Source organism: Pedobacter sp. AC212 (genome assembly GCF_979258625.1).
Map to the genome: position 1 here is coordinate 1 of NZ_OZ409870.1, position 57671 is coordinate 57671.

The 57671-nt window shown below is 37.6% G+C and carries 39 protein-coding genes, 2 tRNA genes, 3 rRNA genes and 1 pseudogene (1 of these 45 running past the window's edge); 16 read left to right on the plus strand and 29 right to left on the minus strand.

Annotated features, from left to right (window positions below):
- Positions 1–359 precede the first annotated feature (359 nt).
- From rrf to ACZZZC_RS00025, 5 genes are all read right to left on the minus strand, one after another.
- Positions 360–471 (minus strand): 5S ribosomal RNA (gene rrf, locus ACZZZC_RS00005).
- Between the two features lie 136 nt (positions 472–607).
- Positions 608–3484, minus strand: a 23S ribosomal RNA gene (locus ACZZZC_RS00010).
- A 390-nt stretch (positions 3485–3874) separates the two neighbouring features.
- Positions 3875–3948: transfer RNA gene (locus ACZZZC_RS00015), tRNA-Ala, on the minus strand.
- A 13-nt stretch (positions 3949–3961) separates the two neighbouring features.
- Positions 3962–4036 (minus strand) — tRNA-Ile (locus ACZZZC_RS00020).
- A gap of 185 nt (positions 4037–4221) precedes the next feature.
- Positions 4222–5741: ribosomal RNA gene (locus ACZZZC_RS00025) — 16S ribosomal RNA — on the minus strand.
- Together the 16S, 23S and 5S rRNA genes with 2 tRNA genes alongside form the textbook arrangement of a ribosomal RNA operon.
- Before the next feature lie 1207 nt (positions 5742–6948).
- Here ACZZZC_RS00025 and ACZZZC_RS00030 point away from each other — a divergent pair.
- Positions 6949–7647 carry a ComF family protein gene (locus ACZZZC_RS00030; protein ID WP_463486316.1) on the plus strand — a complete coding sequence of 233 codons (699 nt, stop codon included), beginning with the start codon at positions 6949–6951 and terminating at the stop codon, positions 7645–7647.
- A gap of 53 nt (positions 7648–7700) precedes the next feature.
- On the plus strand, positions 7701–9074 hold the full coding sequence (locus tag ACZZZC_RS00035; RefSeq protein WP_463486317.1) for a hypothetical protein: 1374 nt from the start codon (positions 7701–7703) through the stop codon (positions 9072–9074).
- Between the two features lie 280 nt (positions 9075–9354).
- Here ACZZZC_RS00035 and glyA read toward each other — a convergent pair whose 3' ends face one another.
- From glyA to ACZZZC_RS00050, 3 genes are all read right to left on the minus strand, one after another.
- Positions 9355–10626, minus strand: a complete 1272-nt coding sequence (gene glyA / locus ACZZZC_RS00040; protein ID WP_463486318.1) for a serine hydroxymethyltransferase — start codon at positions 10624–10626, stop codon at positions 9355–9357.
- A 288-nt stretch (positions 10627–10914) separates the two neighbouring features.
- Complete coding sequence (locus ACZZZC_RS00045; protein ID WP_056851166.1) at positions 10915–11658, minus strand: segregation and condensation protein A; 744 nt, start codon at positions 11656–11658, stop codon at positions 10915–10917.
- A 72-nt stretch (positions 11659–11730) separates the two neighbouring features.
- Positions 11731–11922, minus strand: coding sequence for a hypothetical protein (locus ACZZZC_RS00050; protein ID WP_463484260.1), 192 nt, complete (start codon positions 11920–11922; stop codon positions 11731–11733).
- 289 nt (positions 11923–12211) lie between these two features.
- Here ACZZZC_RS00050 and dxs point away from each other — a divergent pair, with 289 nt between their 5' ends.
- A complete protein-coding gene (gene dxs, locus ACZZZC_RS00055) occupies positions 12212–14140 on the plus strand; it encodes a 1-deoxy-D-xylulose-5-phosphate synthase (protein ID WP_463486319.1) in 1929 nt (642 codons plus the stop codon).
- Positions 14141–14223: 83 nt separating this feature from the next.
- On the opposite strand, the gene ACZZZC_RS00060 is transcribed toward dxs, so the two are convergent.
- The 5 genes and pseudogenes from ACZZZC_RS00060 to ACZZZC_RS00080 form a co-directional block, all read right to left on the minus strand.
- Complete coding sequence (locus tag ACZZZC_RS00060) at positions 14224–14643, minus strand: rhodanese-like domain-containing protein (protein WP_463488223.1); 420 nt, start codon at positions 14641–14643, stop codon at positions 14224–14226.
- 39 nt (positions 14644–14682) lie between these two features.
- Positions 14683–15365: pseudogene (locus ACZZZC_RS00065) on the minus strand (HesA/MoeB/ThiF family protein); the annotation flags it as partial.
- Entirely contained in the window at positions 15362–15655 is a 294-nt protein-coding gene (locus ACZZZC_RS00070) for a MoaD/ThiS family protein (RefSeq protein ID WP_463484263.1), read from the minus strand. The pseudogene ACZZZC_RS00065 and the gene ACZZZC_RS00070, both read right to left, overlap by 4 nt.
- A gap of 1 nt (position 15656) precedes the next feature.
- A complete protein-coding gene (locus tag ACZZZC_RS00075; RefSeq protein ID WP_463486320.1) occupies positions 15657–16043 on the minus strand; it encodes a M67 family metallopeptidase in 387 nt (128 codons plus the stop codon).
- 4 nt (positions 16044–16047) lie between these two features.
- Positions 16048–17487, minus strand: a complete 1440-nt coding sequence (locus tag ACZZZC_RS00080; RefSeq protein WP_463486321.1) for a polysaccharide biosynthesis protein — start codon at positions 17485–17487, stop codon at positions 16048–16050.
- A gap of 349 nt (positions 17488–17836) precedes the next feature.
- Here ACZZZC_RS00080 and ACZZZC_RS00085 point away from each other — a divergent pair, with 349 nt between their 5' ends.
- Together ACZZZC_RS00085 and gmd are read left to right on the plus strand one after the other, a co-directional pair.
- Positions 17837–18919, plus strand: a complete 1083-nt coding sequence (locus tag ACZZZC_RS00085) for a mannose-1-phosphate guanylyltransferase (RefSeq protein ID WP_463486322.1) — start codon at positions 17837–17839, stop codon at positions 18917–18919.
- A 56-nt stretch (positions 18920–18975) separates the two neighbouring features.
- Positions 18976–20088 carry a GDP-mannose 4,6-dehydratase gene (gene gmd / locus ACZZZC_RS00090; RefSeq protein ID WP_463486323.1) on the plus strand — a complete coding sequence of 371 codons (1113 nt, stop codon included), beginning with the start codon at positions 18976–18978 and terminating at the stop codon, positions 20086–20088.
- A gap of 117 nt (positions 20089–20205) precedes the next feature.
- Here the strand turns inward: gmd and ACZZZC_RS00095 are convergent, their stop codons facing one another.
- From ACZZZC_RS00095 to ACZZZC_RS00110, 4 genes are all read right to left on the minus strand, one after another.
- Positions 20206–21417, minus strand: coding sequence for a glycosyltransferase (locus ACZZZC_RS00095; RefSeq protein ID WP_463486324.1), 1212 nt, complete (start codon positions 21415–21417; stop codon positions 20206–20208).
- 301 nt (positions 21418–21718) lie between these two features.
- Positions 21719–22711 carry a hypothetical protein gene (locus tag ACZZZC_RS00100; RefSeq protein ID WP_463486325.1) on the minus strand — a complete coding sequence of 331 codons (993 nt, stop codon included), beginning with the start codon at positions 22709–22711 and terminating at the stop codon, positions 21719–21721.
- Positions 22712–22748: 37 nt separating this feature from the next.
- Positions 22749–24086 carry an MATE family efflux transporter gene (locus tag ACZZZC_RS00105; protein WP_463486326.1) on the minus strand — a complete coding sequence of 446 codons (1338 nt, stop codon included), beginning with the start codon at positions 24084–24086 and terminating at the stop codon, positions 22749–22751.
- A 116-nt stretch (positions 24087–24202) separates the two neighbouring features.
- Entirely contained in the window at positions 24203–26560 is a 2358-nt protein-coding gene (locus ACZZZC_RS00110) for a GumC family protein (protein WP_463486327.1), read from the minus strand.
- A gap of 630 nt (positions 26561–27190) precedes the next feature.
- On the opposite strand from ACZZZC_RS00110, the gene fcl reads away from it, so the two are divergent.
- The 6 genes from fcl (at position 27191) to ACZZZC_RS00140 (ending at position 33254) form a co-directional block, all read left to right on the plus strand.
- Positions 27191–28120: a GDP-L-fucose synthase gene (fcl, locus tag ACZZZC_RS00115; RefSeq protein ID WP_463486328.1), complete on the plus strand. Its 930-nt coding sequence runs from the start codon at positions 27191–27193 to the stop codon at positions 28118–28120.
- A 13-nt stretch (positions 28121–28133) separates the two neighbouring features.
- Positions 28134–29444 (plus strand): UDP-glucose dehydrogenase family protein, encoded by a 1311-nt coding sequence (locus tag ACZZZC_RS00120; protein WP_463486329.1) that lies wholly within the window; start codon positions 28134–28136, stop codon positions 29442–29444.
- A 1-nt stretch (position 29445) separates the two neighbouring features.
- Positions 29446–30435 carry a UDP-glucuronic acid decarboxylase family protein gene (locus ACZZZC_RS00125; protein WP_463484270.1) on the plus strand — a complete coding sequence of 330 codons (990 nt, stop codon included), beginning with the start codon at positions 29446–29448 and terminating at the stop codon, positions 30433–30435.
- A 183-nt stretch (positions 30436–30618) separates the two neighbouring features.
- Complete coding sequence (locus ACZZZC_RS00130) at positions 30619–31359, plus strand: WecB/TagA/CpsF family glycosyltransferase (RefSeq protein WP_463486330.1); 741 nt, start codon at positions 30619–30621, stop codon at positions 31357–31359.
- Between the two features lies 1 nt (position 31360).
- Positions 31361–32362, plus strand: coding sequence for a Gfo/Idh/MocA family protein (locus tag ACZZZC_RS00135; RefSeq protein WP_463484272.1), 1002 nt, complete (start codon positions 31361–31363; stop codon positions 32360–32362).
- A 7-nt stretch (positions 32363–32369) separates the two neighbouring features.
- The gene (locus tag ACZZZC_RS00140) at positions 32370–33254 is read left to right on the plus strand and encodes an aldo-keto reductase family protein (protein ID WP_463484273.1); all 885 of its coding nucleotides are present in this window, start codon (positions 32370–32372) and stop codon (positions 33252–33254) included.
- A gap of 80 nt (positions 33255–33334) precedes the next feature.
- On the opposite strand, the gene ACZZZC_RS00145 is transcribed toward ACZZZC_RS00140, so the two are convergent.
- The 11 genes from ACZZZC_RS00145 to ACZZZC_RS00195 form a co-directional block, all read right to left on the minus strand.
- The gene (locus ACZZZC_RS00145; protein WP_463486331.1) at positions 33335–37672 is read right to left on the minus strand and encodes a right-handed parallel beta-helix repeat-containing protein; all 4338 of its coding nucleotides are present in this window, start codon (positions 37670–37672) and stop codon (positions 33335–33337) included.
- 326 nt (positions 37673–37998) lie between these two features.
- Positions 37999–39138, minus strand: a complete 1140-nt coding sequence (locus tag ACZZZC_RS00150) for a glycosyltransferase family 4 protein (RefSeq protein WP_463486332.1) — start codon at positions 39136–39138, stop codon at positions 37999–38001.
- A 2-nt stretch (positions 39139–39140) separates the two neighbouring features.
- Positions 39141–40259, minus strand: a complete 1119-nt coding sequence (locus tag ACZZZC_RS00155; RefSeq protein WP_463486333.1) for a glycosyltransferase family 4 protein — start codon at positions 40257–40259, stop codon at positions 39141–39143.
- Positions 40260–40279: 20 nt separating this feature from the next.
- Positions 40280–41131 (minus strand): glycosyltransferase family 2 protein, encoded by an 852-nt coding sequence (locus ACZZZC_RS00160; RefSeq protein WP_463486334.1) that lies wholly within the window; start codon positions 41129–41131, stop codon positions 40280–40282.
- Positions 41128–42606, minus strand: a complete 1479-nt coding sequence (locus ACZZZC_RS00165; RefSeq protein WP_463486335.1) for an O-antigen ligase family protein — start codon at positions 42604–42606, stop codon at positions 41128–41130. The genes ACZZZC_RS00160 and ACZZZC_RS00165 overlap by 4 nt, the downstream gene beginning before the upstream one ends.
- Position 42607: 1 nt before the next feature.
- Positions 42608–43831: a glycosyltransferase gene (locus ACZZZC_RS00170; protein ID WP_463484279.1), complete on the minus strand. Its 1224-nt coding sequence runs from the start codon at positions 43829–43831 to the stop codon at positions 42608–42610.
- Positions 43832–43835: 4 nt separating this feature from the next.
- Positions 43836–44774: a glycosyltransferase family 2 protein gene (locus ACZZZC_RS00175; RefSeq protein WP_463484280.1), complete on the minus strand. Its 939-nt coding sequence runs from the start codon at positions 44772–44774 to the stop codon at positions 43836–43838.
- 10 nt (positions 44775–44784) lie between these two features.
- Complete coding sequence (locus tag ACZZZC_RS00180) at positions 44785–46053, minus strand: lipopolysaccharide biosynthesis protein (RefSeq protein WP_463484281.1); 1269 nt, start codon at positions 46051–46053, stop codon at positions 44785–44787.
- A 31-nt stretch (positions 46054–46084) separates the two neighbouring features.
- Entirely contained in the window at positions 46085–47014 is a 930-nt protein-coding gene (locus tag ACZZZC_RS00185; protein WP_463484282.1) for a glycosyltransferase, read from the minus strand.
- Positions 47015–47044: 30 nt separating this feature from the next.
- The gene (locus tag ACZZZC_RS00190) at positions 47045–49426 is read right to left on the minus strand and encodes a GumC family protein (protein WP_463484283.1); all 2382 of its coding nucleotides are present in this window, start codon (positions 49424–49426) and stop codon (positions 47045–47047) included.
- A gap of 4 nt (positions 49427–49430) precedes the next feature.
- On the minus strand, positions 49431–50183 hold the full coding sequence (locus ACZZZC_RS00195; protein WP_463484284.1) for a polysaccharide biosynthesis/export family protein: 753 nt from the start codon (positions 50181–50183) through the stop codon (positions 49431–49433).
- Positions 50184–50846: 663 nt separating this feature from the next.
- Between ACZZZC_RS00195 and ACZZZC_RS00200 the strand changes: the two genes are divergently transcribed.
- From ACZZZC_RS00200 to ACZZZC_RS00220, 5 genes are all read left to right on the plus strand, one after another.
- The gene (locus ACZZZC_RS00200) at positions 50847–51935 is read left to right on the plus strand and encodes a glycosyltransferase (protein WP_463484285.1); all 1089 of its coding nucleotides are present in this window, start codon (positions 50847–50849) and stop codon (positions 51933–51935) included.
- Between the two features lie 433 nt (positions 51936–52368).
- Positions 52369–53187, plus strand: a complete 819-nt coding sequence (rfbF, locus tag ACZZZC_RS00205) for a glucose-1-phosphate cytidylyltransferase (protein ID WP_463484286.1) — start codon at positions 52369–52371, stop codon at positions 53185–53187.
- A 123-nt stretch (positions 53188–53310) separates the two neighbouring features.
- On the plus strand, positions 53311–54399 hold the full coding sequence (locus tag ACZZZC_RS00210) for an NAD-dependent epimerase/dehydratase family protein (protein WP_463484287.1): 1089 nt from the start codon (positions 53311–53313) through the stop codon (positions 54397–54399).
- A gap of 11 nt (positions 54400–54410) precedes the next feature.
- Entirely contained in the window at positions 54411–54971 is a 561-nt protein-coding gene (rfbC, locus tag ACZZZC_RS00215) for a dTDP-4-dehydrorhamnose 3,5-epimerase (RefSeq protein WP_463484288.1), read from the plus strand.
- Positions 54972–54983: 12 nt separating this feature from the next.
- Entirely contained in the window at positions 54984–56327 is a 1344-nt protein-coding gene (locus tag ACZZZC_RS00220) for an NAD(P)H-dependent oxidoreductase (RefSeq protein ID WP_463484289.1), read from the plus strand.
- 681 nt (positions 56328–57008) lie between these two features.
- Here the strand turns inward: ACZZZC_RS00220 and ACZZZC_RS00225 are convergent.
- Positions 57009–57671, minus strand: the final stretch of a protein-coding gene (locus tag ACZZZC_RS00225) for an exopolysaccharide biosynthesis polyprenyl glycosylphosphotransferase (protein WP_463484290.1). Its footprint extends 741 nt past the window's final position; the window shows 663 of its 1404 coding nt (coding positions 742–1404); the start codon falls outside the window, past its right edge; its stop codon occupies positions 57009–57011.

Consider the following 57671-nt stretch of genomic DNA (forward strand, 5'->3'; position numbering starts at 1 on the left):
CCCCGCTGTCCCTTCAATCTTTTTGTTTAAGGTATATTCGCTTTGAGCGGTAGCGGTACAAAAAGGATTTTCGTACCATCAGGTTTATCAGACCCAGGGTGGGTGTTTTATCGTTCGGGCCTGCTTTCCCGCAGGTATGCAAAACCGGGTCCACCCAGCTATATGACCTATATTCCTATATGGTTCAATAAGATCTAGTATGTTCTGTGAACATTCAATCATGCTGGCCACTGCAACAGGTAAACCGGTTTTCTCTATGGAATCAATCGAATCCCACAGTTACAAACCTGTTATAAACGAAGAAACCCCATCAGCTGTTACTGACGGGGTTCTCGCTAATGCCCGATTTGGGCTTTAAGATTTGGCACCGACCTACTCTCCCACGTGTTACCGCAGTACCATCGGCTCTGGTGGGCTTAACTTCTCTGTTCGGAATGGGAAGAGGTGGACACCACCGATATAGGCACCTAAATGTTTTTAAATAGTATGTGGTGTTTAGCCGTTGGTATTTAGATATCTAATCTATCTACCAAGTACTCAGTACCAACTACTAAATGACATATTATTGAAAGAAGTTATGTTAGAAGAACAAACAACAGTCTGTTTGCTTTGAAAGCTTCGGATGATTAGTACTACTCGACTGTGCTGTCGCCAGCTTTACATCTGTAGCCTATCAACGTAGTAGTCTTCTACGGTCCTATATGGAATTCTCATCTCGTGGCTAGTTTCGCACTTAGATGCTTTCAGCGCTTATCTATTCCCAGCGTAGCTACTCTGCAATGCCCCTGGCGGAACAACAGATTCACTAGAGGCTAGTCCAACCCGGTCCTCTCGTACTAAGGTCAGCCCCACTCAAAATTCCTACGCCCACAACAGATAGGGACCGAACTGTCTCGCGACGTTCTGAACCCAGCTCGCGTGCCACTTTAATCGGCGAACAGCCGAACCCTTGGGACCTTCTCCAGCCCCAGGATGTGACGAGCCGACATCGAGGTGCCAAACCTCCCCGTCGATATGAGCTCTTGGGGGAGATCAGCCTGTTATCCCCAGCGTACCTTTTATCCTTTGAGCGATGGCCCTTCCATGCAGAACCACCGGATCACTATATCCGTCTTTCGACCCTGATCGACCTGTATGTCTCACAGTCAAGCAAGCTTATGCTATTGCACTCCGCGTACGGTTACCAAGCGTACTGAGCTTACCTTTGAAAGCCTCCGTTACCTTTTTGGAGGCGACCACCCCAGTCAAACTACCCATCAAACAATGTCTCCCGCTAGGCGGGATTAGACACCGAATACAGAAAGGGTGGTATTTCAACGTTGGCTCCACGACGCCTAGCGACGCCGCTTCAAAGCCTCCCACCTATCCTACACATCCTGTATCCAATGTCAATGTTAAATTGTAGTGAAGGTGCATGGGGTCTTTCCGTCCCGTTGCGGGTACCCGGCGTCTTCACCGGGACCACAATTTCACCGAGCTCATGGCTGAGACAGCGCCCAGATCGTTACACCATTCGTGCAGGTCGGAACTTACCCGACAAGGAATTTCGCTACCTTAGGACCGTTATAGTTACGGCCGCCGTTTACTGGGGCTTCGATTCAATGCTTCTCCTTGCGGATGACATCCCCTCTTAACCTTCCAGCACCGGGCAGGTGTCAGGCCTTATACCTCATCTTTCGATTTTGCAAAGCCATGTGTTTTTGTTAAACAGTCGCCTGGGCCTTTTCACTGCGGCTGACATTGCTGCCAGCGCCCCTTCTCCCGAAGTTACAGGGCCATTTTGCCGAGTTCCTTAGCCATGATTCACTCGAGCACCTTAGAATCCTCTTCCCGGATACCTGTGTCGGTTTGCGGTACGGGTTTTTATAACCTGAAGCTTAGCGGTTTTTCTTGGAAGTCTGATTACCTGCGCTATCCACTCACCCGAAGGCTTGCGGTACTATCGACTTTCAGCTAGATCGGCGGATTTGCCTACCGTTCCATTACCTACTGTCTTTAACGATCTATTCCGTCAGATCGCGGCAGTGTCACTACTCCGTCCCCACATCGCAGTTATAAAAAGTACTGGAATATTAACCAGTTGTCCATCGAATTTCCCCTTCGGGTTCTCCTTAGGTCCCGACTGACCCTGATCCGATTAGCGTTGATCAGGAAACCTTATCCTTTCGGTGGGCGGGTTTCTCTCCCGCCTTATCGTTACTTATGCCTACATTTGCTTTTCTAGAAGCTCCAGCACCCATTACCAGATACCTTCGCTGCCGCTAGAATGCTCCCCTACCGATATATTTCAATCCCATAGCTTCGGTGTACAATTTAATGCCCGTTTATTATCCATGCCCGATCGCTCGACTAGTGAGCTGTTACGCACTCTTTAAATGAATGGCTGCTTCCAAGCCAACATCCTAGCTGTCTGTGCAATCGGACCTCGTTAGTTCAACTTAACTGTAACTTGGGGACCTTAGCTGATGGTCTGGGTTCTTTCCCTCTCGGCGCGTGACCTTAGCACCCCGCGCCTCACTGCAGATCATATTTCATAGCATTCGGAGTTTGTCTGGATTTGGTAGGATTTGACTCCCCCGCACCCAATCAGTAGCTCTACCTCTATGAAACTTAATATCCACGCTGTTCCTAAAAACATTTCGGGGAGTACGAGCTATTTCCCAGTTTGATTAGCCTTTCACCCCTACCCACAGATCATCCGGAAACTTTTCAACGTTTATCGGTTCGGTCCTCCAGTACGTGTTACCGCACCTTCAACCTGTCCATGGGTAGATCACAAGGTTTCGCGTCTACCCCCTCTGACTATACGCCCTATTCAGACTCGCTTTCGCTTCGGATCCGTGCCTGAAGCACTTAACCTTGCCAGAGAGGAGTAACTCGTAGGCTCATTATGCAAAAGGCACGCCGTCACACCACTTGGATGCTCCGACCGCTTGTAAGTACACGGTTTCAGGTTCTATTTCACTCCCCTGTTCGGGGTTCTTTTCACCTTTCCCTCACGGTACTGGTTCACTATCGGTCTCTCAGGAGTATTTAGCCTTACCGGATGGTGCCGGCAGATTCCCACAAGGCGTCTCCGACCTCGCGGTACTCAGGATACTGCTAGACTAGCATTCTATACGTGTACCGGGCTATCACCGTGTATCGCTGGGCTTCCCATCCCATTCCACTTCTGTTTGCTAATGCCACGTTGCAGTCCTACAACCCCACCTATGCCGTAACATGGATGGTTTGGGCTCTTTCCCTTTCGCTCGCCACTACTCAGGAAATCATTGTTATTTTCTCTTCCTCTGCTTACTTAGATGTTTCAGTTCGGCAGGTTTGCTCATTATATGTGACTGGTCTTCAACCAGCCGGGTTGCCCCATTCGGAAATCTTCGGATCAATTCCTATTTGCAAATACCCGAAGCTTATCGCAGCTTATCACGTCCTTCATCGCCTCTGAGAGCCAAGGCATCCCCCGTGTACTCTTTATTACTTTCTTCTACTCATATGCCTTTTGCGCCATATGGTATGCTTTTTTTGCTCTTGTTATGATGTCTCATGCTTAGCGGTCTCTTGCGATTCCTTTAAGCGAGCACAAACACAACAGTCGCCTATTGTTGTTTGCTCTTCTTTTTTAACTTCTTCCAATATGTCAAAGAACTTTACCAAGGCTGAAGATCGAAGGTATAAAGGTTTAGGATTTCATCGTCCTATACCTAAGCTCCGTTTCAGCTTCGTTAGTCAAAAACTGCGGTCTCGAACCGTTTCTTGTAGTCCTTAGTACTCAGTATATAGTACTTAGATTATCACAAGTGCCCCATGGCGTTTCTTTTCTTTCTTTCAATCTGTCAATGATGACCACCGATCCCGGTGATGTGTTTTCTTACTGTGGAGAATAACGGAGTCGAACCGTTGACCTCCTGCGTGCAAGGCAGGCGCTCTAGCCAGCTGAGCTAATCCCCCAGGATTATTAAAGTAGTCCCGTCCAGATTTGAACTGGAGACCCCTACATTATCAGTGTAGTGCTCTAACCAGGCTGAGCTACGGGACTGTGCTTTTCGGTGTGGCATTCTTTGCGGTTAGTATATTACCGCTACCGCTCCATTTGCTTTACCTAGCTTTCGTTCCGATGTCTTTTGGTTACCAGACAACCGTCATTTCTTCTGGGTGTTTTCTTTTTTGTTTCTCTTGTTTTGAAATATCATGTTGCGCAGTGAGTAGTCAACTCCACTCCAGAAAGGAGGTATTCCAGCCGCACCTTCCGGTACGGCTACCTTGTTACGACTTAGCCCCAGTTATCGGTTTTACCCTAGGACGCTCCTTTCGGTTACATACTTTAGGTACCCCCAACTTCCATGGCTTGACGGGCGGTGTGTACAAGGCCCGGGAACGTATTCACCGCGTCATTGCTGATACGCGATTACTAGCGAATCCAACTTCATGGGGTCGAGTTGCAGACCCCAATCCGAACTGTGAATGGCTTTGTGAGATTCGCATCATATTGCTATGTAGCTGCCCTCTGTACCATCCATTGTAGCACGTGTGTAGCCCCGGACGTAAGGGCCATGATGACTTGACGTCGTCCCCTCCTTCCTCTCTGTTTGCACAGGCAGTCTGTTTAGAGTCCCCACCATAACGTGCTGGCAACTAAACATAGGGGTTGCGCTCGTTGCGGGACTTAACCCAACACCTCACGGCACGAGCTGACGACAGCCATGCAGCACCTAGTTTCGTGTGATTGCTCACTGATCCATCTCTGGATCATTCACTAACTTTCAAGCCCGGGTAAGGTTCCTCGCGTATCATCGAATTAAACCACATGCTCCTCCGCTTGTGCGGGCCCCCGTCAATTCCTTTGAGTTTCACTCTTGCGAGCGTACTCCCCAGGTGGAACACTTAACGCTTTCGCTTAGCCGCTGACTGTGTATCGCCAACAGCGAGTGTTCATCGTTTAGGGCGTGGACTACCAGGGTATCTAATCCTGTTTGATCCCCACGCTTTCGTGCCTCAGCGTCAATAAGACCATAGTAAGCTGCCTTCGCAATCGGTGTTCTGAGACATATCTATGCATTTCACCGCTACTTGTCTCATTCCGCCTACCTCTAGTCCATTCAAGCCCATCAGTATCAAGGGCACTGCGATAGTTGAGCTACCGTCTTTCACCCCTGACTTAACAGGCCGCCTACGCACCCTTTAAACCCAATAAATCCGGATAACGCTTGGATCCTCCGTATTACCGCGGCTGCTGGCACGGAGTTAGCCGATCCTTATTCCTTCGGTACATTCAGCTATTTACACGTAAATAGGTTTATTCCCGAATAAAAGCAGTTTACAACCCATAGGGCAGTCTTCCTGCACGCGGCATGGCTGGTTCAGAGTTGCCTCCATTGACCAATATTCCTTACTGCTGCCTCCCGTAGGAGTCTGGTCCGTGTCTCAGTACCAGTGTGGGGGGCCATCCTCTCAGATCCCCTAGTCATCGTCGCCTTGGTGGGCCGTTACCCCGCCAACTAGCTAATGACACGCATGCCCATCTCCATCCCATAAATGTTTGATCATTGGATAATGCCATCCTGTGATTTTATGCGGTATTAATCCGGATTTCTCCGGGCTATCCCCCAGATGAAGGTAGGTTGCATACGCGTTACGCACCCGTGCGCCGGTCTCAAAGAAGCAAGCCTCTTCTACCCCTCGACTTGCATGTATTAGGCCTGCCGCTAGCGTTCATCCTGAGCCAGGATCAAACTCTCCATTGTAAAATGTGTTGTAAGATTCTGACCAGTTTTAACTATCGTTAAAAATAGTCTTCTTTTGTTTTGTCCGTTGGACATTGACTTTAAAATGTAATAAGGAACTCTGTACTTGAATTCGTACTTCATTACCCCACTACGCATCATTGACATCTCTTTTAAGAACTTATCGACAGTCGCCTCACGGCTTGTCTCTATATATCGTCTCGCTTCAGTTGGGCATGAGTCTTGATCGTCTCTTCCCTGTTTCCGCTCGTTTCAATCTTTTTGTTTCTGGTCTTCCGCGACATCCGCCGCTCGACTTTTTTAACCCTTCCTTTCGGTTGGGAGTGCAAAGGTAGAAAACTTTTCTGAACTTCCAAATAAAATAATTTTTATTTTTTCGTCCTCTGTTTTCTTTCTGCTTTTCAATTCTCCGCTCTTTCAAGCGGCGTCCCGTTCCTTCCGAACCGGGCTGCAAAGGTAGCGATCTTTTTCTTTTCCGCAAATTTATTTTAAAATAAATTCTTGAACTTTTTCCCCTCTCACATTCCCCAGATCCATTTTTTCACTGCAACCGTTTCCTCCGAAGCGGGATGCAAAAGTAGAAAAAATTCCGCTCCCCGCAAATACTACATACCCTTTTTTTTGATCTTTATTGTAAAAGCCTGTTTTTCAAGCGGAAAATTTTTAATGGACACCAAAACAAATAGGACAATCGGGTGTACGCTTCGGGAGATCACACCCAAAGAACCCTGGCTGAGCTATCGGGAGCAGGAAAACATAGGATGGACTGATGATGCAAAATGAGAGTTTTCTTGGGTTTTTGAACCATATAGAGATATAGAAAATATAGGTGTTACAGCCCAAAGGTCGTTTCGGCTTCAGCAGCCGCCGTGACTTTGGCCTTCACCATGCGCTTTTTGTTTTATGAACCATATAGATATATAGGACATATAGACAAAAAGTATATTGGTTGCTTAGCTAGTAAGTCAGAGCGGTAAGGGGTTCGGTATCGAGGTTTTTGGTTTGATGGATGGGATAGGGTTTGTTTCTCTCAAAAGCTGCGCCAGGTAAAGTTGATCAAAAATAGCAAAATCCTGCCCGCAATAGGCAAGTGACAACTTTTTAGGCGAAGATTTGAAGCAAAGGGCGGGCGGCACTTTAATAGTATATAGCAGTACTAACAAATAATATTAGCTAATTATAAAACTAAATTTAATAGATTAGATAAATGTTAGCAATAAAACGTTGGGGCTATGATTTAATGGGATTACTGTTCCCTAATGCTTGCAACGCTTGCGGTACACCTCTATATTATGGTGAGCATCTTATTTGCACAAAATGCTTATATGATTTGCCATTTACCGATTATCACATTCATGCTGATAATAGGGTAGCCAAACAGCTTTGGGGACGACTATCTTTAAATGCAGCCATGGCTATGTTGTATTTCAGGAAGGGTTCCAAAGTTCAAAATCTTATTCATAATTTAAAATACAACAACAAGACGGGGGTAGGGGTTTTGCTGGGAAACAAGCTTGGCGAAAGATTAAAGTCGAGTTCTTTATATCAGGATATTGATTTGATTATACCCGTACCTTTACATTTGAAGAAGTTAAGAATACGCGGTTACAACCAAAGCTTATACATTGCAGAAGGCATTTCGCAAATTTTAGACGTACCGTTTAGCGAAGCAGAACTTATTAGAAGTACTGCCACGGAAAGTCAAACAAAGAAAAGCCGATACAACAGATATGAAAATATGCAGGATGTCTTTAAGGTTCTAAAGCCTGAGCAATTAAGTAGAAAACATATTTTGTTAATTGATGATGTAATTACAACTGGAGCTACTTTGGAAGCCTGTGCAAATGAACTTCTAAAAAATGGTGTTGCGAAAGTGAGTATTGCAGCACTAGCTTTTGCAGAGTAACAAACGTTTTATTAACTTGTAAAGCAATCAGCCGAAAATATATAAGTTTGACGATGCGTAATATTTTTATTTTACTCTTTACCTTAATTTGTCTCTCGAATTGTAGAAAAGATGAACACATTACGACAGACCCAAACGCCAGACTTGCATTCTCAACAGATAGCATTTTATTCGATACCATATTTACTACAGTTGGATCAACCGTTAAAAGGATAAAAATCCTTAATAAAAACAATTCGGCGATTAACATTTCAGAAATTAGCCTGGCCAGTGGAAATACTTCTTCATTCAGCATAAATATTAATGGAGAATATGGTATCAGTAAGCAAAATATTATTATCAATGCAGGAGACTCTGTAAATTTATTTATAAAGGCAACTATTAACCCGAACAGCAAGGCCTTACCTTTCCTTGTTCAAGATTCGATATTGCTTACTACTAATGGAAACAAGCAAAAAATTCAATTGCTTGCTTATGGCCAAAATGCAATTTTTATTAATGCATCTTCTATTATTACCAATACAACATGGACAAGTGATTTACCTTATATAATCAGCGGCGCTGCAACGGTTAAAAATAATTCAACATTAACTATTTTACCAGGAGCAAAAATTTACTTTCACGCGGATGCGAGCTTAAACATTGAAAGTAGACTGAATGCCGTAGGGACAATTGATAAACCTATCCTTTTTTGTAGTGACCGACTGGAAAGCACTTTCGCTAATGTTCCAGGGCAGTGGAAAGGTATACATCTGAATGCGTCAGGAACAGGCATAATTTCCTATACAACTATTAAAAATGCTTCGGTTGGATTAACGTCTGACTCTCTTTCGGTTAGCGGCAACCCCAAACTGCTGTTAAGCAACAGCGTTATTAAAAATATGCAAGTTGCCGGCTATATAGGTTATCATTCGGAACTGACTGCCTTTAATAACTTATTTTACAACTGTGGCAACTATTTGATTTATGGTGTTGGAGGCGGCAATTACAATTTGAAGCAAAATACATTCGCTGGCTATAATTTAAATTTCCCTCGAAAAACGTCATCTGTAAGTTTTTCCGATTATCAATCGGCCAGGATGACCAACGCCCTCAGCTTGAATTTAACCAATAATATCATATGGGGATCGCTGATTAACGAATTCGAAATCGAAAGGAAAACAAACGCAGTTTTACAAAGCAATCTGTATAGTAATTTGATTAAAACCGTGAATACATCATACGCTAACAATGGCAATATATTAAACCTGGATCCCGGCTTTATTTCTCCTGGATTAGAAAATTTTGAATTACTTGCTACTAGTCCTGTGATAAAAAAAGGGCTAAATCTTAGTAGTGATGTATTTTTTAGCAATTACCTTAATCGCGATTTGAAAAATACATTGAGGACCTTTCCTTCATCAATAGGTTGTTATGAAAAAAAGTAATTTTTGTTTAACTCGTTAAAACAATTTTTGCCCCAGTTCGTTTATATAATTGAGAGCGTTAATTTAGATGGTAAGGGTCGATATTTCTTCAAAAGGATATCGGCCCTTTACTTTTTACATCAGTTTGTAAAGGACATTCAAATAAAGTTCAACAGTATGCGAATTAGCCCAAATAGATCAATTGGTAACATACAAAAATCAGACTAAAATAAAAAAGCAGCTACATTTTTATGTAACTGCTTTAAAAGGCTAATGCTTCCAAAAGCCTACGATAACAATATTATTTATATAGCGGAAACGCACTAACCAAATTAATCACTTCTGCTTTTACGGAATTGATGTTAGCTTCATCATCTGGATTGGTTAAAACCTGATCGATCAAATCAACAATCTTTTCCATTTCTGTTTCTTTCAATCCACGAGAAGTAATGGCAGCTGTACCTACACGGATACCTGATGTTACGAATGGTGATTTATCATCAAAAGGAACCATATTTTTATTCACGGTAATTTCTGCTCTTTCCAACGCGTTTTCGGCTACTTTACCAGTAATGTTTTTATTTCGCAGATCGATAAGCATCAAATGATTATCAGTACCGCCTGAGATGATGCCATAACCTTTAGCAACAAAGGCTTTCGCCATCGCTTGTGCATTCGCAGCAACTTGTTTAATATAGGTTCCATACTCCTCAGTTAAAGCCTCGCCAAATGCAATGGCTTTTGCAGCGATAATGTGCTCTAACGGTCCGCCTTGAGTACCTGGAAAAACGGCCATATCCAATAAGTTACTCATCATACGGGTTTCTCCTTTTGGTGTTTTCAAACCCCATGGATTCTCAAAATCTTTTCCCATCATAATCATACCGCCACGAGGACCACGCAAAGTTTTATGTGTAGTTGTAGTTACGATATGGCAATGTGGAAGTGGATTGGCCAACAAACCTTTGGCAATTAATCCCGCTGGGTGCGAAATATCTGCCAACACCAAAGCACCAATTTTATCCGCTACTGAACGGATGAAAGCATAATCCCATTCTCTAGAGTAGGCCGATGCACCACAAATAATTAATTTAGGTTTTTCAGCTAAAGCGACTTCTTCCAGTTTTTTATAGTCAATCAAACCAGTTTCTTTTTCTACGCCATAAAATAATGGCTGATAAAGCTTACCTGAGAAATTGACAGGAGAACCATGCGTTAAGTGACCGCCGTGAGAAAGATCAAATCCTAAAATTTTATCACCAGGTTGCAGAACAGCTAACATTACTGCAGCATTTGCCTGTGCACCAGAGTGTGGCTGAACGTTTACCCAGGCAGCACCGAACAATTCTTTTGCTCTGTCGATTGCTATTTGTTCTACAACATCTACCACCTGGCAGCCTCCGTAGTAACGTTTTCCTGGCAATCCTTCTGCGTATTTATTTGTGAGCACAGAACCAGCAGCTTCCATTACTTGCTTGCTTACAAAGTTTTCTGATGCGATAAGTTCTAATCCGTGCTCTTGGCGGTCTAGCTCTTTATCAATAAGTTCAAAAATTTGGGTGTCGCGTTTCATCCTTATATAGGTTTGTATTTTTTCTGCAAAAGTAAGAAATTAATCTCTAAGGTAAAGGCTGGATATGAGGAAAGTCCAGCCGTTTTGCCAGATATATTTTTTTTAAAGAATCTAAAGGATTTGGAAAGCAATGGCAGCAATTCTTTTGAAGGTCACTCCCGCCCTCGCTACAATCTTTTTTGTCATTGTCTGTGATGAATATGATAATAAACCACCAAAAAAGTATTTCCGCTAAGTCGGGTTTAGTGGGTGCCTGTCAATGCAGGAAACAAAATAAAAAACCAAAAATCAAGCGGATGATTTCACTTTAAAGTTATTGAAACCACTACCAATCGTAATTTCTACCAGTTGTTGTTGTAACATTTCTAGTATGGCCAGGAAATTATAAACAAAGTGCACTTTATTTTCAGAGTTTTTTAGCACCACCGCGAAATCAATCTGTTTGTTAATATCAAGTAGATTGGCTATAAAATACTTTTGTTGCTCAATGGTATAAGGATATTGGATTACCGTATGTTTAACTTCCTCACTTCGCAACTCATATTTTTGCATTGTTTTGTGGTAAACGGTAAGCAACTTGTATAAATCGAGTGATAAAAGCTCATCCTGATGAGAAGAGGATTCAGCAGCAAGCGATAAATCATATTCTATATTGCCCCTTCGCTCCTGTTTCATTCTGCTGTCTTCCAAAACTTTCATTTCTTCTGCAGCAGATTTGAATTGTTTATATGCAATAAGCCGGGCTATTAAATCTTGTTCGGGATTAATTTCATTGCCTGCCTCATCAATTTCTATTCTTGGCAATAGCATTTTAGATTTTATCCGCATTAAGGTCGCCGCCACCAAAATAAATTCGCTGGCTACCTCTACATTAAGCGCTAAAAGCTGGTGTATATATGCTAGAAAATCGTTTGTGATTTTTGCGATCTCAATATCCTGGATGTTTAATTCATCGCGTTCGATAAAAAATAACAATAAATCGAATGGTCCTTCGAAAACCGGAAGTTTGATCTCAAAATTCTCTGCTTGCATTTGTTAACAAATTTAACAAAAACAGGGAGACGGCAATATTTTAAAATAATCAGCAGACTAAAAAACGACTAATTAATTAGCGTTAGTTAATATATAAATCGTTTGGCGAGAATCTAAATGAAAAAGATATTCTTTTAAGTTATCAACTACTGACTTTTTGATTTTAACTACTTTACCTTGCGAATTATACTCATCGATAATTTCGTCGCCAATTTTGACCTTATTTAGTTTGTTGACTGGTGTTGAGTGCGTTAAATTTATCATGGGATGTTTTTTTTTACTAATATGGGTGTTTCAAAGCTCCTCCAAAAATCAAGTCGATTAACAAAATGATTTGGTAGAGATAGGGCCTGCAAAGATAGATAAACAAATACCAAAAACAAGGTATAGGACTGATTAATACTACAACTATTAAGAGTCATCAAATAATTGCTTACCTCAACTTAACACCATAAGGAGTAATACATTGGTTAATGAATTAACCTTGACGATTTTTCTTTTGTATTAAAACAAAAATACCTTACTTTGTATCTTGTTTTTTACCCAAATCTGAATGCAAGTTAAAGCTGGCCCCCTATTATCTAAAATCAACTATCCTGCTGATTTAAAGCAATATAGCGAATCTGACTTAGAACAAATAAGCCAAGAGTTACGTCAATACATTATTGACGTGGTGAGTGTAAATGGTGGCCATTTTGGCTCTAGTTTAGGTGTTGTAGAGTTAACTGTAGCGCTACATTATGCATTAAATACACCTTACGATAAGCTGGTTTGGGACGTAGGACATCAAGCTTACGGACATAAAATTCTTACAGGCCGCAGAGGTTTATTTCATACCAATCGAATATATAAGGGGATCAGCGGTTTTCCTAAAATATCTGAAAGTGAATACGATACTTTTGGTGTCGGCCACTCCTCTACCTCTATTTCTGCTGCGTTAGGAATGGCTGTTGCTTCACAATTGAAAGGTGAAACCGATCGCCAGCATGTTGCCGTGATTGGTGATGGTGCAATGACAGCTGGCTTAGCTTTTGAAGGCTTAAACCACGCTGGTATCGAAAACAGCAATGTTTTAGTAATTCTGAATGACAACTGTATGTCTATCGATCCTAACGTTGGTGCACTGAAAGAATATTTAACTAGCATTACCATTTCAAAATCTTACAATCGCTTCCGTGATGATATATCGAATGTATTGGTTGGCTTATCAAAGCTTGGCCCAAATGCACATAAATATGTTAAAAAGATTGAGAAAAGTATAAAGGGAACGCTTTTGAAGCAAAGTAATTTATTTGAGGCGTTAAACTTTAGGTATTTCGGCCCAGTGGATGGCCATGATGTTAAACGTTTAGCACAAACCATCAAAGATTTATCTGCTATACCGGGACCAAAATTACTACACTGCATTACGGTGAAGGGCAAGGGATTTGCCTTGGCTGAAAAAGACCAAACGGTTTGGCATGCACCTGGCTTATTTGATAAAATTACTGGTGAAATTAAAAAAAGCGTTCCAGATAAGCCTCAACCTCCTAAATACCAGGATGTTTTCGGTCATACGATGGTGGAATTAGCTGAGGCTAACGAAAAAATTGTAGGAATTACACCGGCAATGCCTTCAGGCTCATCATTAAATATCATGATGAAAGCCATGCCAAAACGTGCTTTCGATGTGGGTATTGCTGAGCAGCATGCTGTTACTTTTTCTGCAGGTTTAGCGGCACAAGGATTAGTACCTTTCTGTAATATCTATTCAAGCTTCATGCAAAGGGCCTATGATCAGGTTATTCATGATGTAGCGATACAAAAACTTAATGTAGTTTTCTGTTTAGATCGGGCTGGTTTAGCCGGAGCTGATGGCGCAACACATCATGGTGCTTATGATATTGCTTACATGCGTTGTATTCCAAATCTGATCATATCTTCTCCAATGAACGAGGAGGAATTACGGAACTTAATGTATACGGCTCAACAAGAGAACATGGGCCCGTTTGTAATCCGTTATCCTCGTGGAAACGGGGTGATGCCTGATTGGAAAAGACCATTTAAAGCCCTTGAGATCGGCAAAGGCCGGAAAATTTGTGACGGTGAAGACGTTGCTCTATTAACGATTGGACATGTTGGTAATTTTGCCGTTGAAGCTCGTACACAACTCAATAGTGAAGGCATTTATCCAGCACATTATGACCTTCGATTTGTAAAACCCTTAGACCAGGAGATGTTACATGAGGTTTTCTCCAAATACAAACATGTTATTACCGTTGAAGATGGATCGCTTCCCGGAGGAATAGGTTCAGCTGTGCTGGAATTTATGGCCGACAATGGCTACAATTCAAATGTAATTCGCTTAGGTATTCCAGATCAGTTTATCGAACACGGCGAACAACCAGAACTTTGGGCAGAGTGTGGCTATGATAAAGATTCGATTGTTGAGGCAGTAAGGAAGGTTGGCTCTAAGAGATTAACGGATAGTATGGCGGGGTAATATTCAGCACTGAATACTATCAAGTGACATCGACTTAGAAAATGTTAATACGGCCTTTACGGCTTTCGAGTTGGCGCTTTTTGCTAATAAGTCGGTAAATCCAGTTCAAGATCTCTGATATAACCTATAATTCCACCGTTGAGATTATATAAGTTACTCATTCCGTATTTTTCTTCAAGCAACTTTACAGCTGATCTGCTTCTACTCCCCATTTTACATAGAATAACAACTTTTGCCTGATCTGAAATTTTCGCTCGGTTATCTACAATAGTTGATAAGGGGATTAATTCTCCGCCAATGTTAACAAACTGATATTCAGACAATTCCCTAACATCTATTAATTGTACATCTAAACCTTGCTGTTGCCAATTGAGAACTTCACTAGGATCTACCTCTTTGATTTTCTTTTCAATAGCCGGCATGCCACAAAACAATTCATAATCTACAAGTCCATTTGAGATTATTGAAGCATTATCGTAATTTTTGGCGATATTATAAGTCATAGATTCGAAGCTCAACGCATTGAAAGTATAAAATTTTCCGCTAAGGATATCTCCAATCTGAGCAATTACTTTAATCACCTCTAACGCCTGCATACTCCCAATTATGCCTGGCAAAACGCCTAGAACACCAGCTTCAGAACAGTTTTGGACACGGCTCGGATCTGGAGGTAGGGGAAAAGATCACGATAATTGGGGCCACGGCTTCCATCGTCTTTCAAGTGATTAAATACCGAAACCTGGCCTTCGAATTGGTAGATAGATGCGTAAACATTCACCTTATCTAAAATTACACAGGCATCATTTACTAAGTATCTCGTAGGGAAATTATCTGTCCCGTCAGCAATCACATCATATTCGGCAAATATTTCTAAAGCGTTTTGCGAAGTAAGCTGCGTGTTGTAGGCTTTAATTTTTATATAGGGATTTAATGCTTCTAATCGCTGTTGTGCTTCTGAGGCCTTTGATTTACCTAATGACTCTATCCCAAAAAGCACTTGCCGCTGTAAATTGCTATCTTCCACCACATCGCAGTCTAAAATACCTATAGTTCCTATGCCAGCCGCTGCCAAATAGAGTGCCACAGGACTACCTAATCCACCAGCACCCACAATAAGCACCTTAGCATTTGCAAGTTTTTCTTGCGCTGCAAGGCCAAAATCAGGAATAATGATATGACGATTATATCTGGAATATTCTTCTGAAGAAAAATTTACTTTACTCATGCTATTTGTTTTTTATAAATACCCCCAGCGATAGCCGGTACGATGCTAACTATAGAAAAGGGGCTAACACTCGTCTGTAAATTATTTAGACTTCTAATATCATCTTGATCTACAAACAAATTAACAAATGAGCGAACTCCGCCCGCCCCATCTAGCAAATGCTTTTTGATTTCAGGATGGGTTGAAACCAAATTCTCGATGATGCAAGATACATCTGCGCCATCGATTGATACTTTAGATTGATTGTCTGTATATTTTCTTAAAGGTGTTGGAATAAGAATTGTTGCCATACTATTTTATTATAAGGTTAAGCTCTGTTAGTTCTTCGTTATCTTCAATCCGCTGCCATGCTCGCATCTCAGTTATTTTTTGGCGGCTCACGGAGACAATAATGTTTATAAAATTTGGCATCGCAAATTCTAAATCTTCTGCAGATGGTTCTGCAGGTTCATTTGGGTGAGAATGAAACACTCCCAGTAATGACAATCTGTTTTTTACTGCAAATTCTTCGGCAAATAAGTAATCAGTGTGACTTATTTCGAATGACTCATTTCTATCTTTAAAAGAGGCATTACGAACCTCTTTAGCAAAAACTATTTCATTGTCCTGGCCCCAGATAAATCCACAACATTCTTCTGGGAATTGATGAATTGCAATCGATTCTATTTTCTTGACCAAGTGCCTATTGATATGTATTAGTCTCATAATGTAATTTGCTAACTATACTTTCTGCTTCTTTATATTCTTCGGTACCAATTAGGCTGCCCAGTAACAATTCAACAGTTTCTTTAAAACTAATTGGCGAACTAATTTCAGAATCAAGATAATTCAGATCAAGACCCCATTTCAAAATATTCAGAGTATCACTAGCCTTCACATTTTTTAATGAATCCTTTACACATTTAAATAGTGTGCTATTGAGCCAGTTTCTAGCATTTGACTCATCGTTTATATTTTCAATTTCTGAAATGCAACTCAACAAAAGTTTTTTATTTACAGGTAAGATATTAGCAATGATAATATCTTGTGCGGCATTAATTTTTTTATGCTGGTTTTCATACACATTTATTAATAGGTTAAGCTCATCGGGTGTAGTCCAATCTAGTTGTCCCCTGAAAAAACCTTCCCGATACCCTAGCGGGTTTCCTTTAAATATCACCGGTATTTTCTTTCCTTGCTTCAAAATATGAAACAATGCAACTTCCAGGCTTTCAACTGGCCATTCCAGATTTTTCACAATTAAAAAGGCTGATCTATCTCGTTGTGCATAATGAAGTGCGTTCAACATCAAACATGCTGCTTCAGATACATTTTGAGCGGTTACATATTTTCCAGGACTATGAATTGATAGATGATCAACACTTGTTACATCCTTCAGCTCATTATTCATTAAGCTGTTATCAATAATATGGGTAAAACGAACCATTGAGTAGCGTACCCGACTATCTTTGGCATGAGTATCAAAGATAAATTCGCAAAGTTTTTTCGTTGCAGCATATACTTCTGATGTATAATATCGGCTTGCTTTTCCAGTTGATGAAAACACACATTGCTTTACCGATGCTGTAAAATCGCATGCCTTAACTACATTTAAAGTACCGATAACATTATCCCTAATTGCTTCAAGAATATTTTTTTCAGCATAACCAGGGCTTCTCTGTGCTGCCGTATGGAAAACAAAATTTGGATTATATTTATTGAAGCAGGATTGCAAACTTGGCTGGTTACAAATGTTACCTTCAACAAAAACAACCCTGTCGTCGTCATATAAAGCTTCAAGTTTTAGGTTCTTATCAAAAACCACTATGGTTTTGATATTAAGGGTTAGCAATTTTTCTATCAGAGACGAGCCTACGCAGCCAGAACCTCCGGTTATCAAACACACTTGGCCAGCTAAAAGCGCATCTAATTTATCTGAATGAATAACGACTTTTCTATCTCTGGTGGATAAGAAGGGATCGCTTTCTAGTCTGTTATTTTCTTGATAAGTATCAATTAGCTGACTGGTAAGTAACTTTAATAACTCATAAGATGCAGGGTTTTTGTAATCTGGTGATAATTGCCATATTCGATCGTAAAGACTATCTATTGCATCATTACCACAATAATTCATATCACTCATTCATTAGGTGTAGACAAATAATCTATTACATATTTTATGATAAATTATTTCTACTAAAGTATTTACAAAGCGATTATTAGCCAATAGCCCTTTACTACTAACTAAAGTAAAATGTGATCATTCATGTCCATACATTGCAAAACCTTCGAAGCTTCTTTACCTACTATCTATATAAATTAAATCCCCTTTTCCTGTCGTATTACCTTCGTGGCAATGCACTCTATTAAACATTTAAAATCTTAGCCTTAAAGGGCCATTGCCCAAATTTTTAATTTAATGGTTCTTTGTATAGAAGAACATAAAGTGTAAGTGATTCAAAAGCTTAGGGAGAATAACAACGTTTAATAGTATGCAGGTAAAAGACAAGAATACTTACATTTTAATTATGGCTGGCGGAGTGGGTAGCAGATTTTGGCCAAAAAGCAGAAATAATTTCCCAAAGCAGTTTATCGATATTCTTGGTACAGGCAAATCTTTACTTCAACTAACTTACCAACGTTTTTTAAAGATTTGTCCGAGTGAAAACATTTACATTCTCACCAATGAAATTTATGCTGATATCATTGAAACTCAACTTGGCGAACAGGCTAAACAAAATGTGATTACCGAGCCATGTAGGCGAAATACGGCACCTTGCATAGCTTATGCAACTTTCAAAATTGCAGCCTTAAATCCAAAGGCCAACATTATTATCGCTCCATCAGATCATTTAATTCTGAATGAAGATGTATTTATTTCATGTTTAGAAAAAGGGATTGCTTTTGCATCCAACAATGATGCATTATTAACGCTTGGGATTAACCCAAGCCGGCCTGATACAGGTTATGGCTATATCAAATTCGAACCAGGTAAGGAAGAAATTTTCAAAGTAGACAAATTTTTGGAAAAGCCCTCACTAGATAAGGCTACTCAATTTGTTAATAGTGGAGAATATGTTTGGAACGCAGGAATATTTATCTGGAATGTAAGGTCGATTATTTCTGCTATAGAAAAACATGCAGAAGAGCTTTTTAGCATTTTCAATCAGAAAAACGTATATAATACTGATTACGAGTCATCATTTATTGCCGAGAACTACCCTTTAGCTAACGATATCTCTATTGATTATGCTATAATGGAAAAGGCAGATAACGTGTACACCATTATAGGAGATTTTGGCTGGTCTGATTTAGGAACCTGGGCATCTTTGCATGAAGTAATGGAGAAGGATACAAACAATAATTCCTTCACGGGAAAAGCTGTTCTACTAGAAGACACAGATAATTGTATTCTTCAATTATCGAATCAAAAAATTGCAGTTGTTAAGGGTCTGAGCAATTACATAGTGGTAGATGATGGAGATGTACTGCTCATCTATCCGAAGATAATGGAACAAGAAATTAAGAAAATTTCAACTGAAGTAGTCGCCCAATTGGGAATGGATTATCAATAATACCCCTAGAACTTAACAAACAAGCCATAAAATAAAATCATAAATTATCTTATAACATGAAGAAAGCGCTTATTACAGGAATAACTGGACAAGATGGAGCATACCTAGCCGAATTGCTATTGAAAAAAGGCTATGAAGTACATGGAATCAAACGCCGAAGTTCGATGTTCAATACTGATCGTATTGATCATCTTTATCAAGACCCTCACGATACAAATATCAGGTTTAAGCTACATTATGGAGACTTAAGTGATTCTACCAATTTGATTCGAATAGTTCAGGAAGTTCAACCAGACGAGATTTATAATTTAGGCGCTATGAGCCACGTTAAAGTTAGCTTTGATACGCCAGAATATACTGCAAATGCCGATGGAATAGGTACGCTAAGGCTTTTAGAAGCCTTACGGATATTGGGTTTGGAGAAAAAAACACGTATTTACCAGGCATCAACATCTGAGCTATATGGATTAGTACAGGCTGTTCCTCAAAGTGAAACCACACCATTCTATCCGCGATCGCCATATGCCGTAGCAAAAATGTACGCCTATTGGATTACTGTAAATTATCGAGAAGCATACGGAATGTTTGCTTGTAATGGTATCCTGTTTAATCACGAGAGCCCCCTGAGAGGAGAAACTTTTGTAACCCGTAAAATTACCCGAGGGGTTTCAAAAATTGCTTTGGGCTTGCAGGATAAATTGTATTTAGGAAACCTAGATGCCCGCAGAGATTGGGGACACGCTAAGGATTATGTTGAAGCCATGTGGCGAATTTTGCAACAAGATGTGGCAGAAGATTATGTGATTGCAACAGGAGTTACCACAACAGTTCGGGATTTTGTAAAAATGTCGTTTTTAGAAGTAGGCGTTGAACTAGCGTTTAAAGGTGAAGGCGCAAATGAGAAAGCTTATGTTGTTTCATGTTCTGATCCAGATTACCAACTTGAAATAGGCAAAGAAGTAGTGGCTGTTGATGCTGCATACTTCCGCCCGACGGAGGTAGACCTGTTAATTGGTGACCCAACAAAATCAAAAACTAAGTTAGGCTGGGAACCAAAGTATGATCTGGCCGCATTGGTTAAGGAAATGATGTTCTCGGACGTTGAACATTTCCGGAAGGAAGTAATGCTCAAAGAAGCAGGTTACGAAGTAAAAAACCAATTTGAATAACGTTAATACCGCTATCTAATTTTTTATAAGTACCTAAGAAATCAGTAGATGTACCGATTTCTTAGGTACTTTTTTTTGCGAAACATAAATTTGTTTACACTGCTGCCCCGACATTTCTCAATGCATGTTAACTGGTCCGGCAGATGTTTTCGAAAACACAATTGGTAGGTTTAGTTGCTGTAAAAACTGTTGGGGGGTATGTGTTTTATAGAAAGCTGTCCGATCTCCTTTCAAGATTTGAGACGCTTCCTGATAGGCCAAGATAATTTTATCTTTTATATCAACAATATAATTCGGATCGCAGATGTAACCTAAGTTGTAAGTTTCACAAAGTTCTGCCATTAAACCGACATTACTAACCAAAGAAATTAAACTATATTTTGCAGAACGGCCAATTAGTCCACTTGAGCCATAGAAAGCAGAATAAATCATAAGGGAGACATCCGATTTGCTAAAAAAATATTCCATAGCACTATCGGAAACAAAATCATTAATGATTACTAATTCAAGCTTTGGGTTGTTATTTTTAAAATTGTTAATTAGAAGTTCGAAAGTGTCACTGTAGTAATTTGGAATTTTGCCTACAATCATTAAGCGCATGTTGTTTTGAAATACTGGATCTACCATAGTGAATGCCTCAAGGATATTTTTTATGTTTTTTCTTCCATCTAAAGACCCGAAAATTAAATAGGTAATCTTTTTGTTATTTGATACGGAAAAGTTGGAAGACAGTTGTAAGTCTTCCAGTGGGTAATCAAAAACAGGATCAACTAAGTACTTGAAAATATTAACTTTATAGGTGTTATTAAGCCTTTTTGTCCCTTCAGAATCATTTAAAATAAAAATGTCTTTTAAGGCATTCGATCGCAATAAAATTTTTTCAAAAAACTTACGCTTGTATCTTTTTAAGATAGCTTCTATTCTTACTGCAAGTTTGTTACTACCTGAAATGCGATGTGACGGTCTAAATTCTATTCCCGAAATTTTATATTTTACTTTATGAAATCCGATTTGTAATTCGTAATGGGTAAGATCTAACAAAAATAGCTGGTCAATATTAAGCTGTGCGGCGAATTCATCAATAATACTCCATTCTTTAAATTTTAATTTTTGAACAAAGCTTTCTTTTTTGAAGTCAAAAACAGAGAAGTGAACTTGCTCCGGAGGAATAGCAGATTTAGAAAAGTTTATAATATTTCTTGCCTGGTTATTAAAAAAGAAGTGAATTTCTTCACCTTTTTCGGGAACGATATTATCAACTAAGTACTGGGCATAACCAGCATTATGACCTTTTAAGGATATGTTCAAATCGCAAATAAGTGTTATCATGCACTAGAGAGTTTTGATGAGCGTTATTAATAGTTTCTTGGTTAGTTGTAATTACAAAAGTGGGTAATATTTAAAGTTGGCAGTATCAGTAGTATCCCGATAAACAAATCCGGCAATAAAGAAAAGCAGAAAGAAGTTAAAGTTATAGGCAGGCCTATTCTCAAAGAAGATAACCAATAATTCTACTAAAATATAGATCGATAAATGAAATGATAATTTGGGAATCTTCTTTTCAAATATCCCCTTTAGAGACGTATATATTAAAAGAAATAGGTAGAGTGCCACATACACAACACCCCCTTTAAGAATCAATTGCAAAAAACCTACTTCGCTTGAGAAGCGTTGATAAAAAATCTGAAAAATCTTGATTTTTCTGGAGGTTAAAAAAATATTCACTAAAATACGTTCCTAAAAAGCCCCTACCAAAAAAATATTCGTGGGCTTTTAAATCTCCAAACAATTCTTCAAACAAAAACGATCGGGTATCTGTAACATCGACAGAATTGCTTCCAGTTATTTCCGAAAAAAAAAGTAAAAAATTCTTTAAATTAATTACTACCTGAAAAGTAATAAAAAAAATACTTGCTAAAATAAGCCCTTTTATTGCCGTTGACCTTTTAAATAGATTTAACGAAATGAAAATCCCTGTAAAAAATATAATTTTCAATAGTATCACTCTATATTCAGAAACATAACTAAAAATGCATGCCAGTATGATAATCAAAATATAAAAAGCTAAATGCTTTTTTGCATCTAATGCAAATATAAATGCTGGTATAACAGCTGATGTACAAACATATCCTGGGTAGTACGGTAAAGTGCTGAATGGATTTGGAAAAAATAGAAAGAGGAAAACTACACATGATATTTTCAGAATCCTAATTATTTCTTGTTTCGATGCATAAAACCCTACACCAAATGAGAAAACAGGCACAACGGCTAGTAGTGCATAAGGGTGGTTTATTAATGTAATTATACTAAAGCCAGGTGTAAGAAATGTTGCAATTAAATTAATAAAAATGAATATGCCGTATACACAAAAGAATACAGTTAAAAATTTGGGCATTTCAAATCCAAACCTGTTAAACTTATAATATATGCTAAATAACTGCGCCATGGATAGATACAGAAAGATGGAAAATATGATCTTCTTCCACAACAAGGTGTTGGGGTCATCATAAAAAACGCTTGATAAAAAAACTAATAAAAGCAAAACATAAAATGATAGTTTCATTTCTTTTAAGAAATCTCCAATCCTTCTATCGCTATAATTTATATATTCGGAGTAGTGCATTTTTTTTAGTTAAAAATTCATTCATTTCATTCGGATTTCACCTCCAAATGCGCTGTAAGTTTTTCCGTATTATAATAACCTCATATTGCATTTTCCAAAGTATTAAGGCTAATACTGCCCAAAAAATATTCAGTATCAATAGGCCGTCTACACCAAAATTGCAAACTTTCATTAGTAGGTATGCAGTTGGATAGTGAAGCATTAGTGTAATTAGACTATATAAAACCTGCAAATTGAGCGTACCAGCACCATTTATAAAATGAACGTATGCCTGTACGAATAAGGTTAGTGAAAAATAGATACTGAGATAAATATTAATGTGTTGTGGAACTTCTATTTCCGGGCCGAGCCAAACCGAGTAAGCAAATTTATTAACTAATAACATACCGACTAAGCCAAGAACGAGAAAAAAATTTAAGCGATTAATTTGAGCGATTATTTTTTTTATCCAGGCAAAATCTTTTTTAGCAAACGCTTCTGAAAAGGCGGCCCATAGAGGATGTACAAACATTAGCTGAAAAATTGTTGCAATACTAAAGTATCTGTAGGCAATATTATAGAGTGTTACAGTGTCATTGTCGGTAAACTGCGCTATCAAAAAATTATTTGATGTTAGTATAACAATAACAGAAATTTGAATTATAAAAAACTTAATGCTCAATCCAAACAACTTTCTCTTATAAGTAAATTTGAAACTCGCAATAGTTGGTCGCAGAAAGGGTTCTTTTATATAATATATTATAGAATATATCAACAAACATAATGGGTAAGTAAAAACTAACGCTGCCACCAGAAACACGAAAGAATTAGTGAAGAGATGGCCACAAAAGTAAATCAAAGCCAGGGATAAGAAATTGCCAGCCACCATTATGCCATTTGCTATGAAATGTAGCTGTTTAACCATAAGAAGGGAGGTAATTGGTTTTAAAAGAAATAGAAGACAAAAAGATATGACAGTCAAACGTAGCGCTAACCGTAAGCTTCGCTCATTTATTTTTGTATTAAAGATTGTATTCCAATTTAAATTGGAATCAAGCAAAAAATATAACGATAGAATAAAAATGACAAAGAAAAACAAAAAGACATATGTTGTGGAAAGATAAGACCTTACAAGCTTGACATCATCGTTTACCAATGCCTCGCTGATTCTATTAGTAAGCCCATTTACTAAACCAAAATCGAATATGCTAAACCAGGTTACAACCGAAGCAATAGTAAGATAAACTCCGTAACTACCCTTATCAACATATCCCAATGAGATAGGAACAAGAGAGAGGGTAACAATTGTGCTTATAATTTTAACTAAAAATGAGCGGACTACATTTTTCACAACATCTTTACTTCGCTGATCTGCTAACTTAAATGTAAAATTCATTTTAAATAGGTATGTGGGTTAAATTTTTCTTTGTCGTATTTTTCAGACTTCGGAAAAAACCAAATTCATGTATAATAATTAAAAAGCCAACTCAATTTTCGAGATGATATGATTGATTAAAACCGACAGCTGAAATTGCTGAAGAGTGGAGCGAATAATTGGCGCTCTTTAGGGGTATAGTATGTATTCGCAAAATCATAGCCGTACCCAAACCTTACTTTTTCAATACCGTTAAAAACAATCTTAACATTTTTCAATTGTTCTTGTCTTACCATGGAATTCAAAAATTGCAATTCACTTTTCTGCGTGAGACCTTGCCTGATGATGAATAGTGAAACATCTGTAAATGGAGATATCATAGCGGCATCTGGAACTAAATGCAGTGGGGGGCTGTCAATTATGATGTCATCATAGCGAACACTTAATTCATCTATCAAAGTTTTCAGCTCAGGTTTTTCAAGCATTTCGGCTGGATTCGAAACGAGAGCGCCACATACAATAATATCGAGATTTTCATGCGTTTTCGAATGTTGTATTACCGACTCGACTGACCTAAGTCCCGCAAAATAATCGCTTAAACCAAACGTATTACTCTTCAAGCTCAAAGCTTTTCCAACTTTTGGTCTTCTCATATCTAATTCTAATATGATTGTCTTTCTACCTGCATAGGCCAATGATAATGACAAATTAACCCCAATGAAACTTTTTCCCTCACCTGCTATACTCGAAGTGATCAGTGTAACCCGCCCTGTTTTTTTTTCTCCATGCAGATAATGAAGCTTCGTTCTCAAACTGCGCAACTGCTCAGTTAGCGCAGTGTGTTCCTTACCGTTAATTATCAACTCATTTTTATTATTTTCTAGCGGAAGCTCAGCTATAACATCGATGTTTGACCGGTCTAAAATATCTCTTAAACTTAAAATCTTTGTACTTAACACTACACGCAAATAAATGATTAAGGCGGTTGATAAAAGGCCCAAGCAAATAGATATCGCTAATACTAACAGCGAACGGCTTTTCTTCGGAGCGATAAAGTATGCTTCGTCAATTGTACGTTCGTTCTTTAGAATACCAGAATAATTCGCAGCAGCTTCTTCCCTTTTTTGCAAATAGTAAGTGTAAAGGCCCTCTTTACTAGATTGTCCTCTCTTTATATCAATAAACTTCCGCTCTTGAGTAGGAATATTCCTAATTGAAGTTTCAAATTTGGAATTGTAGTTGAGAAGCTTCTTCCGCGTTTGCTCCAAAGTGATTTTTATATTTTTTACGCTTTCTTTTATTACTGCCTTAGTATTTTTTATTTGACGATTGATGGGCTCAAACTCTGGATTTGTTTCTGGCATAATTGCAGAAAGTTCTTCGTAATTTAGCTGAAGCGACTTTAATTTTTCGATTGAGTTATTTAATGCTAAGTCGGTAATACCGCTAGCGGAAGGTATCTTTTCCGAATTTTGAGCAGAAGACACATATGAATATAATCTGTTTATCGCTTCTAATTGTATATTGGCTTCATTAAGTTTAGTATCATTTGCCTGGAGATTTTCTAGGCTTACCTTCGATTGTAAGCTTATATCGGTTAAACCTTCACTACTTTTAAAGTCTTCAAGCCCCTTTTCTGATGAGCCTAGATCCGTAGAAAGTGCCTCAATTTTTTGATCTAAGAAATCTATTGTGTTCTTTATATCTTTGTTTTTTTCAAAAGATGCTTCCAAGTTATATTTAGAAATCAAGGTATTCAGAATATCCTTCCCACGTTGGGCAACCGGGTCTTTAATATCCAAATTCACCATTGTTGATAATTTATTAGATAAGTTCACACCAATATTTTTCTGATACAGATCTGATACCTCATCAACGTTTCTGAGTTTTAACCTAATTTGTTGCCCTTTATAGTCAGAAATATTTTTCGACTTTCGAAGCTTCCAGCTTCCCAATGTAGTAACATATTGTTTATCAAAACGTAATTGTCCCTGGTCAACACCATCAATTTTCAACTGGAATCTATTATCATCAAGTATAACCACATCGAGGTTATGTAGGTCGTCAAAGTTTACAATGTTAGCCGAAACAAAAACAAACGGAGTATTTTCATACAAATCGATGTACCTAAGCCCGTCCTTTCTATAATAACCAATCCATAACTTTAGTTCATTAACCATCTGACGGATAAGCTTTTTAGATTTGATAACTTCAATTTCGTTTTCTACAAGCTTAAAAGAATTAGACAAATCGATTTCTCTTAGAGCGGAACTTTGACTTCCCTTCTTCTCATCACTGATCATTAAAGTTGCTTTAACTTCATAAGTTGGAGAAACAAAATATAAATACAGTAATGCTACTGCCACACATATACTTACAGCCAGAATGTGCAAAGGCCAGTGATAGAGATATTTTTTTATTATGTTTTCCAAATCTCCGACTTGGTTTTTAGTTTCGAGAATCTGTAGTTTATGTTTATCGTTTATGAGAGACATACTTAGTTTGTTAGGGTTTATTTAGAAAAAAGATACTGTTACCGAAAATCAGAGCCACGATGCGCTTATATAATCTGACCAATTATTACTGGAATGTGGCCACTACAAATAAAAAAATCAATGCATTACTTAATATTGATAGGAAATGTAATTAGTGATATTTGGCTATTCTGCTGAAACCGAAAGCTATTCTCAATCTTTGCAGATGAATTATATGACATGTGATACCATAATTATAATCAGAAACAAGTGAGTCACATTCAAATTCGTACCGATTAAAGATTATAGTAGTGATGTTCGATAGTTCTTAATAATTAGCGATGGCCGATAATTAAAAATAGTTATAGTTTGTTTTCAACAGACTAAATTATCTTGTTCGCGTAAAAAATCCAATAGCCCTTTTTAGCTATTGATAAGTGAAGCTTTCTTTAACTCCCTCTCGGTGGTATTTTAGATGATAGTATCAAAGGGCTATTGCCTAACACTTCCTCCTTTGATAATTTCGTTCACATAATCTAGCAAATAAAAAGTCTATAAACGGTGTGGAAATATTTAGTTAATCCGTTCTAAAAAGGTATTGCAAAAACAGATTTAAATCTCAGAAAAGGTTACATTGATAAAAGCCAAACATTGGAAAAGCACTCAAAAGTATACATCGCCGGTCATCGTGGCATGGTGGGATCCGCCATTTACCGAAAACTCGAAAAGGAAGGGTTTTCGAATATCATTACGAAAACCTCCACCGAACTAGATTTACGAAATCAACAGGCTGTTGAAAATTTCTTTGAAAGAGAGAAACCCGATTACGTTTTTTTAGCCGCAGCGAAAGTTGGGGGAATTGTAGCAAACAACACGTACAGAGCAGATTTTTTGTACGAGAATTTGGCTATACAAAACAATGTTATTCACCAGTCTCATATTCATGGTGTAAAAAAACTGATGTTTTTGGGTTCGAGTTGCATTTACCCGAAATTGGCTCCACAACCACTTAAGGAAGATTATTTGCTAACAGGATTATTGGAACAAACTAATGAACCTTATGCGATAGCTAAAATCGCTGGTATAAAAATGTGCGAAGCCTACAGAGCACAGTATAATTGCAATTTTATTTCGGTAATGCCGACAAATCTATACGGCTATAATGATAATTACCACCCCGAAAATTCACATGTTTTACCTGCGTTAATCAGAAAATTTGATGAGGCTAAAACTAACAAATCAGATAAGGTAGTGATTTGGGGGTCTGGCTCTCCTATGAGAGAATTTTTATTTGCTGATGATTTGGCCGATGCCTGTTATTATTTAATGCAAACCTATAATGAAGCCGAGCTGGTAAATATAGGGACCGGAGAAGATCTGACGATAAAAAATCTTGCCATTGCTATCCAGAAGGTAATTGGTTTCGACGGAGAGTTAGCATTCGATAGCAATAAACCTGACGGAACGCCCCGAAAACTTATGGATGTTTCTAAGCTTCACTCATTAGGATGGAAACACAAAATTAACCTGGAAGAAGGTCTTAACCTGGCCTACCAGGATTATAAACAATTTAATAACTAAAAAACTCCTCAATATGAAAATCGCTGTAATTGGTACCGGCTATGTTGGCCTGGTAACGGGCACTTGCTTGGCAGAAACTGGGAACAATGTTATCTGTGTTGATATAAATGTGGAGAAAGTTGCAAAGATGCAAAATGGAGAAGTTCCCATTTACGAACCTGGTTTAGACTTATTATTCAATCGAAATATAGAGCAGGGAAGACTTCATTTCACTACTGATTTGGCCTCCGCCGTCAAAGATGCCAAAATTATCTTCATGGCGCTCCCTACTCCTCCAAACGGCGATGGTGCTGCAGACCTTTCTTACATTCTTGGCGCTTCTGAAGATATATCCAAACTGATCACGGAATACAAAGTAATAGTAAATAAATCTACCGTACCCGTTGGTACTGCCGATAAGGTAAGAGCTGTTTTCGAAAAAAATACCGACGTACCCGTTGATGTGGTTTCAAACCCCGAATTTTTAAGGGAAGGTGTTGCCGTTGATGATTTTATGAAACCAGATCGTGTAGTATTAGGTACAAGAAGTGAAAAAGCTATAAAATTAATGTCGGAATTATATGCTCCTTATGTAAGACAGGGAAATCCCATCTTATTTATGGACGAGAGATCATCTGAACTTACTAAATATGCAGCCAATTCCTTTCTAGCAACAAAAATCACTTTTATGAATGAGGTTGCAAACCTCTGCGAATTAGTAGGGGCAGATGTTGATGCCGTGAGAAGAGGTATTGGTACCGATGAACGAATTGGTAAACGATTTCTTTTTCCAGGAATAGGCTATGGAGGATCATGCTTTCCAAAGGATGTACAGGCTTTAGTGATGGCGGCAAACAATGCCGATTATAACTTTCAAATCCTTAACGCGGTAATGGATGTTAATGAAAATCAAAAACTTATTATCGTTAATAAAGTATTAAAATACTATAAAAATAATCTTCAAGGAAAGAATTTTGCCCTTTGGGGATTAGCATTTAAGCCAGAAACTGATGATATCCGCGAAGCACCATCACTTTATATTATTGATGCTCTTGTAAAACATGGCGCAAGTGTAAGTGTGTTCGATCCGGAAGCAATGACTAATGTTAAAAACGCCATCGGAGATAAAGTAACCTATGCAAACAGTGCTTATGAAGCATTGAATAACGCGGATGCTTTGCTGATTGCAACAGAGTGGTCTTTATTTCGAACACCTGATTTTGACCAAATGGAAAAGCTTCTAAAATCGAAAGTAATATTTGATGGCCGTAATCTTTACGATCTGCAAAAGATGATTGATCTCGGCTACTATTATAACAGTATAGGTAGAAAATTAATAGACTAATATGAAACGAAAAAAGATATTAATCACCGGAGCTGCAGGATTTTTGGGCTCACATCTTTGTGATCGTTTTATTAAAGATGATTATCATGTTATTGGCATGGATAACCTGATAACCGGAGATATTGCCAACATTGAACACCTGTTTAAATTGGAAAACTTTGAATTTTACAATCATGATGTTTCCAAATTTGTACACATCCCTGGCAAATTAGACTACATTTTACACTTTGCCTCGCCAGCAAGCCCGATTGATTATTTAAAAATTCCAATACAAACGCTAAAAGTTGGCTCTTTAGGCACACACAATCTCTTAGGCTTAGCCCGCAACAAGGGAGCAAGAATGCTAATTGCTTCTACTTCCGAGGTATATGGAGATCCAAATATTAGCCCACAACCAGAAGAATACTGGGGAAATGTTAATCCTGTTGGGCCTCGTGGTGTTTACGATGAGGCAAAACGTTTCCAAGAAGCAATGACCATGGCCTACCACACTTTTCATGGTGTAGAAACGAGAATTGTTAGAATTTTTAATACGTATGGCCCACGTATGCGCTTAAACGATGGAAGAGTGTTACCCGCTTTTATAGGCCAGGCTTTAAGAGGTGAAGACCTTACTATTTTTGGTGATGGCAGCCAGACCCGCTCATTTTGCTATGTTGATGATTTGATTGAGGGCATTTGTCGTTTATTAATGAGCGATTATGCGCAACCTGTTAATATCGGTAACCCCGATGAAATAACTATCAAACAGTTTTGCGAAGAAATTATTAAGCTCACAGGAACTAATCAGAAGATTGTTTATCAACCGCTTCCACAAGATGATCCAAAACAACGTAGGCCGGATATCACCAAAGCACAAAATATTTTAGGTTGGGAGCCAAAAATTCAGCGAGAAGAAGGTTTGAAAATTACTTATGAATACTTTAAAACACTACCTCCATCAGCACTGGAAAAAGTAGAGCACAAAGACTTTACCGGTTATAACAAGTAATACCGAGTGCTGCAAAAATCTGCATCAACAATAAGCTTAAACGGTCCTGAAGATGAATTTTTTGAATCATAGCCCTATAAGGCTATTGTAGTGCAAGCTAAATTGTAAGACTTTAGTAATGTTATAAAAAACGATAAATATTCAGCGTAACACGTATACCGAACCATTGAAAGATTAAAACTGATGAACTTACCCCTATTTGTAGACGTACTGGATTTTAAGGTTTTTTCTGATGATTTAAACACGATAGCCATTGGAAGTGATAAATGCAGAACCATCAACACGATTAGCCCGAATTCTTATGGCTTATCGCTCAAAGATGATGTATTTAAAGAGGCCCTAAAAAAGACAGATTACCTGGTGTTGGATGGAGTGTACTTCGCTTTTGCATCATTGATGCTGAAAGGGAAAAATATCAAAAAGAACCAAGGTCCAGATGTTTTCTATCATTTTATGGAAAGGATGGCAGAACAAGGTGGAAAAGTTTTCTTCTTAGGATCAAGTGAACAAACGCTAAATAAAATAGAACAAAGAGTAAAAAAAGAGTACAATAACATCGAAGCCAAAAGTTATTCTCCTCCGTTTAAGGAAGCCTTTACCGAAGAGGATAACCAAAAAATGCTTGATACGATAAACGATTTCAAACCAGATATTTTATTTGTGGGAATGACTTGCCCTAAGCAAGAAAAGTGGGCTACGCAGTTTAGAGATCATATCAATGCAGGATTAGTAATTAGTATCGGGAACGTATTTGATTGGTTTGCTGGAACTCAGAAAGCCATTCATCAATTTTGGTTCCAGATAAGAATGGCATGGTTAATTAGAATTTTTTATAGACCCGAAATCTTTCGTAGGAATATTAAAAACCAGATGACCTTCTTCGGTCATGTAATATTGATTTTTTTAAAATTAAAGAAAATATAAAATGATAAAAGTTGCATTAGTAGGTGCCGGCAAGATGGGTGTTTCTCACTTGTCGATATTAGGAGCTCACCCTGACGTTGAAGTTGTTGGTGTTTGCGATACCTCAAAAGTAGTAACCAACTTTTTGGAGCGTTATTCTAAATTAGATTGTTTCGCAGATTTTGCAAAAATGCTCGATAATGCAAAACCGGATGCGGTTTTTGTGGCTGTACCAACAAAATTCCATCACCAGATTATAAAACTTGCGATGGAAAAGAACATCCATGTTTTTGCTGAAAAACCTTTTTGCCTTAATACTGCAGAAGGCACGGAACTTATTGAACTGGCAGCAAGAAAAAATCTGGTTAATCAGGTGGGCTATCATAACAAGTTTGTTGGAACTTTCAAGGAGGTGAAACGTATCGTTCAATCAGGTATGCTTGGAGAGGTTTATCATTTCGTTGCCGAATCTTATGGCCCTGTAGTTACCAAAGCAAAGCAAAGCTCATGGAGATCTAAACCAGAAGAAGGTGGTGGCTGCTTAATGGATTATGCATCACACGTAATCGATTTGGTTAACGACATTATTTCGCCAATTAATCAGGTTAAAGGTGCTACGCTAAAATCCATTTATTCAAACACTGTTGAAGATGCGGTGTATTCGGTAATGAATACTACAAGTAATGTAAGTGGCATTCTTTCGGTAAATTGGAGTGAAGAAACGTACCGTAAAATGTCTACAACAGTTACTATTCTAGGTTCAAAAGGCAAAATAATTTCTGATGCAAATGAACTGAAGTTATACCTTAAAGACGAAACAAAAGACTATACCAAAGGCTGGAACGTAAAGTATATCACCGACCTAACCGACCAGGTTAACTTCAACCTTCGCGGTGAAGAGTATTCAGCACAAATAGATTATTTTATTGATGCAGTTATGAAAAGGAAGCCCAACACGGTTAATACTTTTCATCAAGCCTGGCAAACAGATAAAGTTATTGAATTAATTAAACAACATAGGTAACATGATCATGGACAGAGTATTATTTGGCGACAATCAGTTTTTCGCTGTAAACCACATTTCGGACGAAAAATCTCGGGCACAATCTATTCAGTTTAAAACTGATGATGCGATTATGAAGACATTAAATAGCGCAAAAGATGTGGGCTTGAATACATTTATGTGTACAACTCACGATAGAATTGTAGCCATTTGCGATATTATCAGGAAAGATCCGGAACAGTATGCCGATTACAAAATTTTTCCTTGTATGCCGTATGCGCATAAATATGCTAACGCGGTAACAGAACTTGGTATATCGGGTACTATTAAGCAATATGTTCCTGGTAATGTATTTGGCTCACTATTTAAAGGTGGTATGGCTATCATTTCTAAAGATTATATCTCATTAATTCAATTAATGATTGATGCAGAAATGAAAATGTTTAAGGGCATTAATACCCCTGTTATTTTTCTGCAGAATGTAATTACAGATTTACTATTAGGATTAAACTGTGATGAGGTGCTGGTTGCTTTCTGTAATCACATCAAGAAAAAATACAACGCCGAGCCGGGCTTTATTACGATGAACATGCCTAAGTTACATGCGGTTTTGGAAAGAAATGGAATTGAAAACCCAATAATTTGCAGTTCCATTAACAAGGTTGGTTTTCGAATGTCGGGCAGTATTGAAGCATACGAAGAAGTGCTTAGAACCAAGAAAGGTAGGTTTATTGCAATGCAGGTACTTGCTGGTGGAGCTATCCCTCCAGAGGAAGCAATTGAATATATCTGTAGCTTACCCAATATTGAATCCATACTGTTTGGAGCCTCATCCAAAAAAAATATCGAAAGCACAATGTCTTACATACATGCTTTCGACGATAAACAATTAACTACTGCTATGGCGAGCTAATTAGGAGTTAAGTTCACATAATTTGTGGTCAATTGAAAAAAGGGCCTAACAGCCCTTTTTTAAAACTTTTTCAAAGCTGCCTAGTCTACTTTGATAAATTTTTTGGTTAATTTATTTACACCGTTATTAAAATACAAAAGAAATGTTCCAATAGGCAAATTAGAGACATCAATTTCATTTTGTACACTGCCCTTTTCCAAAATAACTTTTTTAGCTTTTTGTCCGTTAATTGAGATCACTTCGATTATTGCTGTGTTGCTAACTTCTGGATATTTTACACTCAAAATGCTTTGTACCGGATTTGGATACAGGGATAGCTCAATTGAATTATCCAATATACTCTTGCTAATCGTGGGGCTACCCACAATGGCACTTTCCCTCCTATTGGGCCCAGCAATTATTTTAAAGCGCCAATAACCAGCCTCACGATCGACATCGCCAACCGGAATTGGCATTTGATAGCTTTTAAATACACCACTATTCTCGCTGTAAACAATCTTATCCTGAAACTCATCATGATAAGCAATTAATGTTTTAGCTATTTTATCTGTAGTGATTACAGGAGGAGCGGTTTCGCTTGATTTTGTAAACACCGGGCTCGAAATCACATCACTTTCCAGTCTATTTACAGTCGCTTTTATTTTAAATTTCCAGTAGCCAGTAGCTCTGTAAAAATCGCCGACATTAATTGTGCCCGCATAAACTGTAAAATTACCACCGTTTTCGCTTACTAATATATCTTTACTATATAAATCGTGGCTTACACTCAACGTGTTATTCAAATCATCAGCAGTAATGGTTGGTGCGCCAGGTTTATCCGGAATGGTAAAAGCCGGGCTTGATACTAAAGCGCTTTCATTTCTATTAGCTGTAGCGCTGATTTTAAATTTCCAATAACCGGCAGGTCTTGAAACATTACCTACGCTGATAGAGCCGGTATAAGCCTGAAAATCACCGTTATTTTCACTCACAACAATTGCAGCCGGATATAAGGTATGGCTAGCAGTTAGCGTGTTGGCCACATCATCTGCAAAGAGATCTGGCGGAGAGATGATTTCAGCATTGTAAAAGGCAGGGCTATTTATTACACTACTTTCTGCCCTATCTGCTGCTGCTTTAATTTTAAACTTCCAATAGCCGGCTACCCTGGAAACATTCCCCACATTTATTGTTCCGGTATAGCTTTGATAGCTTCCGTTGTTTTCACTAAATATAATTTCAGAAGAATATTGGTTATGGGAGGCACTTAGGGTATTCGCAGTATCATCAGCAGTGAGTACAGGTGGGGTTGCAGATCCTGTTGCACTGAAAGCAGGGCTTGGAACCACAGCGCTTTCGCTGCGGTTCGTACTCGGTCGAATTTTAAATTTCCAATAACCACTGGGCCGGGCTACATTGCCCACACTAATTGTTCCAGTATAAATCTGGAAAGCGCCATCATTTTCACTTACCACAATATCCCCTGCGTAGGTATCATGATTAGCAGATAGCGTATTGGCCACATCATCTGCAACAAGTATAGGTACACTTGGTGCAGTGAGCGCATTAAATGCCGGACTATTGACTACCGAGCTTTCCATTCGGTTAGTACCAGAACTGATTTTGAATTTCCAATAGCCGGCTATCCTGGCTACATTGCCCACGTTTATTGTTCCGGTATAGCTTTGATAATCGCCGTTATTCTCACTAAATACGATATGAGAGGCATATAGATCATGGGTAGCCATCAGGGTATTGGCTGCATCATCAGCAATTATTTTCGGGGCAGAGGGAGTGTTTGCGGTAGCAGTAAAAGCGGGGCTTGGTGTTTCTGCACTCTCGTTTCTATTGGTTGCCGCTTTTATTTTAAACTTCCAATAACCTTCATCCCTAGTAACATTTCCAACTTTTATTGTATCGGTATAGGCTTTAAATTCTCCACCGTTTTCGCTCACAAGAATATCTTTTGGAAATTGATCATGGGTACTCACTAACGTATTGCTTTCATCGTTACCGCTTACCCCTGGAGCACTTGGTGTAATAGTGGCAGATGTACGCATTAAGATAATTGAGGAATAGGGCGCTACATTTACACTACCAGAATAAGAGGCATTTTTGGCATCTACGTAGGTTCCATCTAAACTTACCAACTTAACCGCATCGCTTGCATTATATTCAAACCTGATATAATCATCTGGCTTGGTATTGGTTACATCAGCTTCAAGAAATTCGATATCATCTAACCAATAAACAAAGTTTCCATTGTCTGATTGAATGGTGATACAAGTATTTGCCTCAGTTTTTGGAAATGAAAAAATACATTCGTAGCTAGTGGTCGTACCAGTAAGTTTAACTGTGCTAATAGTGGAAATTGTTCCAAATGGCGCATTCCATTGTCTTAAAAAGGTTTTAATAGCTGCATCTTTGTTACCCGAAGCTTTGAAGCGTAACACATAACTCTTTGACGCATCAACAGCACCCACATTGATTATAAAATAAGATAATGCACTGCTGGTTAATTTCATCGAACCTCCGGCACCTAATTTATTTCCATTATCCCAAGAAGTAGATGTACTTCCATCGCCATAGAACATCGGCCCTGCAACGTTACTGGTAAATGCACCATTAGCTAAACGATTGCCTCCTATAGTTTTATTAAAGATATGAGCAGGAAAAGTGATTGGAGATTTCTTTGAATTGGCATCATGCTTGAACTGAACTGCCCAAGCAGCTACATTTAAATTTGTTTCAATATAAGATGGACTATGAATAAACCGCTGCGTATGAATCACTTTATCATCATCGAAAGGCCTTAAATAATAGTTATTATTTAACGAGCCGATGTTACTAATATCATCCTTTTTTGAGGTAAGCTTACCTGCCCATTGTGTAGGATACTTAGCAAAAAATATATTTTCTGAAACCTGGAGATTTGTAATTGGGTTACCAAGATCATCGTGGGAGGTGGAAAAGGCAGCACCGCAATTATATACCGTATTCTTGGTAATAGCATTATTCCTCGCATTGTGAATAAAGATCCCATTATCGGCTACCGTACTCACACTGTTATTAGATACGTTTACACCAGTTACATTATCATCTAAATAAATCCCAACTGCACTACCAGTTTCTGAGCTGGTACCTTCTTTTACTCCGATTCCATTTGTAATGATGTTATTCACAATAGATCTATTGGTAAAATTAGTGTTAACCACACCGGTAAAGGTGTAAATTCCTCCTCCATCATCTTTTATTGAACAATAATTGTCAACAAAATTATTTTTTACATGAGAATTCTCTCCCCCGAAGTAAACTCCCACATAACCTGTATTAGTTATCCGGTTATGATCAATGAGCGTATTATTGGCAGTAGCATAAATAGCGATCCCGTTATGGTCGCCACTTTTGCCCATGCCTGAAAATGGCATTGTTTTATTGATTGAATTACCTTTTATTATGGCGCCGGTACAACGATCGGTAAGCGCAATACCGTTATTTTGTGAGCTTGAAATTATACAATTTTCTACAGTAAGGTTCTTTATATCCGTTACGCTTATCGCTGTATTTCCACTAAATTCTATATTACAGTTTTTAAGGCTGATATTCGACCCTGAAGCTAGCGAAAATGCATTCTCATTTGCGCCTTTAAAGTTGATATTCTCAAATCTGATATTAGATTGTGCACCATCTGCAGCATTTAAGGCTATAATATTATCTAAGGCACTAACCTCGACATTGTATGAAGACGGTGCATTAGTACCAAAGTATACATATATCTTCTTGTTTGACGGATTATAGTACCATTCCCCAAAACTATCAAGGGTACGAAGATCATTCTGAATAAAATAACCATAATTATCGCTCGGAGTATAGCTACTGTTACTGCGATCAAAAACCAATGTATTGCCATTATGGGCCGTAATTGGATGACGATCTAAAATCCAATGCATTTTTCTGATTACAACTTCAGCGCCTTTCCAGTTGATGCTCGATCCGAGTTTACTGTCGGTAATGGAGTTATCATTTTTAGATTCGATTTTTAGATAGCCTTTATTGGCAGCATTGCTGTTAGGATATCTACCTAATTCTTGAATTGCATTATTAATTAATAATACATTGACATTTGCACGCTCTAGCGTACTTAAACTTTCATAAATTCCATTCCCAACGGGTTGCCACTGTGTAATTATTGTTAATGCGCTAATAGTTGGATTACTTCCTGTTCCATATGCTGTAAAAGATATGCCTGATGCCTTTAAAATGATGGATCCTGAAAAGACCTCATTTCTCTTAAACGACACCTCATCTCCTGCTTTTAAACTGGAAAAATAAGAATTGAGTTTTTCAATACTCTTCCAGGGCGTTGCAGGATTTTGGGCTTCTGTTGATGACCGACTATCATTCCCCGAAACTGAAGAAAAGTAGTAGGTATTAGCCATACAAAAATGGAAATAAAGAACTAAAATTGCAGTAAAAACAATTTTTACATACGGTAATTTGCGAGAACGGAAATTTACAAAATGATCTACGGGACTCTGAATCATTTAATAAACTAATTTGTTTGGTGGTGGTAAATTAACAAAATTTAAACCTTACAAACAAAGAGTTCGTTCATTTATTATCTCAAATTATTTAAATTTCTAAGAATAAAAATAAAAAGACATTAAAATGACTTAATGAGCAAACAAAAACTTAATCAACTGATAATGTAAAAGTTATACAACACCTTTTAGGAATCGTAATATAAATAATACAAAAAAGAAAATTAATGAATAGGTTCAGTTATCGCTTTTAAGACAATTTTTGAAATGTTTTCTTCAAAATGATTTAACGTAAATTTAGATTTGAATCTCTGCCGCCCTAGCTCCCCCATGTACACACCTGCTTCGGGGCTACCGATAAAAAACTGTAATTTATTAGCTAACATTAAGGCATCTTTTCTTGGAATTAAAAATCCAGTTTCTCCATCAATAATCTCGTCAGGAATCCCTGCTTCGGTAGTGGAAATTACAGGAAGTGAATACTGCATGGCTTCTAAATTAACCAAAGGAAATGCTTCATAATGGTAATAGGTTGGAAACACAAATACATCCGCGTTTTGAAAAAATTTTACCTTATCATCTCCATATTTTGGACCATGTGCAAAAACAGAATTCTGCAAGTGATGTTCCTCTACATAGTTATTAAACTCATCTGGTGTAATGTCTGTCCATCCACCCACGAAATTACAAGTAAAAGGCAGGTTACGCTTTTTTAGAATAGCACAGGCCTCTAGCAATACGTACACCCCCTTCTCAATCATCATGTTAGACAAATAGAGAATCGATAATTTTCGGCCTGCTCTAATGGACTTTGAATCAATTAATTCAGCAGCATTTAATTCAGGTACACCGCAGGGGCAATAATATACATTTTCTTCCTTTACAAAATCTTTAATATCTGGATATAGATACTTTGATAGCAGAAGCGATTTTGTGTTATTAAATGCAAAACGATAAAGAGAGTTGTTGATACCTTTATCTTTAGCTGCAGCAACACCCTTGTTATGAAAATGGTAAATAATACGTTGCCCAAACAGCTTCAATAAGGCTACAACAATTATATCTTTATAAAAAGCGGGGCCACTAGCTGTAAGCGTCATATAACACAGATCATACTTTTTGCTAATTAACTTTCTAAATACTTTCCATAGGATGGATATAAATTTAAAAAACTTTTTAAAGCTTCCTTTTCCAGTTTCAGCCAGAACTGTATTGGTGGCTAAACTAACGTAGTCTGTATTGTAATTTTCGTTTATTAGGAGACTAGTTTTAATATAATTATTAACCACAGCTGCACCATGCACTGGAGGAGGTAAGTGAAGAATAAATAAGACTTCTTTTTTTTTATTTGCTACAAACTCCATAACTACACCGCCGAAATATTAGATTTCAATTCTTTTTTATTATCAGCTAAACTGTAGCGAACAGCTTCGACTAAACCTGAAGATGCTTGTTGATGATTATATGGCTTTACCATTTCTATCGCATTTTCAGAGAACTCATTTAGTAAAACACTATCTGTTAATAAATTTAACGTGTGATTTACCCATAGGTTGACATTGTGTTCCAATATATAACCATTTTTTCCATGAATAACCAAGTCATCAGCCACGCCAGCATCTCTACTGGTTATTACTGGCGTACCACTTCCGCAAGCTTCATTACCAACAACCCCCCAAACGTCTTCAAGGGTTGTAAACAAAAAGACTTTAGCTTTTGCATAATGTTCGAATAAAGATTTTTGGTTGAGGTACCCGGTGTAATTATAATCAACGTTGTTTGCATCGAGTTTACTTAATAAAGCAGGGCGCAATTCACCATCTCCAACAATCAATACTTTAAGATTAGGAAGTAGCTTATTTAGCGCAATTACTACATCGCCAAAGAAAAAGGGTGCCTTTCTTTCAATAATCTGGCCAGAGAACATAACATGATATTCGCGTTCGTCAGGCTGCTTATATTGGAGTTGCGAATTATCAACACATAAACAGCTTTTGAATATTTTAGCATCGCTAACGCCATAGCTTTTATAAAGATCAATCGTGCCATTGCCAGGTGCCATAAATGCACTGGTAACCATATTAACCAGCTTTCTTACCAACTTTTGTGCAAAAGAAAGGCGCTGCTCGGCAATGTAGGTTCCATCATTATAAACAATAACTTTGCTACCGTTTAAAACGCACCAGAGAACTCCGTAGAGCATAGTCGGTTTAAAAGCAGTAATAATAAGTACCGAAGGCTTTATCTTATTTAGAAGCTTCCAAATACTTGGATCGTTATGCCTAACGGTACTTGCTGTTTCGGCTAAAAAATGTTTTTCATAGTTTCCATATTCAATTTTCCATTCGCGATCTGGCTCTACTCTAACGCAATAAATTACATCGTAAGTAAACTCGTTCTGCTTAGCAACCAATTCGTGCATTTTTTCGCGATATGGCCCGGGGCACTGGGTTAAATAAGATACGTGAGTTTGTTTATCATTCATGTTTTCAGGAGATTTGAGTCTTAAGATTTGAATTTATCCCATATCACCGGGAACAATGTTTTCATCCATAGTTTTACAAAGGTTTCTGGAAACGAAACTGGAAAAAATGTTTTGGTGAGGTACAAATATTCTTTGTAAGCCAAACCTTTGGGGCTTTTAAGAAACTTGATCCGCTCTGATAAAGTACTGTTCCGCGATTTCCAGTTATTACCATGATCATCGGTACATGAACCTAGAATACCAGGCGCTACATACACGCCAAAGTTATTTTTTTTGGCCTGAAGTGTGTAGTCATAATCTGCTATCCCATGAGTGTAAACCTCTGAAAGGATTCCAATTTTATCCACTACGGCTTTCGGAACAAGCATAATATTAGCATTACCCAAATCGCACTCGAGCAATTCTGTTTCGCTATACACCAGTTTAGATTTGATATTATAACTGGAGATAAGCTTTTTCCCTCCATACGAAATACTTTTTTCTGTAAGTTCAGAGGTACTCCCTACAACAATTGATGACAAGCCTTTGCTGGTATAAACCTCGGAATAACTATCTAACAAAACCTGAAGTGCATTGGGACGAAGCAGCGTATCATCATTTAACAGCAAGTAAAAATCAAACTGATGTTTTAATGCTTCAGACCATGATTTTCTCATTCCTCCTGCCCAAAATAATTGACCATTGCCCTGAAAAATATTAGCCTTTGGAAAAATTTTTAGCACAGCAGGAATTGTACCGTCTGAAGAATTATCGTCAGTAAGGAAAATCTCTAGTGAATTATTTTCAAATCCAAACTGTTTTTTTAAGCTTTCCAGGCAAGCAATAGTTTTATCTCGCCTATTAAAGGTGGTAAGAAGTACGGCGATTTTCATAACTTGTTTATTGAGTTCTTTTTAGGATAAATGATGGTTCTCGACAATAAATAGATAAGAGAGTTATAGAAAACAAGGATGATTAAAATCAGCATGAAGTAATTTGAATCCCTTATGAACTGAATTTTAAATTGGTTAATCATGAGAAACAAGAATAATAAGTTGAATCCCAAAAGAAGATCTACCATATAGTAATGCTGTCTCTTCAATTTATAATAAAGCAAAAAGCCCCTTACCATAGTTGAAAAAAAGAAATAAAGTAAAATAAATGCGCCTAAATAACCCCAAAGTACTACTGCACTCATATACAAATTATGGTAATCAGGAATATCATCTGTTCGGGCTTTATCAAAATGTGCCGCAACATACTGCCCTCTTTTGGTAAAATAACCATCTCCAAAAAAACCACCAGATCGTTCAATTTTTTTAAATCCATATTCAAAAAGTTCACCCCTGTTCATGTCTTTTCCACTCATTACACTTTTGAGTGTAAGGTTATTCATATCCACCTGTTCACTTCTTTTCGAGAATACTTCAAAATCGAAAAATTTATACGATGCATTTGCAGCAAAAAGCAACATTAAGCCAATAGTACCAACAACAATATTTAAAACTTTTACACGCCTTCCGAGGAGAATTATGGTAAAAATAATCATTACAGGCAACAACAAAATGGAAGAGCGGGTACCTGACAACACAATGGCGAATAACCCCAGTGCAGCGATAAGGATAGTAAATAAATAGAAACCTAAACCTACTTTTTTAAACTCCCCACTTAATATACCGGGCAAACAAAGTGCTATAATGGAAATTGAGTATTCTGCGTAAAATTCGAAATTGCCGAGTGTTCCTGCCGATCTTGGAATATCAAGTTCCCAAACGATATCTTCTCCAAGGTTTGGAAAAAATTCATAGGGAGAAACAAAAAAACTATAACGTTGATTTAGGGCATTGATGAACATGTATACGAAATAAATGCCCATTATCTGCACAATTTTGATGTAATGTGTAGCATCAAGCTTTATTTTAGAGCAGTAATAAAATAAGAAAAAGAAGTTAAAAAATGTGATAGAGGAGATGAGCAGCACATTAGAAGGCGTACCACTATTGGCTAAACTGAGGACCTCGACTACACAAAATGCAATAATGAGGAATACCGTTGTTTTAGTAAATCGGGTTTCGGCGAAAAAATCTTTACCATGAATAAATAAATGACCAATTAATGCTATTGATGCTGCCAGATTAAATGTTCCTCCTATCTCATAACCGTAAGTAAAATGGTTACAAATAAACAACTGCATCAAAAATGAAAAATAATCTTTTTTGTGCAGGGAAATATAGAACAAGAAAATGATTATAAGCAATGCAGCTATTGTAACAGGCATTGAATATATAGAATAGGTAAAAGGCCCAATAATTACCGAGGCTGCAATTTTGAGAAGGATTAAAAGGGTAGAATTTATTTTTAGTTTCATGTTAACGAACCATTTCTTTGTAAACCTTATGATACTTGTTGGCCTGTACTATCAAATTATACCCGATGCCAATTTTTTCAGCAATTTGTAGTTTATCGAATTTATTAAGATGATTTGCACACTTCAATAGTGCGTTCCGAAGGCTTTCAAGCGTAATTTCTTCTGCTAAGAAACCATTCTCACCATTTGTAATCAGATCCTGCAACCCGCCGATTTTGAAGCCAACTACGGGCGTTCCCACTGCTAAGCTTTCAAGCATTACGTTGGGCAAATTATCTTCTCTGCTAGGCAGTAAATAAATATCGGCAGCGCTATAAACTAAGCTTATTTCAGCTTCAGATTTAATACTTCCCAGATATTTGATATTAGGATTTTTCTCATTACCCGGAATACTTCCAACGGCTATAAACTCGAATTTCGAATGGATAGCTGGATCGTTTACCAGCTCCGTGATAAAATTAAAACCTTTGCGGATACTTTTAATGGTCTCAGAGATAAACAGCACCGTGATTTTACTGGTATCCAACCCCATCAATTGTTTAGTGAGTCCATCAACCTTATATTTAAAAACTGCTTCGTCTATCCCATTGGGAATATGAACATGTTTAAACCTCCCCAAGTTCTCTGAATTAAGCGCTTCATTCTGTATCCATTTTGAAGGAGAAACAACTGTCATATCAAGATCTGCCAGATATGACAGTCCTATTTTTTTACACTCATACTGCTGGCAATCAATGTCTTTCAAATGAGAATTCCTTAAGGTATCTTCTTTATAGTGGAAACCACCTTGAAAGGCATTCATATCATGTTGAGTCCAAACGATAGGTTTTTTCAACGTTTTAAAAAATGAGCTATAATCTACAAAGTTGGGTACCCAGTGAAGGTTAATAATATCGCTTTCTTGCACTAATTCATGCTGAACCAAATGAGAGAATGAAGTTTTCGCAAAAGAGAAAAATTCGAAATGACCCGTAAAATTCCGGTAGTTATTATCGTTTCTGTGTTCGAGTGTTTGGGGAAAACCCAATTTCTTTAACACCCGAAGAAAAAGCAATAAAACCCTGCTACCCTTTGGAAATTCGTAGATATCGTTTTCGGTTTTGGAGTTCTTATTCAAAACCAGCATCTTGCTATCTACGCCAATTTGAAGTAATCCCTTGTGTAAGCGTACAGCCGCTGTACCAGCCCCGCCACCATCAGAATAGCATATATGCAAAACCTTCATTACTTTAATTTTTTAGCTTTAATGATCTGAGCATGAATTTACCTAGCGTTTTATCGTACAGAATCTTGATCGGGCTTCTTCCGCCAAGGAAAAATTTGCGCCCATGATAAGCATCAAAATCATACTCCGAATGGAAATAGTCGGGCCCCGCCAATTCGCCAACCATTTCTGTACGTGCCCGGTGATGCGCCGTTGTTGCTTCACTGAAATGTTCGCCAACATCGCCAATATTGGTAATTAAGTTATCTACCGGAGTAATGCATAAACCCTTATTCTTAAAAATTGCAAATTGCCATTGGTAATCCCAGGTGTGCTTTTTATCTTGGTGGTAAATGTCGTTAAACATATATTCCCATCTTTTTATCAATGGAAAATAATGATCTAGCATTTCATCCAGCAGTCGCGTTTTACTAAAGTTGGGCCACTCTTTAATTAAAAAATCATACTTATTCCAGGCTCGTTTCCAAGTAGCCCAGCCCCAAATGTGTCCATATTGGCTGAAAAAATAATTTTTATCGCCTTTAATTTCGAACTCCTCATTCCACCGCGTTCCCGCAATATGCATTACTCGATCATCATCAGCATATTCTTCTAACAGATTATCACAAAAAGGAAAGAAAGATTGTGAGGGCAAACAGTCATCTTCAAGGATTATCAATCGTTCAGTTGTTTCAAAAGCCCAGCTAATTGCCCCAGATACGCCTGCACCGCAGCCCTGATTTTCGGTATTGAACTTTCTCACCACCTCACAATCCCAATCAATAGCATCGAACAAATCTCTTGTTTCATTAATTTTAACGCTATCGGTTTCATATCTGGCTTCTCTTGGGCCATCTGAAAAAATATACAACCTATCTGGTTTATAATTCCTTATTGCATCGAAAACGTGTTTAGTAGTATCCGGGCGACTGAAAGTAACGAGCAATATTGGTGTCTTTTTCATATCATTCAATTTAATTCAACAATACTGTTTTATAATTTCTAAACTTTTTAACGATGAAGATGCTTTGCAGGATAATTAGAAATAAGTAAGAAATAACGGACACGAATGCCACGCCTATCTGCTTAAAATAAATACTACCAACAAAATAGGCCACTATGCAAAATGCAGCTGTAGTACCATTAATAATAAGGTGGAGCTTAGTGGCCTGTAACGCATTAATAATGGCGTCGAACATTGAAAAAATAATCATTAAGCCGCTGGTTACCACTAATATGTTAGCATAAATAACAGCTTGAGGGTATCTACCATTGGTTAAAAAGTTAATGATGAATGGTGAGACTAGCCAAAAAGTAACCACACTTAAGATCACAATTACAATTAAAAACATAGACGTATTTTTTAGCGCACCAACATTCTTTTGGCTGGCATATTTATATATATCGGGTTCAAAGGTTTGAAAGAACGGAAACAAAGCCGTATACACATAAGTAGAAATGCCTTTGCCGATATTGTATAAACCCATTTCCTTCGGATTTCCTAAGCGTTCGAGAACGATGTTGTCAAAACCAATTATTGGAATATAAAGTAAAGATGCAGGCAGCAAAGGAAGTATCACCTTTAATGCGCTTTTCAGTATTTTCCTATCGATATGAAATTTCAATCCTTTATAGATATGAATCATAGACAAAAAGAAAAAAGCTATTTCAATGATTAGTAATCCAGCCATTCTTCCAGCAAGATTCATATTTAACTCCATGATTAAATACAGCCCCAATAAGGTAGAAAGCACTCTATAGCCTGATACAATGAAAAAATAAGAAAGTGGCTTTTCGCCCAAACGGTAGTTTATTTGGAGAAAGTTTTTATAAACACCAATTGAGCCTGTAACAAATGTTAAAACGGCAAAAGGGTAGAATGGCACCTGCGAATTTGAAAACCTAAAAAATAAAATAAAGCCACCGTAAACCAGTGGAAGAAAAATAAGATTCCACAAAAGCAATGAAGAGGTTAGGGTTACAAGCACCTTTTTCCTGTCTTGATCACCGTAGTAAACAGACATATAATAGGTGGTGAAAGATAAACTGAAAAAGATATTGATAAACCCCATCAATGAGGTGTAGTAACCAAAGTAACCAAATTCTTCGGCAGTTAAATACTTCGCAAACAATGGCGATGTAAACACCGAAACGCTAAAATTGATGATAGGAACAAGAAGGTAAACGCCAGTGGTTTTTATCTTCGATTGTATTTTAGTTTTTTTTGCTGAGTCGAATTTCAACGCACCCTTTAAAATCATTATTGCCTCTAACCTACCCATTAGTTACCAGCGAATCTAAGGTGACAAACCTTTCAAGTGGATTTGTAAATAGCGCTTTCATAATGGCATCGCCCGATAATTGTTCGTTTGTATGCTTTTTATGTTGTTCAATAATTACCTGAACATAGTTTTCTCTATCTCTGTTTAATTTGAATAGTGTATTTTTTCTAATGTATTCTGCATCTACCTGTCTTGCAATCAAATTCTCTACCCCCTTTTTAATTGCGGTTGGATTATCATCTACAATTAAGGTGTAATCGGCATCATAGTATTCTGTTCTTCCTCCTGTGCTTTTTGTGCTAACCACAGGAATCCCCGACAACATATACTCTAAACTTGCCAGCATTGGTCCCTCTTCTTTTGAAAGACATAAACCCACTCTAGATTCATTAAAAAGCCTGTTTTTTTCGGCAACATTTTTCCAGTTCCTGTTAAAATCCGCATGCTTCATTTCAGGATAAGCGCCATGTAAATCATTCTCTCTTGTACCTGCTCCTTGCGTATAGGTTAAAATATAAATGCTTTCAACCGCTCTGGCTAAGCCAATTCTTTTAAAAGGAATAATTTGAGCTGCGTAAATAGCATCGTACTTTTTTTCTACATTTTCTACAAAATAATCATTGTCATTTGTATAAATGTAGATCGGGCATTTCATACCGGGAATATTGAAAATATTACGATAACTATCTTCCGAAGTGGAATTACACATCATCATTGGCTTTACTCCAAACTTTTTAAGCTTTCTAAAAAAGAGCTTTTTTTCAAGCATCTTATAAACTTTTGCATGGTTCCAGGTAAGATGAACCAGCGCAATAATATCCTCATTATTATTTTTCCTGGCGATTTCTTCCAAGGCTTCATAATCTTGAATACCGATAATTTTCGGATTTTCACTTAGCTGATAGGCACCTCTAAATAACATTACTTGGATTGGTTTAGGTTTGATTACGAATTAAAATCTACTCTTAAAATCACTAAATAAATTACTTACGATACTCTTTTTTGAGTTGCTGTAGTACGATTCGTCGTAGCTGTATCCATAGCCATATTTCACTCTCTCGATAGAATTAAATACTACATATGGATTTTTCAGATGGCCTTCGTCTTTTAATGTTTTTAAAAATTCCATTTCAGACTTTTCGGTGTATCCCTGTCTAACCACATAAAGTGTTACGTCGGCCAACTTTGAAAGCAATATTGCATCTGGTACCAAATGCACCGGTGGACTATCAATAATAACATCATCATATTGCTCAGCAAGCTTCTTTATCAAGTCTTGCAGTTGCTTTGTTTCGAGAAGTTCAGATGGATTATCAACAATTTCACCACAGGAAATAATATCTAGATAGTCGTTTACAGCTGTTTTCTGTGTAATTTGTGTAAGGGTTGCTTTGCCATTTAGATAATCAGTCACTCCTCTTTTATCTTCAGCTAGCCCGAAATATTTAGCAATTTTTGGCTTTCTCAAATCCAACTCAACAACCACGGTTTTTTTCTGTGCCAGTGATAATGCAGCAGCAATGTTTACACTGGTAAAGCTTTTTCCTTCTTTTGATACACTTGAAGTAACAAGCGTAATACGACCAGAATCGGTTTTGTTGTGGAGATAATAAAGTTTTATTCTCAGCGCCCTTAATTGCTCGCTAACTGCGTTAAGCGTGTTTTTTCTAATAGCAATCTTTTCCTTTCCACCTTCGTATGGAATTTCACCAACTACTTTCACTTCAGCTACTTTAGTAATATCGTCGGCGTTTAATATTTTATCAGATAAAGCAGTGCGTCCATAAATGAAGCCAACGGGCATACCTACGATAAAAACGAGCGACAACAAAAACACAAAAGGTTTTCGGTTTTTCGGAATTTCTGCATAAGCATCATCAACAATTCTGTTGTTTGATAAATTGGCTGCATATTTAACTGCAACTTCTTCGCGTTTTTGAAGCAAATAAGTATAAGTATTTTCCTTACTCAACTGCTGCCGCTTGATATTAACCAATTGACGTTCCTCTGTAGGAATATCTCTGATCGAAGCCTCGAACTGATTGTTATAGGTTTGCAATTTACTTCTGGCATTTTGCAAATTTTCTTTTATATTCCTAACGCTCTCTTTAATTGCACCTTTTGTCGTTTTAATCTGCCTGTTAATCGGGTCAAACTCAGGATTGGTTTCAGGCATATTTGCTGCCATTTTATCGTGCTCCAATTGCATTACGCTTAACCGCTCAACCGCATTTAATAGCGCTGGATCATTTACTCCTATTGTTGACGGAATCTTATTTCCCTCTCTTGATGAATTGACATATTGATCAATACCATTAATTACATTTAACTGCAAGTTGATTTCGTTCAGTTTTGAATCATTTGCCTGCAAGTTTTGTAAACTAATTTCAGCTTGTGAGCTAATATCGGTTAATCCTTTGCTGCTTTTAAACCCTTCAATACCTTTCTCTGCTGTAGATAATTCTCCCGTTAACGAAGCCAGGCGTTGATCTAAAAATTCAAGTGTTTTTTTCAGTTCTCTATTTTTTTCTGTGGTTGCAGAAGAGTAGTAGTTTGCAATAACAGCATTTAAGATATCCTTTCCTCTCTGCTCATTAATATCTGAAACCGTTAAGTCAATCGATGTTCCCATTCTGCTTGATAAACTCGCATCAATAGCTTTTTGCAAATCCAGTGTTTTGGTTTCCGGATCAGTTAGGGCAATGATCATTACTTTACCTTTGGATTCGTTCAACTTCTTAGTCAGAATAAGTTTCCAATTGCCAAACTTGTCCTGGTATTCCTGACCATAAGTTAATGGGGTAGATTTGCCATCTTTTGTAAGCAAATCGAAATGCTTATTATCAATCAATTTAACCTTAATGCCTTGGTTGTTCAGTTTACCTTTAGTGTTTGTAAGCACAAACTTTACAGGGCTATCGGTATATAAATCACTAGAAGTAAGGGCATCGTTTTTAGTAAACAGACCATCTTTCCTATAATAGGTAACCCAAAGCTGTAAGTCATCTACAATTAAGTTTATTAATTGACGGGATTTTAAAACTTTGATTTCATTTTCAATTAAATCCGGCGAATTGGTACCCATTTCGTCGAGCAAATCGTCTTTACTGTTATTCTGCTTACTATTATCTTTCACAATCATAGTGGCCTTAATTTCATATACCGGTTTATACCGTTTTAGGTAAATAAAAGCTAATGAAACAGTAATGATTAAAGCAATTAAAAATAATGGCCAGTGGAAGAGGTATTTTTTCAAAACTACTTTCCAGTTTTCGCTTTTTTTTGATGTTTCACCCACCATAAAGGTTGTGAACTGGGCTTGTTGAGTACTCATAAAATTACCTGTAAATGTTTGAAAGAACTATTGCGATGATAGATAAGCCAGACAATACAAGTGTAGCTGTTCTATAACCACGATCTACAGTTGCGTATTTTGTTCTATCTGGCTGCACATATATTTCATCGTTGTTACGCACATAATAATAGGGTGATTCGAATATTTTTTTTGAGGTGAGGTCTATCGGAATAAACTGTCTTTTGCCATCTTCTTCTCTCACCAGTATAACACTTTTTCTCATGGCGGTAATGTTTAAATCACCTGCTAAACTCAAGGCTTGAGTAATAGTAGTTCGCTCATTTTGAAGCGTATAAACATTTGGGCGTTCCACATCTCCATACACACTTACCTTGAAGTTTAAAATACGAACGTTAACAACAGGGTCGTTGTAAAACTTTAAAAGCATGACATTCATTTTTTCTTGAAGTTCAGTAGTAGTTAAACCTTCTGCCTTTATGCTGCCAATTACCGGTAAGTGTACATTTCCCTTTGTATCAACCTGATATCCAGGAATAGCATTTTGCTGATTGTTGGGCTCATAACTGAATATGGATGATGATTCCGGCGTTCTGCTACTTACTTTAATTGCTAAAATATCGTTAGGACGGATGGTTAAAGGAGAATAGTTCTTAACTTGTTCTTCAGTTGGAGCACTTCGATTAAGGTCCTGATAATAAGGGATATTTTTATAAGAACCACATGAGCTGATAAGCAATAGCAAAGATGCGATTAAGGGGAAATAATACTTTTTCATAATTAGGAGTTAAGGTGTATCAAATGATTTGGCTTTAAACAAATCACCGATACGAAAGTCACATTTTAGCGCACTTTTATCAATAGCCTTATAGGGCTATGCTTTAAATTGCCTCACTAAAAGTATAATTAAAACTACAAGGACAACAACATTAAAACGGCATTAGAAGAGTAGTGTTTGACTGATTATTATTTTCGAAAGCTTGATTCAAAACCTTAATCGTCTTAGCGTAAAAACACATAAACGATTGATTAACAATAGTTTGAAATATGGAGAAAATCTTAATATCAGAAGAGGAAGTAAGCTCTAAATTTAAACAAAATAGAAATATTGATCTATAAATTTGAGCTATGCGTACCTACTCATAAATCGTTAATTTTAAATATAGCTCTGGTGAAATGACCATGAACGCTTGCATGCATTACACCATTAATATATATTTGCGGTGTGTAAAACCTAAGTATGAATAATACATTAGTAGTGTACAAACAAGAATAAAGTAATAATTATCAAGCAACATTTTAACGCAGCCGCTCATTTCTCTTTATCACCAAAATTCCCTAACCCAATGCATTTACATTCACCATTTATTCTAACCTACTATTAATAGCATAGTCAGATTTAGCAAGCACCAAAAAATCAGTACAAATACTTCCTATTGTTATGAAAATTTTATATTATCACCGTTTTCTAAAAAGCACTGAAGCAAATGCTTTACCTGGGCACTTTTTCAACGGAGTTTTGGGCTTGGATCAATTTGGAATCAAAGTTTCTTATATAGAAAACTCATATTTAGGCAATCGAATATTACTGGCATTAAAAGTAGCTTTCGAAATCATTTTTCACAGTGAATCCTTCGATTTAATTTACGGGAGTACACCTTACGGATTGGAACTTTTAATTTTACTGAGAAGCATTGGTTTATTTCGGAAACCGATCGTCATCTGGCAACACCGGGCAGTAAAATCATCACAAAATGAGTTTATAAATAAATTACTTAAACTTTACTACAATGGCCTTGATAAGATGATCATGTTTACCAATAAACATATCGAGGAAACATTGGCCACTAAACTTACAACTTCTGACAAACTGATTCAAATGCAGTGGGGTCCGGATACTGAGTATTTTGATGGCATTATTAATGGCAACAAAAAGGAAACCAGCAATAATTTTTGTTCAACTGGAAGAGAAAATCGTGATTTCCCAACGCTTATAAAGGCATTTTCAAGCGCTCCTAGAAGCACTCTCAAAATATATACTACCAAAGTTCATGGTTCCATGAACAATGAAAAACTATTGATGGGATATGCTGATAGGCATGAAAACGTTATGGTGAAAATAGTTGAAAATAAAAACACCAATAAGTTTTTGGCTAATGAGGTTTATAAAAGTATTTGCGCAGTGGTATCATGCAATGAGCATAACTATACTGTTGGCCTAACCTCGCTATTAGAAGCAATGGCGCTTAAAACCGCTCTTATTACGTCCGATAATCCTTACTTTCCTTTTGATGTGGAGAAAGAAGGTTTTGGAATTAAAGTACCTTATGGAGATGCAGAAGCCTGGAGATCGGCGATTCAATATATTACAGATCATCCAGATGAGGCAGTAGAAATGGGCCTAAAAGCAAGGAAATTTATTGATGAAAAATGCAATTTAAACTTGCTGACTTACAACGTGGCAAACTGTTTATATACGGTTACTAAACGGGAAATGATCACACCTCAACCAATTAAGGCAGTATCCTAATCCGCATTTCTAAAATCTGCACCACAATAACATTAAGCGCACCCATTTTTATTCTACCTTTAGTATCGTTCATCCTTAGCCATATTACAGGCCACCATCTGTTTTCGGCATTAACCATTTGCTTGTAAATAAACTTTCTTCGAAGCTTCTGCTGAATGAAAACATTTCGGCAATAACCACTTCTTAATCTCCTCAATGTAGTATTAAAGGGCTATTGTTTAGCCCCCTGATATCAAATAATTTAGTGATAAGCTCTCAAAATCAAGAAAATAGCCTATCTACTTATGTAAAGCATAAAACTGTCTTTTTTATTAGTTAATACCTAGGTCCGTTGCGTTAAATAAAGTAGCATCAATAGTATTAATCACTAATCGATAAACGGTTGAGCTGTCTTGAAATTGAGCCAAACCAGAACTAAGAAGAATTAAATATTATGAAAGCAGTTATTATGGCTGGCGGGCTAGGAACCCGTATCAGCGAAGAAAGCGGTGTGAGACCCAAACCTATGGTAGAAATTGGCGGCAAACCTGTTCTTTGGCATATCATGAAGATTTACTCATGCTATGGCATAAATGATTTTATTGTTTGTTGTGGATACAAGGGTTATGTAATAAAAGAGTATTTCGCTAATTATTGCCTTAATAACTCGGATGTCACTTTCAATATGAAAACCAACACCATGGAAATTCATAAGAATGAAACTGAACCCTGGAAAATCACATTAGTAGATACCGGCCATAATACAATGACAGGTGGAAGATTAAAGAGAGTACAAAAGTACCTTGAAAATGAAACTTTCTGCATGACTTATGGAGACGGCTTAAGTGACGTGGATATTACGCAAGCCATTAACTCCCACAAGCTAAATGGTAAATATGCCACTTTAACAGCTGTCCAACAACCGGGCAGATTTGGAGTTTTTAATCTTGGAGAAGGAGAAAACTTGGTGAATTCGTTTCAGGAAAAACCTGATGGTTCTGAAATGCCTTGGATAAACGGCGGTTTTTTTGTTTTGGAACCGGAGATCTTCGATTACATTGAAAGCGATGATTCTGTATGGGAAAAAGAGGCAATGGAAAATCTTGCCAAAGACGGCCAGTTAAGTGCCTACAAACATACCGGCTTTTGGCAGCCCATGGATACTCTTCGCGATAAAACCGTATTGGAAGAATTATGGCAACAAGGGAAAGCACCTTGGCACTGGGAATCGCTGTTACATAATATAGCAGTAGCTAAGATAGCGGCCGTTTAAAAAATCCATAATTATTATAGTAGGAAACCCTTAAGCTTTTTCAAACCAAAACTTGGGATGTTAAAATCTGATACCTGCCTTTAGCGGGGAGGGTTTCATCACCACAAAATCAATTAATTCCAGATGAAAATACTTATTACCGGAAACATGGGCTACATTGGCCCGGAAGTAGTTGCGCTGTTGCGCAAAAATTACCCAGATGCCACTTTAATTGGTTATGATATGGGGTATTTTTCTTCCTCACTTACCTACGCATCCTATCTACCTGAAAATCAATTAGACCAACAAATTTTTGGCGATGTGAGATCTGTAGATTTAGCGCTTTTGGAGGGAGTTGATAAAGTAATTTATTTGGCTGCAATATCAAATGATGCCATGGGTAACCGTTATGAAAATGTAACCTACGACATCAACTTCAAGTCGGCCATATACATTGCAAGTTTAGCAAAATCTGCGGGCGCAAGTGCTTTCGTATTTGCATCAAGCTGCAGCATGTATGGAAAAGCAGATGGACCTGCAAAAACCGAACTTTCGCAACTAAACCCACTTACCGCTTACGCAAAATCAAAAGTTTATGCAGAGCGTGATTTGGAATCGCTTGCTTCAAGTACTTTCTCTATTACCTGTCTAAGGTTTGCTACTGCCTGCGGCATGAGCCCGAGGCTAAGACTAGATTTAGTTTTAAATGATTTCGTAGCAGGTGCGGTAAGTAGTGGAAAAATCAAAATTCTTAGCGATGGAAGTCCGTGGCGCCCATTAATTCACATTAAAGATATGGCCAGGGCGATAAACTGGGCAATAACCAGAGACAATAATGCCGGTGGTGAATTTTTAGCGGTTAATGCGGGAAGCAGCAGATGGAACTATCAGGTAATTGATTTAGCAAAAGCTGTTGCACATGCTATTCCAGGAGTACAGATTGATTTAAACAAAAATGCTACCCCTGATGAGCGATCTTATAAAGTAGATTTCTCACTTTTCGAACAACTCGCACCAGAGGCACAGCCCTTATGTAATCTAAACGATACTATCGAAGAGCTTTACAATGGGCTTAATGCAATGGAGTTTGACAACATAAACTTCCATAACTCACCATATATGCGGTTAAGAATCCTTAATGACTTGCAGGAAAAAAATCTTCTTAATGAAGATCTGGAATGGAAGTTTAAATCGGTTTCCTCCAAACAAAAGCAACCAACTTTAACCTTTTAACAACAACAAAAATGAACTTCACAGAAACAAAATTAAAAGGGGCTTACGTTATTGATATTAAGCCAATGGTTGATGAACGTGGTTTCTTTTCCAGATCATACTGCAGCGACGAGTTTAAAGAGTTTAACTTGAATACTAACGCTGTTCAAAACAATATCAGCTTCAACATAAAAAAAGGAACGCTTAGAGGTATGCATATGCAAAAAGCACCCTTTGAAGAAACGAAGCTTGTTCGTTGTACAAGAGGGTCTATATATGATGTGATTGTGGATATGAGAGAAGACTCTGAAACCTTTAAACAATGGATTGGAGTAGAACTTACAGCAGACAACTATAAGATGTTGTATGTTCCTGAAGGTTTTGCCCATGGTTTTATAACGCTAGAAGACAATACGGATGTAACTTATCAGGTGACAGCATTTTACACGCCTGGATTTGAACAATGCTTTCGTTGGGATGATCCTTCGTTCACTATCAAATGGCCGATAGAACCTGTTGTAATCTCCGCAAAAGATCAGGCACACGCCTTAATAAATGAGGGCGTTAATGAATCTAATCACGAATCTATTTAAAATCTAATCCTTATGATTATAGTTGATAATGCCCTGGCTAAATTACAGGCACAAAATAAACCCATTAAAGTAGGGCTGGTAGGGGCTGGTTTTATGGGTAGAGGTATTGCATTGCAAATTTGCAAATACGTACAAGGCATGGAGTTGGTAGCCATTGCAAACCGAAGCCTCGATAAGGCAAAGTTTGCCTACAACCAGGCCGGAATTGAAGAAAGCCTGGAAGTGAGCGATGCAGCAGAACTGGATAGGAATATACTGAATGGCTTATATAGTGTAACATCAGACCCAACAATACTTTGTAAAGCAGCGGGTATCGATGCAATTATAGAAGTTACGGGAGCGGTAGAATATGCTGCCACGGTAACGCTTTGTGCAATTGAAAACAAAAAGCATGTGATATTGATGGATGCAGAATTGGATGGAACAGTAGGTCCTATTCTGAAAGTTTATGCTGATAAGGCAGGTGTAGTAATTACCAATGCTGATGGAGACCAGCCAGGAGTAATGATGAATTTGTATCGCTTTGTAAAAACCATGGGTGTAAAACCTGTACTAATTGGCAACATTAAAGGCTTACATGACCCCTATCGCAATCCTACTACGCAAAAAGGCTTCGCCGAAAAGTGGGGACAAAATCCAGTGATGGTAACTTCCTTTGCTGACGGTAGCAAAATATCTTTTGAACAAGCCATTGTTGCAAATGGAACCGGTATGCGGGTTTCTAAAAGAGGAATGATTGGCCCAACTGTTCCATCAGGCACACATTTAAAAGATGTACTTGATCAATATCCACTAGAAGAACTTACTGAAGGACCGGGTATAGTAGATTACATTGTTGGCGCCGAACCTTCGCCTGGTGTTTTTGTTTTAGGAACACATGATGATCCTATTCAGCAACATTACTTAAATCTTTATAAACTTGGCGAAGGACCACTTTATTTATTTTATACACCGTATCACCTTTGTCATTTTGAAGTACCTCAAACAGTAGCAAGGGCAGTTTTGTTTAAAGATGCGGCACTTACCCCTTTAGATAAACCTTATGTTGAAGTAGTTACCGCAGCGAAGATCGATTTAAAAGCTGGCGAAGTATTAGACGGAATTGGTGAATATATGACTTATGGTCTTTGCGAAAACGCTGATCTTACCTATGCCGAAAATTTATTGCCTATTGGAGTTGCAGAAAACTGTATCCTGAAACACAATATCCAGAAAGATCAGGTGTTAACCTATGATGACGTAATCCTTCCCGAAGGTAGATTGATTGATAGATTAAGAAAAGAGCAGAATGAGTATTTTAAAATGGGAGATACTATTGATGAAGCTAGTGAAGCACTTACCTCTGCTACCATTTAAGCACTAATTTATAGCAGGGAGAAAGTATAAAGGCTTCAGTAACTTTTACACAAGAGCAGCCAGGTAGATTTTACCTGGCTGTTTTTTTTATAAAACGCACTAAGCGGAATACCTATTACTATAGATTTAGTGGTTCCTGTCTCTCACCTTTTTTGTTTAATGAGACTAAGGAATGGACTCAAAAATACGATTATCAAAAGGTTAAACATTTTTTCCGCTCACCTCAGGCTTTATCCCATTAATTATGTGCTCTTTAATTACCATCATCGCACAATTACATTTTTGTAAATGAGCTAAGGTAGCTAGACACGGAGTTACGTTCCATTTTGAAGATCATTTTCTCTATTTTAAGTAACCGTTATAACCGAACAACTGATGAATTAAAACCAGGCGAATCTTTAAATAAAACTCCTTTTAGCTGTCACTCACACAAGCAGGCATTCTTAAGTATACTTAAGCTTACCGAACAAAATCTTATACAATTAGCTCAATATTAATTTACCTACAGGAGAAATAGTAATCTGTCAAACAGAAAGGCTTACAAAGAAAAAGTATAACCTATTTTAGTAAGATGGCAATTGAGGGAGAATTTGCCAGGAAGAAAATATAATAGTAGCTGCTTGTTTCTTTTAAGAAGGTTGGTGTAAAGAAAATGAATTCAATACTTTAATAAGTATATGCTTAAAAAGCATTTTCTTCACCACCTAAAGCATTGGTTACTGTCTTGTATATGATTTTAACATCAAGCAGTAAATTCCAGTTTTCCATATAGGAGATGTCATGTTTAACACGACCTTCCATTTGTCCATGTTCTTTGGTCTCGCCGCGGAAACCGTTCACTTGAGCCTGCCCTGTAATCCCTGGTTTTAAAAATTGACGCACCATATACTGATCAATGATTTGACGGTATTCTTCTGTATGCTTAAGCATATGCGGCCGAGGTCCAACAACACTCATTTGCCCTAGTAATACATTAAAGAACTGTGGTAGTTCATCAATGCTGGTTTTACGCATAAAAGATCCTATTCGGGTTACTCTAGGGTCATTTCTGGTTGCCTGCTGGGTATTACTGTTTGAATTAAGGCGCATACTTCTAAACTTGAAGCAATTGAAAGGTTTATTATCTCTACCAGACCGCAATTGCCTAAAAATTGGATTTCCTTTGGATTCTATTAAAATGAGTAAGACGATAATTGGAAACAGCCACGAGAGTACAAAAAGAATAACTGATAAGCTAAAGAAAATATCGAAGCCCCTTTTAATAATTCTATTTCTCAGTTTAGTTAATGGTTCAACTCTATTTACCAGGATCGGGATTCCATCGTAATAATTAGTCAATTTATA

Coding starts and splice junctions, on each gene's coding strand:
- ACZZZC_RS00030 (WP_463486316.1), top strand. CDS start 6,949: ATGTTAGCAATAAAACGTTGGGGCTATGATTTAATGGGATTACTGTTC.
- ACZZZC_RS00035 (WP_463486317.1), top strand. CDS start 7,701: ATGCGTAATATTTTTATTTTACTCTTTACCTTAATTTGTCTCTCGAAT.
- glyA (WP_463486318.1), bottom strand. CDS start 10,626: ATGAAACGCGACACCCAAATTTTTGAACTTATTGATAAAGAGCTAGAC.
- ACZZZC_RS00045 (WP_056851166.1), bottom strand. CDS start 11,658: ATGCAAGCAGAGAATTTTGAGATCAAACTTCCGGTTTTCGAAGGACCA.
- ACZZZC_RS00050 (WP_463484260.1), bottom strand. CDS start 11,922: ATGATAAATTTAACGCACTCAACACCAGTCAACAAACTAAATAAGGTC.
- dxs (WP_463486319.1), top strand. CDS start 12,212: ATGCAAGTTAAAGCTGGCCCCCTATTATCTAAAATCAACTATCCTGCT.
- ACZZZC_RS00060 (WP_463488223.1), bottom strand. CDS start 14,643: ATGACTTATAATATCGCCAAAAATTACGATAATGCTTCAATAATCTCA.
- ACZZZC_RS00070 (WP_463484263.1), bottom strand. CDS start 15,655: ATGGCAACAATTCTTATTCCAACACCTTTAAGAAAATATACAGACAAT.
- ACZZZC_RS00080 (WP_463486321.1), bottom strand. CDS start 17,487: ATGAGTGATATGAATTATTGTGGTAATGATGCAATAGATAGTCTTTAC.
- ACZZZC_RS00085 (WP_463486322.1), top strand. CDS start 17,837: ATGCAGGTAAAAGACAAGAATACTTACATTTTAATTATGGCTGGCGGA.
- gmd (WP_463486323.1), top strand. CDS start 18,976: ATGAAGAAAGCGCTTATTACAGGAATAACTGGACAAGATGGAGCATAC.
- ACZZZC_RS00095 (WP_463486324.1), bottom strand. CDS start 21,417: ATGATAACACTTATTTGCGATTTGAACATATCCTTAAAAGGTCATAAT.
- ACZZZC_RS00100 (WP_463486325.1), bottom strand. CDS start 22,711: ATGCACTACTCCGAATATATAAATTATAGCGATAGAAGGATTGGAGAT.
- ACZZZC_RS00105 (WP_463486326.1), bottom strand. CDS start 24,086: ATGAATTTTACATTTAAGTTAGCAGATCAGCGAAGTAAAGATGTTGTG.
- ACZZZC_RS00110 (WP_463486327.1), bottom strand. CDS start 26,560: ATGTCTCTCATAAACGATAAACATAAACTACAGATTCTCGAAACTAAA.
- ACZZZC_RS00120 (WP_463486329.1), top strand. CDS start 28,134: ATGAAAATCGCTGTAATTGGTACCGGCTATGTTGGCCTGGTAACGGGC.
- ACZZZC_RS00125 (WP_463484270.1), top strand. CDS start 29,446: ATGAAACGAAAAAAGATATTAATCACCGGAGCTGCAGGATTTTTGGGC.
- ACZZZC_RS00130 (WP_463486330.1), top strand. CDS start 30,619: ATGAACTTACCCCTATTTGTAGACGTACTGGATTTTAAGGTTTTTTCT.
- ACZZZC_RS00135 (WP_463484272.1), top strand. CDS start 31,361: ATGATAAAAGTTGCATTAGTAGGTGCCGGCAAGATGGGTGTTTCTCAC.
- ACZZZC_RS00140 (WP_463484273.1), top strand. CDS start 32,370: ATGGACAGAGTATTATTTGGCGACAATCAGTTTTTCGCTGTAAACCAC.
- ACZZZC_RS00145 (WP_463486331.1), bottom strand. CDS start 37,672: ATGGCTAATACCTACTACTTTTCTTCAGTTTCGGGGAATGATAGTCGG.
- ACZZZC_RS00150 (WP_463486332.1), bottom strand. CDS start 39,138: ATGGAGTTTGTAGCAAATAAAAAAAAAGAAGTCTTATTTATTCTTCAC.
- ACZZZC_RS00155 (WP_463486333.1), bottom strand. CDS start 40,259: ATGAATGATAAACAAACTCACGTATCTTATTTAACCCAGTGCCCCGGG.
- ACZZZC_RS00160 (WP_463486334.1), bottom strand. CDS start 41,131: ATGAAAATCGCCGTACTTCTTACCACCTTTAATAGGCGAGATAAAACT.
- ACZZZC_RS00165 (WP_463486335.1), bottom strand. CDS start 42,606: ATGAAACTAAAAATAAATTCTACCCTTTTAATCCTTCTCAAAATTGCA.
- ACZZZC_RS00170 (WP_463484279.1), bottom strand. CDS start 43,831: ATGAAGGTTTTGCATATATGCTATTCTGATGGTGGCGGGGCTGGTACA.
- ACZZZC_RS00175 (WP_463484280.1), bottom strand. CDS start 44,774: ATGAAAAAGACACCAATATTGCTCGTTACTTTCAGTCGCCCGGATACT.
- ACZZZC_RS00185 (WP_463484282.1), bottom strand. CDS start 47,014: ATGTTATTTAGAGGTGCCTATCAGCTAAGTGAAAATCCGAAAATTATC.
- ACZZZC_RS00190 (WP_463484283.1), bottom strand. CDS start 49,426: ATGAGTACTCAACAAGCCCAGTTCACAACCTTTATGGTGGGTGAAACA.
- ACZZZC_RS00195 (WP_463484284.1), bottom strand. CDS start 50,183: ATGAAAAAGTATTATTTCCCCTTAATCGCATCTTTGCTATTGCTTATC.
- ACZZZC_RS00200 (WP_463484285.1), top strand. CDS start 50,847: ATGAAAATTTTATATTATCACCGTTTTCTAAAAAGCACTGAAGCAAAT.
- rfbF (WP_463484286.1), top strand. CDS start 52,369: ATGAAAGCAGTTATTATGGCTGGCGGGCTAGGAACCCGTATCAGCGAA.
- ACZZZC_RS00210 (WP_463484287.1), top strand. CDS start 53,311: ATGAAAATACTTATTACCGGAAACATGGGCTACATTGGCCCGGAAGTA.
- rfbC (WP_463484288.1), top strand. CDS start 54,411: ATGAACTTCACAGAAACAAAATTAAAAGGGGCTTACGTTATTGATATT.
- ACZZZC_RS00220 (WP_463484289.1), top strand. CDS start 54,984: ATGATTATAGTTGATAATGCCCTGGCTAAATTACAGGCACAAAATAAA.